38 protein-coding genes and 5 pseudogenes (1 of these 43 running past the window's edge) are annotated in these 54520 nt (G+C 60.1%); 27 read left to right on the forward strand and 16 right to left on the reverse strand.

Annotation, left to right across the window (positions count from 1 at the left end; translation table 11 throughout):
• The 10 genes and pseudogenes from E4P82_RS08795 to E4P82_RS21990 form a co-directional block, all read left to right on the forward strand.
• Nucleotides 1-243 carry the 3' portion of an ANTAR domain-containing response regulator gene (locus tag E4P82_RS08795; RefSeq protein WP_169248531.1) on the forward strand. 321 nt of this gene lie to the left of the window's left edge, so the window shows 243 of its 564 coding nt (coding positions 322-564); the start codon falls outside the window, past its left edge; it ends in the stop codon at nt 241-243.
• Nucleotides 244-539: 296 nt separating this feature from the next.
• Nucleotides 540-1968 (forward strand): annotated as a pseudogene (locus E4P82_RS08800) (CmpA/NrtA family ABC transporter substrate-binding protein).
• 156 nt (nt 1969-2124) lie between these two features.
• Entirely contained in the window at nt 2125-2940 is an 816-nt protein-coding gene (gene ntrB / locus E4P82_RS08805) for a nitrate ABC transporter permease (protein ID WP_246327461.1), read from the forward strand.
• Between the two features lie 13 nt (nt 2941-2953).
• Nucleotides 2954-3745, forward strand: a complete 792-nt coding sequence (locus E4P82_RS08810) for an ABC transporter ATP-binding protein (protein WP_169248532.1) — start codon at nt 2954-2956, stop codon at nt 3743-3745.
• 26 nt (nt 3746-3771) lie between these two features.
• On the forward strand, nt 3772-6204 hold the full coding sequence (nirB, locus tag E4P82_RS08815) for a nitrite reductase large subunit NirB (protein WP_169248533.1): 2433 nt from the start codon (nt 3772-3774) through the stop codon (nt 6202-6204).
• An 18-nt stretch (nt 6205-6222) separates the two neighbouring features.
• Complete coding sequence (nirD, locus tag E4P82_RS08820; RefSeq protein ID WP_169248534.1) at nt 6223-6594, forward strand: nitrite reductase small subunit NirD; 372 nt, start codon at nt 6223-6225, stop codon at nt 6592-6594.
• Nucleotides 6591-9254, forward strand: coding sequence for a nitrate reductase (locus E4P82_RS08825; RefSeq protein ID WP_169248535.1), 2664 nt, complete (start codon nt 6591-6593; stop codon nt 9252-9254). The genes nirD and E4P82_RS08825 overlap by 4 nt, the downstream gene beginning before the upstream one ends.
• A 39-nt stretch (nt 9255-9293) precedes the next feature.
• Entirely contained in the window at nt 9294-10472 is a 1179-nt protein-coding gene (locus tag E4P82_RS08830) for an exo-beta-N-acetylmuramidase NamZ family protein (protein ID WP_169248536.1), read from the forward strand.
• Between the two features lie 62 nt (nt 10473-10534).
• Complete coding sequence (locus E4P82_RS08835; protein WP_169248537.1) at nt 10535-11383, forward strand: GGDEF domain-containing protein; 849 nt, start codon at nt 10535-10537, stop codon at nt 11381-11383.
• A 443-nt stretch (nt 11384-11826) separates the two neighbouring features.
• Nucleotides 11827-12261 carry an alpha/beta hydrolase gene (locus E4P82_RS21990; RefSeq protein ID WP_246327457.1) on the forward strand — a complete coding sequence of 145 codons (435 nt, stop codon included), beginning with the start codon at nt 11827-11829 and terminating at the stop codon, nt 12259-12261.
• Nucleotides 12262-12363: 102 nt separating this feature from the next.
• On the opposite strand, the gene E4P82_RS08845 is transcribed toward E4P82_RS21990, so the two are convergent.
• From E4P82_RS08845 to E4P82_RS08860, 4 genes and pseudogenes are all read right to left on the reverse strand, one after another.
• Complete coding sequence (locus E4P82_RS08845; RefSeq protein ID WP_169248538.1) at nt 12364-13131, reverse strand: ATP-binding cassette domain-containing protein; 768 nt, start codon at nt 13129-13131, stop codon at nt 12364-12366.
• An 11-nt stretch (nt 13132-13142) separates the two neighbouring features.
• Nucleotides 13143-14249, reverse strand: coding sequence for an amino acid ABC transporter permease (locus tag E4P82_RS08850; protein WP_169248539.1), 1107 nt, complete (start codon nt 14247-14249; stop codon nt 13143-13145).
• Nucleotides 14250-14252: 3 nt separating this feature from the next.
• A pseudogene (locus E4P82_RS08855) lies at nt 14253-15435 on the reverse strand (amino acid ABC transporter permease).
• A 75-nt stretch (nt 15436-15510) separates the two neighbouring features.
• Nucleotides 15511-16533 (reverse strand): amino acid ABC transporter substrate-binding protein, encoded by a 1023-nt coding sequence (locus E4P82_RS08860; protein WP_169248540.1) that lies wholly within the window; start codon nt 16531-16533, stop codon nt 15511-15513.
• Between the two features lie 487 nt (nt 16534-17020).
• Here E4P82_RS08860 and E4P82_RS08865 point away from each other — a divergent pair, with 487 nt between their 5' ends.
• From E4P82_RS08865 to E4P82_RS08885, 5 genes are read left to right on the forward strand one after another with little or no spacing between them, the layout of a single operon-like run.
• A complete protein-coding gene (locus tag E4P82_RS08865) occupies nt 17021-18028 on the forward strand; it encodes a CgeB family protein (protein ID WP_211203081.1) in 1008 nt (335 codons plus the stop codon).
• A 16-nt stretch (nt 18029-18044) separates the two neighbouring features.
• The gene (locus E4P82_RS08870) at nt 18045-19199 is read left to right on the forward strand and encodes a phosphoribosyltransferase domain-containing protein (protein ID WP_169248542.1); all 1155 of its coding nucleotides are present in this window, start codon (nt 18045-18047) and stop codon (nt 19197-19199) included.
• Nucleotides 19184-19924 carry an HAD family hydrolase gene (locus E4P82_RS08875; RefSeq protein ID WP_169248543.1) on the forward strand — a complete coding sequence of 247 codons (741 nt, stop codon included), beginning with the start codon at nt 19184-19186 and terminating at the stop codon, nt 19922-19924. Before E4P82_RS08870 ends, E4P82_RS08875 begins: the two co-directional genes overlap by 16 nt.
• Nucleotides 19921-21003: a cysteine protease StiP domain-containing protein gene (locus E4P82_RS08880; RefSeq protein ID WP_169248544.1), complete on the forward strand. Its 1083-nt coding sequence runs from the start codon at nt 19921-19923 to the stop codon at nt 21001-21003. Before E4P82_RS08875 ends, E4P82_RS08880 begins: the two co-directional genes overlap by 4 nt.
• Nucleotides 21000-21950 (forward strand): HpcH/HpaI aldolase/citrate lyase family protein, encoded by a 951-nt coding sequence (locus E4P82_RS08885; protein ID WP_169248545.1) that lies wholly within the window; start codon nt 21000-21002, stop codon nt 21948-21950. The genes E4P82_RS08880 and E4P82_RS08885 overlap by 4 nt, the downstream gene beginning before the upstream one ends.
• Nucleotides 21951-21960: 10 nt before the next feature.
• On the opposite strand, the gene E4P82_RS08890 is transcribed toward E4P82_RS08885, so the two are convergent.
• The 3 genes from E4P82_RS08890 to E4P82_RS08900 are packed head-to-tail and all read right to left on the reverse strand — an operon-like array spanning nt 21961 to nt 25599.
• Nucleotides 21961-22992, reverse strand: coding sequence for a ParA family protein (locus tag E4P82_RS08890; protein ID WP_169248546.1), 1032 nt, complete (start codon nt 22990-22992; stop codon nt 21961-21963).
• Nucleotides 22989-24173 carry an ATP-binding protein gene (locus tag E4P82_RS08895; RefSeq protein WP_169248547.1) on the reverse strand — a complete coding sequence of 395 codons (1185 nt, stop codon included), beginning with the start codon at nt 24171-24173 and terminating at the stop codon, nt 22989-22991. The genes E4P82_RS08890 and E4P82_RS08895 overlap by 4 nt, the downstream gene beginning before the upstream one ends.
• A 22-nt stretch (nt 24174-24195) precedes the next feature.
• A complete protein-coding gene (locus tag E4P82_RS08900) occupies nt 24196-25599 on the reverse strand; it encodes an FAD-binding oxidoreductase (protein WP_169248566.1) in 1404 nt (467 codons plus the stop codon).
• Nucleotides 25600-25711: 112 nt separating this feature from the next.
• On the opposite strand from E4P82_RS08900, the gene serA reads away from it, so the two are divergent.
• Nucleotides 25712-26950 carry a phosphoglycerate dehydrogenase gene (gene serA / locus E4P82_RS08905; RefSeq protein ID WP_169248548.1) on the forward strand — a complete coding sequence of 413 codons (1239 nt, stop codon included), beginning with the start codon at nt 25712-25714 and terminating at the stop codon, nt 26948-26950.
• Nucleotides 26951-26993: 43 nt separating this feature from the next.
• Complete coding sequence (locus E4P82_RS08910; protein WP_169248549.1) at nt 26994-27527, forward strand: DUF2058 family protein; 534 nt, start codon at nt 26994-26996, stop codon at nt 27525-27527.
• 127 nt (nt 27528-27654) lie between these two features.
• On the opposite strand, the gene E4P82_RS08915 is transcribed toward E4P82_RS08910, so the two are convergent.
• The 5 genes and pseudogenes from E4P82_RS08915 to glgB form a co-directional block, all read right to left on the reverse strand.
• A complete protein-coding gene (locus E4P82_RS08915; protein ID WP_169248550.1) occupies nt 27655-28047 on the reverse strand; it encodes a DnaJ family domain-containing protein in 393 nt (130 codons plus the stop codon).
• 21 nt (nt 28048-28068) lie between these two features.
• Nucleotides 28069-30210: a glycogen debranching protein GlgX gene (glgX, locus tag E4P82_RS08920; protein ID WP_169248551.1), complete on the reverse strand. Its 2142-nt coding sequence runs from the start codon at nt 30208-30210 to the stop codon at nt 28069-28071.
• Nucleotides 30211-30378: 168 nt separating this feature from the next.
• Entirely contained in the window at nt 30379-31275 is an 897-nt protein-coding gene (locus tag E4P82_RS08925; RefSeq protein ID WP_169248552.1) for a hypothetical protein, read from the reverse strand.
• A gap of 46 nt (nt 31276-31321) precedes the next feature.
• Nucleotides 31322-32297, reverse strand: a pseudogene (cysB, locus tag E4P82_RS08930) (HTH-type transcriptional regulator CysB).
• Nucleotides 32298-32342: 45 nt separating this feature from the next.
• Nucleotides 32343-34525, reverse strand: a pseudogene (gene glgB, locus E4P82_RS08935) (1,4-alpha-glucan branching protein GlgB).
• A 276-nt stretch (nt 34526-34801) separates the two neighbouring features.
• Between glgB and glgC the strand changes: the two are divergent.
• The 4 genes and pseudogenes from glgC to thiM all read left to right on the forward strand — a co-directional run bounded on the left by glgC (nt 34802) and on the right by thiM (nt 39500).
• Complete coding sequence (glgC, locus tag E4P82_RS08940) at nt 34802-36073, forward strand: glucose-1-phosphate adenylyltransferase (protein WP_246327458.1); 1272 nt, start codon at nt 34802-34804, stop codon at nt 36071-36073.
• An 81-nt stretch (nt 36074-36154) separates the two neighbouring features.
• Complete coding sequence (gene malQ, locus E4P82_RS08945; protein ID WP_169248553.1) at nt 36155-37630, forward strand: 4-alpha-glucanotransferase; 1476 nt, start codon at nt 36155-36157, stop codon at nt 37628-37630.
• Nucleotides 37631-38686, forward strand: coding sequence for a GMP reductase (locus E4P82_RS08950; protein WP_169248554.1), 1056 nt, complete (start codon nt 37631-37633; stop codon nt 38684-38686).
• Nucleotides 38687-38698: 12 nt separating this feature from the next.
• Nucleotides 38699-39500, forward strand: a pseudogene (thiM, locus tag E4P82_RS08955) (hydroxyethylthiazole kinase).
• Between the two features lie 64 nt (nt 39501-39564).
• On the opposite strand, the gene E4P82_RS08960 reads toward thiM, so the two are convergent.
• From E4P82_RS08960 to E4P82_RS08970, 3 genes are all read right to left on the reverse strand, one after another.
• Nucleotides 39565-41001, reverse strand: coding sequence for a glutamate synthase subunit beta (locus E4P82_RS08960; RefSeq protein ID WP_169248555.1), 1437 nt, complete (start codon nt 40999-41001; stop codon nt 39565-39567).
• A gap of 4 nt (nt 41002-41005) precedes the next feature.
• The gene (gene gltB, locus E4P82_RS08965; RefSeq protein WP_169248556.1) at nt 41006-45658 is read right to left on the reverse strand and encodes a glutamate synthase large subunit; all 4653 of its coding nucleotides are present in this window, start codon (nt 45656-45658) and stop codon (nt 41006-41008) included.
• A 176-nt stretch (nt 45659-45834) separates the two neighbouring features.
• On the reverse strand, nt 45835-46977 hold the full coding sequence (locus E4P82_RS08970; RefSeq protein ID WP_312914491.1) for a tyrosine-type recombinase/integrase: 1143 nt from the start codon (nt 46975-46977) through the stop codon (nt 45835-45837).
• Between the two features lie 193 nt (nt 46978-47170).
• Between E4P82_RS08970 and E4P82_RS08975 the strand changes: the two genes are divergently transcribed.
• Nucleotides 47171-48061, forward strand: coding sequence for a LysR family transcriptional regulator (locus E4P82_RS08975; RefSeq protein WP_169248557.1), 891 nt, complete (start codon nt 47171-47173; stop codon nt 48059-48061).
• Here E4P82_RS08975 and E4P82_RS08980 read toward each other — a convergent pair.
• Nucleotides 48042-49049 carry a YeiH family protein gene (locus E4P82_RS08980; protein WP_169248558.1) on the reverse strand — a complete coding sequence of 336 codons (1008 nt, stop codon included), beginning with the start codon at nt 49047-49049 and terminating at the stop codon, nt 48042-48044. The genes E4P82_RS08975 and E4P82_RS08980 overlap by 20 nt on opposite strands.
• Nucleotides 49050-49272: 223 nt before the next feature.
• On the opposite strand from E4P82_RS08980, the gene E4P82_RS08985 reads away from it, so the two are divergent.
• The 5 genes from E4P82_RS08985 to E4P82_RS09005 form a co-directional block, all read left to right on the forward strand.
• Nucleotides 49273-50301: a DNA-binding protein gene (locus E4P82_RS08985; RefSeq protein ID WP_169248559.1), complete on the forward strand. Its 1029-nt coding sequence runs from the start codon at nt 49273-49275 to the stop codon at nt 50299-50301.
• Nucleotides 50302-50415: 114 nt separating this feature from the next.
• Nucleotides 50416-52281 carry a thiamine pyrophosphate-dependent enzyme gene (locus E4P82_RS08990; RefSeq protein WP_169248560.1) on the forward strand — a complete coding sequence of 622 codons (1866 nt, stop codon included), beginning with the start codon at nt 50416-50418 and terminating at the stop codon, nt 52279-52281.
• Nucleotides 52274-52882 carry an indolepyruvate oxidoreductase subunit beta gene (locus E4P82_RS08995; RefSeq protein WP_169248561.1) on the forward strand — a complete coding sequence of 203 codons (609 nt, stop codon included), beginning with the start codon at nt 52274-52276 and terminating at the stop codon, nt 52880-52882. Before E4P82_RS08990 ends, E4P82_RS08995 begins: the two co-directional genes overlap by 8 nt.
• A 91-nt stretch (nt 52883-52973) precedes the next feature.
• Nucleotides 52974-54116 carry an ABC transporter substrate-binding protein gene (locus tag E4P82_RS09000; RefSeq protein WP_169248562.1) on the forward strand — a complete coding sequence of 381 codons (1143 nt, stop codon included), beginning with the start codon at nt 52974-52976 and terminating at the stop codon, nt 54114-54116.
• 9 nt (nt 54117-54125) lie between these two features.
• Nucleotides 54126-54520 (forward strand): branched-chain amino acid ABC transporter permease (locus E4P82_RS09005; RefSeq protein ID WP_420887082.1); only part of this gene is annotated, 395 nt, incomplete at its 3' end.

The following is a 54520-nucleotide window of genomic DNA, read 5'->3' on the forward strand; positions in this document are numbered from 1 at the left end:
ATCATGGATGTCGCCATCGCCCGGTTCCGTGAGTATCAGGCGCTGCGTCGGGAGCTGGAAGAAACCCGTAACCAACTTGCGGACCGAAAAATCGTCGAAAAAGCAAAGGGCTTGCTGATGAAGCAGCGCAATCTGAGCGAACAAGAAGCGTACCAGTCCTTGCGCAAGCTGGCGATGGATCGCAATCAGCGCGTGGGAGAAGTAGCGCGTACCGTGGTTTCCTTACTGGAGATGTTGAGTTGAGTCGATGGTCTCTACTCAATGTGGTGCAGGCTGACGATGCTACGCGCCATGATAGGGCAAAATTTACCGGCACGAGTAGTGCGATATACTTTGTTTTTTTCATAAAAATGATTGATGTTAAGTGCTTAAGATAAGTTGGCACGTATAATGCCTTAAAAATATCGGCAACTTTCCCCAATGGTGGGGCAAGTTACGCGGCTAACGGCGGTCGCGCATCGGACAAAGGCGTCCACACCTCAGTATTTCATACGAGGCGTGGGCGCTTTTTTTTATTGGCTACAAAATGGGTGCACGACATGAAAAACACCAATGCGACGAATAATCCGGTCCAGACTCCTGATCTGTCTCGGCGTAAATTCCTCAAAACCGGTGGGCTCGCGTTTGGCGGCGCCACCTTGCTGAGCGGGACGCCACCTTGGTTGCGGACGGGCGCTTGGGCCGGCGAAGGCGGTGGTTTGGAGAAAACCAAACTCACTCTAGGATTTATCCCTCTTACCGACTGCGCGCCGTTGGTGGTGGCGGCGGAGAAGGGTTATTTCAAGAAATACGGCTTGGACGTGGCGCTGTCCAAGGAAGCGTCCTGGGCCAATATCCGCGACAAGGTCGCCATCGGCGAACTGGATGGCGCGCACATGTTGGCGGGCATGCCCATTGCGGCCAGTCTTGGCGTCGGCGCCTTGCCCAAGGCCACGATCACCGCGTTTTCCATGGATCTCAACGGTAACGCCATCACCGTTTCCAACGACTTGTACGAACGGATGGTGAAAGCCGATCCCGAGGCGATGAAGGAGCGTCCTCTCAGCGCCCGTGCCCTAAAAAAAGGTCATCGATGCCGACAAAGCCGCCGGTAAGGAACCGATGACCTTCGCCATGGTGTTTCCCGTTTCCACCCACAATTACGAAATCCGCTACTGGATGGGTTCGGCCGGCATCGACCCGGATCAGGATGTACGCCTGATCGTCATCCCGCCACCGCAGATGGTCGCCAATCTCAAGGCCGGCAACATTGTTGGTTACTGCGTGGGCGAACCGTGGAACGAGCGCGCGGTGGAAGCCGGCATCGGTCGCACCCTGATCACCAATTACGAGATCTGGAACAACAATCCGGAAAAGGTGTTCGGCGTCAATTTGGAATGGCACGAGAAAAACCCACGCACCCATCAGGCCTTGATCATGGCCTTGCTGGAAGCGACCCAGTGGATGGATCAGCCGAAAAATCGCATGGAGGTGGTGAGCTTGATCGCGCAGAAGTCCTACGTCAACGCACCGGACGAGGTGGTGAAGATGTCGATGACCGGCACCTTCAAATATGCCAAGGACGAAGAACCGCGTCCGCTACCGGATTTCAACGTGTTTTACCGCTATGCCGCCAATTTCCCCTGGCTATCGCACGCCGCCTGGTTCATCAGTCAGATGTACCGCTGGGGCCAACTGGAGCAGCCGGCCAATATCCTGCAAACCGCCGGTTCCATTTATCGCCCCGATCTGTACCGACAAGCGGCCAAGGCGCTAGGCGTGCCGTATCCCACCATCGATGTGAAAAAGGAAGGTATCAACGCGAAACCCTGGACGCTCAAGGAAGCCACCAGTCCGATTGCCATGGGTCCGGATCGCTTCTTCGACGGTGGGGTGTTCGATCCCGCGAAGTCAGGCGAGTACGTCACCGGTTTTGCCGTAAAAAATCTGAAGGTGACGCCCGAAGCATTGCTGAAAGCCAACTCCTGAATAGGGGAGGAAACGAACATGAGTAAAGTTATTGCTTTAAGCACTGCGACCCGCATGGAACCTCAACGACTGGAAACACCCGCGCCAATGATCGTACCCAACGAGCAAGTCGATGTGACTGCCGCCAATCGCGAACGACAACCGCCGGTCCCAAAGATGGAAACGGCTATCGCTCCAGTGTCGCGCACCCGGACCCGCGTCGCGGCGGTTCTGCGCGCCATCTTGTTACCCGCCCTTACCTTCCTTGTGGTGCTGGCGATCTGGAGCTTCGTCAACGCTAAGATCACCAGCGATATTCCCACGCCCGCCGAAGCCTGGACCCGAGCGGTGGAGGTGCTCGGTAATCCGTTCTACGACGCCGGGCCGAACGACATGGGCATCGGTTGGCAGGTGTTGTATTCGCTGGGGCGGGTGATGGCCGGCTTCGCCTTGGCGGTTGTGGTGGGTATTCCGGTGGGCTTCCTGATGGGTGCCAGCCGCGCCGTGCACCAAGCCTGCTATCCGCTGGTGCAGATCCTGCGGCCGGTCAGCCCGCTGGCCTGGTTGCCCATCGGTCTGCTGATCTTTCAGGCCAAGGACCCGTCGGCGATCTTCGTGATCTTCATCACCAGCATCTGGCCGGTGATTGTCAACACCGCCGCCGGCGTGCAGGCGATTCCCCAGGATTATCTCAATGTGGCGCGGGTGTTGCAGCTCGGCAAACTGGAAGTGACCCGCCGTATCCTGATTCCCGCCACTCTGCCGCATATCCTGACCGGCATGCGGTTGTCGCTGAGCGTGGCCTGGATGGTGATCGTGGCGGCGGAAATGCTGACCGGTGGCATCGGTATCGGTTTTTATGTCTGGGACGAGTGGAACAACCTCAACGTTGCTTCCATCATCGTTGCCATCGGCGTCATCGGCTTGGTCGGCATCTTGTTGGAAAGCGTGATGAATCTGGCGCAACGCCACTTTGACTACAACCGTCGTTAATCGGGAGATCGCCATGAGCTACCTGAATATTTCCAATGTGGACGTGGTGTTTCCCATCGTCAACGGTACGTACATCGCCTTGCGTGAGGTCTCTCTCGAAGTCGAAAAAGGCGAATTCATCACCATCATCGGCCATTCCGGTTGTGGCAAGTCCACGGTGCTGAATGTGGTCGCCGGTTTGTTGCAAGCCACCCGTGGCGGCGTGCTGCTGGAGAATCGGGAAGTGAACAGCCCTGGTCCGGATCGCGCCGTGGTGTTCCAGAACCATTCGCTGTTGCCGTGGCTGACGGTCTACGAGAACGTGCGCATCGCGGTGGACAAAGTGTTCGGCAAGAGCAAGACCAAGGCCGAGCGTCACGACTGGACCGTGCATAACTTGAAGCTGGTGCATATGGAGCATGCGCTGGATAAGCTGCCTGGCGCGATTTCCGGGGGCATGAAGCAGCGGGTCGGAATCGCCCGCGCCTTGGCGATGCAGCCGAAAGTGTTGTTGATGGATGAGCCGTTCGGTGCGCTCGATGCCCTGACCCGTGCCCATTTGCAGGAATCGGTGATGGAGATTCAGGCCACGCTCAATAACACCGTGTTGATGATTACCCACGATGTCGATGAAGCGGTGCTGTTGTCCGATCGCATTGTGATGATGACCAACGGTCCGGCGGCAACGGTGGGCGAAATTCTGCAGGTGGATTTGCCCCGTCCGCGTAACCGCTTGGAATTGGCCGACGACTCGGCCTACAACCACTATCGCGCCGAAGTTCTGCGTTTCCTTTACGAACGGCAGCGTCGGCCAGACGCAGCGTGAATGGGACCGTGAAGGAGAATGCAACGATGAAAGAACGTCTGGTTTTGGTAGGCAACGGTATGGCCGGGATGCGCACGGTGGAGGAATTACTGGCGATCGCCCCGGACAAATTCGACATCACCGTGTTTGGCAGCGAGCCCCACGGTAACTACAACCGCATCATGCTGTCGCCGGTATTGGCGGGCGAAAAGACCGTCGATCAGATCATGATCAACGATTTGTCCTGGTACGCGGAGAAGGGTATCCGCTTGCATGCCGGTCATGCCGTCGTCGACATTCACCGTGCCCGGCGCGAAGTCCGTGCCGCCGACGGTACGGTCGCATCCTATGATCGATTGTTGCTGGCGACCGGATCCAATCCCTTCATCCTGCCGATTCCGGGCAACGATCTGCCGGGCGTCATCGGGTTCCGCGACATCAAGGATGTGGAAACCATGCTGGCGGCGGCGCGCACCGGCAAGAATGCGGTGGTGATCGGCGGCGGCCTGCTCGGTCTGGAAGCCGCCAACGGACTGATGAAGCAAGGGATGCAAGTCACCGTCGTCCATGTGCTCGATACCTTGATGGAACGGCAACTCGATCCGGTCGCGGCCGACATGCTACGCGCGAACCTGGAAGAGCGGGGACTGCGCTTCCTGATGGGCGCGCAAACCGCCGCCCTGCTCGGCGAGGAGCGGGTGCGCGCCGTGCGCTTCAAGGATGGCCTGGAAATTCCCACCGATCTGGTGGTGATGGCGGTCGGTATCCGACCCAACTTCGAGTTGGCCAAGCAGATAGGAATCTATTGCGAGCGTGGTATCGTCGTCAACGACACCATGCAGACTTACGATCCGAGGGTGTATGCGGTCGGCGAGTGCGTGCAGCATCGCGGCCAGTGCTACGGTTTGGTCGCGCCGCTGTGGGAGCAGGCCAAGGTCTGCGCCAACCATCTGGCGCGTTACGGCATCGGCCGCTATCAGGGATCGGTGACCAGCACCAAGCTCAAGGTCACCGGCATCGACCTGTTCTCCGCCGGTAGTTTCAACGGTGGGCCGGGCTGCGAGGAGATCGTGTTGCGCGACCCGGCGCGCGGCGTCTACAAGAAGCTGGTGGTCAAGGAAAACCGCGTGCAGGGCGCGGTGCTGTACGGCGATACTGTCGATGGCTCCTGGTATTTCCAGTTGCTGCGCGAAGGCACCGACATCGGCGCTTTCCGCGAAACCGTGCTATTCGGTCACGCCCACATGGCCGATTCGGGCCGGGACGGCTTCAGCGTGATGACGATGGCCGACGACGCCGAGATTTGCGGGTGCAACGGCGTGTGCAAGGGCGCGATCACCAAGGCGATCGCCGAAAAGAAGCTGTTTACCCTCGACGAAGTGCGCGCGCACACCAAGGCATCGGCTTCCTGCGGTTCCTGCACCGGTTTGGTCGAACAGCTTCTCGCCGCCACCGTCGGCACCATCGGCAAGACTCCGGCCGAAAAACCGATGTGCAAGTGCACCGAGCATTCGCACGACATGGTGCGCGCCGCGATCCGCGAACAACATCTGACCTCGCTGGCGCAGATCTTCGAGGCCCTCAACTGGAAAAACCCGGACGGCTGTCACTCCTGTCGTCCAGCATTGAACTTTTACCTGATCTCGACGTGGCCCAGCGAGGCGAAAGACGACCAGCAGTCGCGCTTCATCAACGAGCGCGTGCACGCCAACATTCAAAAGGACGGCACTTACTCGGTCGTCCCGCGCATGTGGGGCGGCCTGACCAATCCGCAGGAATTGCGCGCCATCGCCGATGTGGCCGACAAGTTCCAGATCCCCACGGTGAAAGTGACCGGCGGCCAGCGCATCGACCTGCTGGGCGTGAAAAAAGAGGATTTGCCGAAAGTTTGGGCTGACCTCAACGCCGCCGGCATGGTGTCCGGCCACGCCTACGGCAAGAGCCTGCGCACCGTGAAAACCTGTGTCGGTACCGACTGGTGCCGGTTCGGCACGCAGGATTCGACCGGCCTCGGCGTCAAGCTGGAGAAGATGACCTGGGGATCGTGGACGCCGCACAAATTCAAAATGGCGGTTTCCGGTTGTCCGCGCAACTGCGCCGAAGCCACTATCAAGGATTTCGGCGTGGTCTGCGTGGATTCCGGTTATGAAATTCATGTGGGCGGCAATGGCGGCATCAAGATTCGCGGCACCGATTTGCTGTGCAAACTGGCGACGGAGGCGGAAGTGAAGGAGTACTGCTGCGCGTTCATGCAGCTTTACCGCGAGGAAGGCCGCTATTTGGAACGCACCGCGCCGTGGATCGAGCGGGTCGGTCTCAGCTATGTGAAGTCGCGCATCGTCGAGGACGAGGAAAATCGCAAGGCGCTCTGTGCCCGTTTTCTCGAATCGCAACAATATGCCCAGATCGATCCCTGGGCGGAACGCGCCGGCGGACGCGTGGACGCCCACGAGTTCCAGCCTTTGCAACGAGTGGGTTGAGGAGTGGAGACCATCATCATGTACGACTGGCACGAAATTGGCGCGCTCGACGACATTCCCCGCCTGGGTTCGCGCGTGGTGCAAACTCCGCACGGCGACGTGGCGGTTTTTCGCACCGCCGACGATCAGGTATTCGCCTTGCGCGACCGCTGTCCGCACAAGGGCGGACCGCTGTCGCAGGGCATCGTTCACGGTCATCGCATCACCTGTCCGCTGCACAACTGGGTGCTGGAGTTGGAAAGCGGTCAGGCGGTCGCGCCGGACGTGGGTTGCGCCACGCATTATCCGGTGCGGCTGGAAAACGGTCGGCTTTGGCTGGGCTTGAACAATGTGGTCAGCTTGCCGACCACAGCCCCCCGCAATCGCTTGAAGGGGAGGGTGAGGCGATGAGCGGCGCTGGCGAAATGGTGCGCACCACTTGTCCCTATTGCGGGGTCGGTTGCGGCGTAAAGGTCACGACCGACGCCGACGGTAGCACGCGGGTGGCGGGCGACGAGACGCATCCGGCCAATTATGGACGGCTCTGCTCGAAAGGTACGGCGCTGGGCGAAACGCTGAGTCTGGACGATCGCCTGCTGTATCCGGAGATCGCCGGGCAACGGGTGTCGTGGGATGAGGCGATAACCGCGATTGCTAATGGCTTTTGTCGGGCATTGCTGGGACACGGTCCCGACGCGGTGGCGTTTTACGTCTCCGGGCAATTGCTGACCGAGGATTACTATGTCGCCAACAAGCTGATGAAGGGTTGCTTCGGTGGCGCCAACATCGATACCAACTCGCGGCTGTGCATGTCGTCCTCGGTCGCCGGCCACAAACGGGCATTCGGCTCGGACACTGTGCCCGGTTGTTACGAGGATCTGGAGGAAGCCGACGTGGTGGTGCTGGTCGGTTCCAATCTGGCCTGGTGCCATCCGGTGTTGTATCAGCGCATCCTCGCCGCGCGGGAACGCCGCACGGGCAAGCCGCAGCTAGTGGTGATCGATCCGCGTCGCACCACCACCTGCGATGTCGCCGAGACGCATCTGCCGCTCAAACCCGGTTCGGATACGGCCCTGTTCAACGGCTTGCTGGTCCATCTCTACCAGCAAAACCGCTTGGACCCCGAGTTTTTGGACGAGCATGTCGCGGGTTTCTGGTCAGCCTATCGAACCGCAAAGGAAGTCGCGCCCAATGTGCCCGCCGTCGCGGCTCGCACCGGTTTGCCCGAAAGCGCCGTTGCCGAGTTTTATGGGCTGTGGGGTCGTACCCGCAAGGTAGTGACGGTGTATTCGCAGGGCGTCAATCAATCCGCCCACGGCAGCGATAAGGTCAACGCGATCATCAATTGCCATCTGGCGACCGGGCGCATCGGGCAGCCAGGTATGGGACCGTTTTCGGTCACCGGTCAGCCCAATGCGATGGGTGGGCGTGAGGTGGGCGGTTTGGCGAACCAACTGGCGGCGCACATGGATTTCGCGCCAGAGGATGTCGAACGCGTGCAGCGGTTTTGGCAAGCCCCCGCCATCGCCCAAGGTCCCGGATTGAAAGCCGTCGATCTATTTAAAGCGGTCGCTGACGGGAAGATCAAAGCCTTATGGATCATGGGCACCAATCCGGTGGTCAGCATGCCCGACGCCGACCGGGTTCGAGAGGCCTTGCGGCGCTGTCCGTTGGTAGTGGTGTCCGATGCCGTGGCCGATACCGATACCATGCGTTTGGCGCGTATCAAACTGCCGGCACTGACCTGGGGCGAAAAGGAGGGTACGGTCACCAACTCCGAACGACGGATTTCCCGCCAGCGGATCTTTTTGCCGCCGCCCGGCGAAGCGAAACCCGATTGGTGGGCCATGACCCAAGTGGCTCGACGCTTGGGATTCGAGGCGTGGTTTCCTTTCGAGTCGGCTGCGGCTGTTTTCCGCGAACATGCGGCTTTGTCCGGGTTTGAGAACGAGAACGCTCGCCGCGATTTCGATATTTCCGCGCTCGCCGACCTTTCGGATACCGATTACGATGCCTTGCAACCTGTGCAATGGCCCTTGCCACATGGGGTCACGGTAGGTACGGCGCGATTGTTCGGCGCGGGTGGATTCTTCACCGCCGATGGCAGGGCGCGCTGCGTCGCCATCGGCGAGCGGGCGCCCGCCCATGCGGTCGATGACAGCTTTCCGCTGGTGCTCAACAGCGGGCGGATTCGCGATCAATGGCACACCATGACCCGCACCGGCAAGACCGCGCGGCTGACCGGCCATATTCCCGAACCCTATGTCGAGATTCATCCAGTGGACGCGCTGGCCTGCGGCGTCAGCGAGAATGGGCTGGCGCGGGTACATAGCCGTTGGGGCGAAATGATCGTGCGGGTGCGCACCAACTCGGAGCAGCAACCGGGCAGCGTGTTCGTGCCGATGCATTGGGGTACGCCGCTGGCGCCGCGCGGGCGGGTCAACGCGGCGGTCAATCCGGTGGTCGATCCGCTGTCCGGTCAACCGGAATCGAAGCATACCCCGGTGCGGGTACAGGCGTACCGTCCCCGCTGGCACGGGTTTTTGCTATCTCGCGCGGCCATCGATCCGCCGGCGGTCGAATATCGGGTCAGTGTCCGCGACCGGGAGTGCTGGCGCTACGAATTGGCGGGAGAAGAGTCGGTCGAGGATTGGCCGAGCCGGGCACGCGGTTTACTCGGCGATGAACCCGCTTGGGAATGGCTGGAGTTTGCCGATCTCGGTACCGGCCGCTACCGGGGGGCGGTGCTGGTGGACGGGCGGCTGCATGCTTGTCTGTTTGTCGCGCCCGGCCCCGAATTGCCGCTGCGGGGCTGGCTGGCTGGATTGTTCGCCGCTTCGGAATTGGACTCCACCGAACGCGCCAGTGTGCTGGCCGGACGACCTGGACAGGGCCAGCGCGACAATGGCCGTATCGTCTGCGCCTGTTTCGGGGTGGGCCTGAACACCCTGACCGCCGCCATCCGCGACCAGCGCTTGATCACGCCCGAGGCGATCGGCGCGGCGCTGCAAGCGGGTACCAACTGCGGTTCTTGTGTGCCGGAGCTACGACAACTGATTGCGCAAGGCTAGAATCGATGCTCCCGAAACCACCGAGGAGCGATCGCCCCGATGTCTCGTGTCCAGACTGGCCTGGAAGTACTGATCAGCGACTATCCCGAAAAAGTTCGCGGCGCCCGGATCGGGGTGGTGTGCCATCCCGCCAGCGTCGATGCCGAGCTGCGCCACGCACTCGATCTGTTGCAGGTGGCCGGCGCCCGGATCGTTGCCATCTTCGGCCCGGAGCACGGTGCCCGGGGCGAGGCGCAGGATATGGAAGATGTCGAGGATATCTCCCTCGATCCCCGACTTGGGGTTCCCGTCCATAGTCTGTACGGCGCGACTTTCGAGAGTCTGACGCCCCGTCCCGAACACCTCGCGGGGCTTGATGCCCTGGTCATCGACTTGCAGGACGTGGGTGCGCGCTATTACACCTTCGTGTGGACCATGGCCTTGTGCATGGAAGCGGCCGGCAAGGTGGGGGTGCGGGTGCTGGTGTGCGACCGCCCCAATCCGCTCGACGGTTTGACCACCGAGGGCAATCTGATCAAGCCGGGCTTCGAGTCCTTCGTCGGCCTGCATCCCGTCCCCAACCGCCACGGGTTGACGCCCGGTGAGGTCGCCCGCTTTGTCCAACGTCGGCGCGGCGTCGAATGCGAGTTGGATATCGTGTCCATGCGAGGTTGGCGGCGCGAGATGTATTTCGAGGATACCGGCTTGCCTTGGGTGTATCCCTCGCCCAACATGCCCACGGTCGATACCGCGCTGGTCTATCCCGGCATGTGCTTGGTGGAAGCGACCGAACTGTCGGAGGGGCGGGGGACGTGCCGGCCGTTCGAAGTGGCCGGGGCGCCCGGCATCGACCCGGAAGCGCTCGCCGCCGACCTGTCCCGCCAGAATCTTCCCGGTTGCCGGTTTCGTCCGCTCTATTTCCGGCCCAAGTTTCAGAAGCACGCTGGCGGCACTTGTGGCGGCGTGCAGATTCATATTACCGACCGCCGACAGTTCGACTCATATGCGGCGGGCGTTGCCTTTCTGCAAAGTGTCAAGCGCGTCGCTCCGGATGCGTTCGCTTGGCGCGCGAAACCCTATGAATTCGTCGCCGACATTCCCGCCATCGATCTGCTGGCGGGGGATGACAAGCTGCGTCTGGCGCTGGATTCCGGCGCTGATCCGGCCGAGCTTGCTAGCCAGTGGGCGCAAGAGCGGGCAGCGTTCGAGACGGTGCGGCGGGAGATGTTGCTTTACTGAGCGAAAATTAAGGTTATTCTTAACCCTTATTCTTCATCGAATAGCCTGCCATGATGATAAGCATGTTGACCACCATCGATACGGTATTGGCTCGTTGGTCGCGCGCGCAAGTATTCGCTCTAGCCTTATGTGGTGTTTTATTGGTCGGGTTGGTCGACTACTTGACCGGGTACGAGCTGGGAGTTTCGCTGCTATATCTGGGACCGGTTGATGTCGCGGCGTGGTATATCGGGCGACGGGCGGGTTATATCGTGGCGGTACTATCGGCCATCGTCTGGTTTGCCGCCGACTGGGGGAGTGAACACCCGTACAGCCATTTGGCGATCCCGCTTTGGAATACCATGATTCGCTTCGGTTTTTTCCTGAGCAACGTCTTCCTTCTGGCTGAGCTGCGCGAGCATCTGGCCAACGAACGACGGCTTGCCAGAACGGATGCGTTGACCGGAACGCTCAATTCACGGGCGTTTACGGAGCAAGTGGAATACAACCTTGGGCTGGCTCGGCGCAACGGGAGTGCGCTGACGCTGGCGTATATCGATTTGGATGATTTCAAACGCATCAACGATAAGCATGGCCATAACGAAGGTGATCGGTTGTTGCGCGTGATCGGGCGGACCTTGATGCAAGGCACGCGCGGCACGGATCAGGTGGCGCGCTTGGGCGGCGACGAATTTGCCTTGTTGCTGCCGGGTACCGATACCGATGGCGCCAGGGAAGCGATTGGGAAAATCCGGCAACTCCTGCGGGAATCGCTCGATTCCGCCGGTTTTTCGGTAACTTGCAGCGTTGGAGCGATGACGTTTTCACGGCCTCCGCCCAGCGTGGATGAAGCGATCAGGGCGGCTGATCATCTGATGTACCGAGTTAAGAGTCAGGGCAAGGATGCGGTGGCGTTCGATACAAGATCATGAGAATCGAGCTCGAACGCCATTTCCATCCAACTCGGCGGAACACGTTATGGCCACTCTAGCGCTGTCCGATGGCACCGGCATCATCACTCGCCATGCCGATTTTCCATCCCGCCATGTCACACCCCGGCATGTCGATGTGTGGTGTCCGCCAGAGAATGGAGCAGGCTCGGCCACCCGCTACCCCGTTATCTACATGCACGACGGACAGAATCTGTTCGATCCCGCCCTGTCCTTCATCGGTGTCGATTGGGGCATGGACGAGGCGATGATGCACCTGATTCAAGAGACTGGCCGACCCGGCGCCATTATCGTGGGAATCTGGAACAGTCCGTTGCGGTTACGGGAATACATGCCGCAAAAGCCGCTGAACGCATCCGGGGGGGCAACGCATCCTGAACCGGTTTGTCGAGCAGACTGGGGGAGCGCCGCTGTCGGACGGGTATTTGCAATTTCTGGTCGAGGAACTCAAGCCGTTCATCGACGCCCGCTATCCGACTTTGTCGGACTCCGCGCATACCCTGGTGATGGGGTCCAGCATGGGCGGGCTGATTTCCCTGTATGCGTTGATCGAGTATCCCGATGTGTTTGGCGGCGCGGGTTGTCTGTCCACGCACTGGCCGATTGGGGAAGAGGTGCTGGTGGATGCGTTGGGCACGGCTTTACCGTCGGCGGGTCGGCATCGGCTGTATTTCGATTTTGGCACCGAAACCTTGGATGCAAACTACGAACCTTGGCAACAGCGCATGGACGAGTGGCTGCGAACGGCCAGCTACCGGGAGGGTCGGGATTGGTCGACGCGGAAGTTCGAGGGCGCGGAGCATTCCGAGCGAGCTTGGCGGGAACGGGTGCCTATTCCGTTGGCATTTCTGCTGGGGTAGTTCGACGCCGAGGCTGGCTTGCGAACCGCGGCGCCATTCCTGGCCCGCGCAAGGTTTTCATGGCGCTGGCCGGTAGCAATCATGGTCAGAATGGCCTGACCTTCAGTTATGCAGGATCTGGCTCAAGAATAACTTGGTCCGGTCCGATTGAGGATGGGTGAAGAACTCTTCCGGTTCGTTTTCCTCGATGATCTCGCCGCCGTCCATGAATATCACCCGATGGGCAACGGTCTTGGCGAAGCCCATTTCGTGGGTGACACAAATCATGGTCATGCCGTCCTCGGCCAGCGTCACCATGGTTTCGAGCACCTCCTTGATCATCTCCGGGTCCAGCGCCGAGGTCGGTTCGTCGAACAACATGATCTTGGGGTTCATGCACAGGCTACGGGCGATGGCGACCCGTTGCTGTTGGCCGCCGGACAACTGCCCCGGATATTTGCCGGCCTGCTCGGGGATCTTGACCCGCTCCAGATAGCGCATGGCGATATCCTCCGCCTGCCGACGAGGCAACTTGCGCACCCAAGTCGGTGCCAGTGTGCAGTTTTCCAGGACGGTCAGATGCGGGAACAGGTTGAAATGCTGGAACACCATGCCCACCTCGCGGCGGATCTGCTCGACTTGTTTCACGTCGCTGCTGAGTTCCTGACCGTCGACCACGATCCGGCCGCGTTGGAATTCCTCCAGTCGATTGATGCAGCGGATGGCGGTGGATTTGCCTGAACCGGACGGGCCGCAGACCACGATGCGTTCGCCTTTGCGGACGGTCAGGTTGATATCCTTCAGGACATGGAAAGTGCCGTACCATTTATGCACCTTTTCCATGCGGATCATCTCTTGCTCGGACAGCGGCACGGAAGAGGGTTCGTTCATCGGGCGGTTTCCTAACGCTTATGGCCGGTGTACAGGCGTTTTTCCAGGTTCTGGCTGTAACGCGACATGCTGAAGCAGAACAACCAGTAGACGGCGGCGGCGAAGGCATAGCCCTCGGTGGAGAAACCCAGCCAAGCCGGGTTGGTGGTGGCGTTGTGGACGATGTTCATCAGATCGAACAGACCGATGATCAACACCAGCGAAGTATCCTTGAACAAGGCGATAAAAGTATTGACGATGCCGGGGATAACCAGTTTCAGGGCTTGCGGCAGCACGATCAGCGCCATGGTCTTCCAGTAGCCCAAGCCCAGCGCCGCCGCCGCCTCGAATTGACCCTTGGGGATGGCTTGCAGGCCGCCGCGCACCACCTCCGCCATATAAGCCGACTGAAACAGGGTGACGCCGATCAGCGCCCGCAGCAGTTTGTCGAAGTTGACTCCCGCCGGTAGAAACAGTGGCAGCATCACCGAAGACATGAACAGCACGGTAATCAGCGGCACGCCGCGCCAAAGCTCGATAAAGATCGTGCACAAGGCCTGGATGGCCGGCATTTGCGAGCGCCGGCCCAGGGCAAGCAATACCCCAAGCGGCAGGGCGGCGGTCATGCCGACTCCGGCGATGATCAGGGTGAGCAGCAGGCCACCCCAGCGGCTGGTGTCCACTATTCGCAAACCGAACAAGCCGCCCTTGAATAGCACGAAGGCGACGAGCGGATAGATCAGCAGCAACCCCAGTCCCCACCGTACCTTGAGCTTGTTGGGCATGGCGCGCACGAACAGCGGCGCCGCACCGAGGATCAGCAACAGCAGGGCGGTGTTGACCCGCCAGCGTTGTGCTTCCGGGTAGAAGCCGTACATGAACTGCTCGAAATTGACTCGGATAAACACCCAGCAGGCGCCGCCGTTCGCTTGGCAGGCTTCACGACTATCACCGCTCCAGGTGGCGTCCAGCAAGGCCCAATGCAGCAGGGGTGGGATCGTAAGGTAGAGCAGGTAAGATGCTAGTACGGTCAGTGCGATGTTGAACGGCGAGGAGAATAGATTGCGGTGTAGCCAGCCGAACGCGCCGATGGTGCTGGCCGGTGGTGGCTCGGCACGAGATAGAGGTGTTTCAGCCATCGTTCAACGCTCCACCAGGGCGACCCGCCGGTTGTACCAGTTCATCAGCAGGGAAATCAGCAGACTGATGGTCAGATAGACCGCCATGGTGATGGCGATGCACTCGATGGCTTGGCCGGTCTGGTTCAGCACCGTGCCGGCGAAGGCGGCCACCAGGTCCGGGTAGCCGATGGCGGCGGCCAGCGAGGAGTTCTTGATCAGGTTCAGGTACTGGTTGGTCAGTGGCGGGATGATCACCCGCAACGCCTGCGGCAGGATGATCAGCCGTAGCGTCAGGCTGGAGTTGAGTCCCAGGGAGAACGAGGCCTCGGTCTGGCCGTGGCTGACCGCCTGGATGCCGGCGCGGACGATCTCGGCGATGAAGGCGGCGGTGTAGATCGACAGAGCCAGCAGCAGGGAAGCCATTTCGGGAATGATCACCAGGCCACCCTGAAAGTTGAAACCTCGCAGCTCCGGGACTTGCCAGACCAGCGGCGAGCCGGCCAGCCAGAACGTCGCGAGCGGCAGACCGAGCAGCAGCGCGAGCGAGGCGGAGAGCGTGGGGAATGGCTGACCAGTCTTCGCCTGTCGTCGTCGGGACCAGTGCACCAGGATGGCGATCAAGACGAGGGCAAGACCGAATGCGGCCAGTACCCAGCCAAACCCGGGTTGAAATTGCGGTGCGGGCAGGTACAGTCCACGAATATTCAGAAACGCGACCTCGCCCAGGCTCAGGCTCTGGCGCGGCGACGGCGCCGCCCGCAGCACCGCGAAATACCAGAAGAAAATTTGCAGCAGCAGCGGAATATTGCGGAAAGTCTCGATGTAGACCAAGGCCAGTTTGGCGACCAGCCAGTTTTTCGACAGGCGGGCGATCCCGACGATGAATCCGAGCAAGGTGGCGAACACGATACCCAGCGCGGAAACCAGCAAGGTGTTCAGCAGGGCGACCCAGAATACCCGACCGTAGCTTGAGGTTTCGGAATAGGGAATCAGGCTTTGCAGGATGCCGAAACCCGAGGACGAGGAGAGGAAGTCAAAACCGGAGGTGATGCCCAGTCGCCGCAGGTTGGTTTGAGTATTCTCGAACAGGTAATACCCAAAAAACGACGGTGGCGGCGAGGGCGATGACCTGAAAGGCGATGGCTCGAATTTCCGGGTCGTTCCAGAAGGGCGGCTTGACTGGCGTGTGGGTGTGTTCGGCCATGCGGATCTCGTGATGGCGGGAAGAAGGAGAGGCGGGTACCGTGTCTCGCGTCTCCTTGAGCTTTTCTATAACCGCTTACCGGACCGGTGGCGCGTACTGTAGGCCACCCTGGGTCCACAGCGCGTTCAAGCCACGCTCGATTTGCAACGGGCTACCCTTGCCAACGTTGCGATCGAAAATCTCGCCGTAGTTGCCGACCTGCTTGATCACCACCGCCATCCAGTCGTTGGCCAGGCCGAAATCCTTGCCCTTGTCGCCCTCGACGCCCAACATCCGCTTGACGTCCGGGTTGGTGGATTTCTTCATCTCCTCGACGTTCTTGGAATCGATGCCGAGTTCCTCGGCGTCGACCATAACGAAAAGGGTCCACTTGACGATGTCGAACCAGTCGTCGTCGCCATGGCGGACCACCGGACCCAGCGGTTCCTTGGAGATGACCTCCGGCAGTACGACATAATCGCTCGGCTTGGCCAGCTTGATGCGTTGGGCGTAGAGCTGCGACTGATCGGATGTCAGCACGTCGCAGCGGCCAGCTTCCAGGGCCTTGGCGCTCTCGTCGGACTTGTCATAGGTGATCGGGGTGTACTTCATCTTATTGGCGCGAAAGTAGTCGCTCAGATTGAGTTCGGTGGTGGTGCCGGCCTGCACGCACACGGTGGCGCCGTCCAACTCCTTGGCGCTCTTGACGCCAAGCTTCTTGTTGACCAGAAAGCCCTGGCCGTCGTAGTAGGTCACGCCGGTAAAATTCAGTCCTTGGGCGGAATCGCGACTGGAGGTCCAGGTAGTGTTGCGCGACAGCACGTCGATCTCGCCCGATTGCAGGGCGGTCAGGCGCTCCTTGGCGGTCAGCGGGGTGAACTTGACTTTGGTGGAATCGCCGAATACCGCGGCGGCGACGGCGCGACACACGTCCACATCGATGCCGCTGAATTTGCCTTTTTCGTCGGTGTGGGAGAAACCGGGCAGGCCGTCGCTGACGCCGCATTTGATATAGCCGCGCTCCTTGATGGCGTTGAGGGCCGTGCCGGCGTGGGCGCTGCTGGCAACAGCCAGCAATACGGTGGTGACGAGAGTGGCGGAGAGGGCTCGCCCGTTCATGGATGCCTCCTGGGTATGAAGTGAAACTGGGTGGGACTGACGCCGCATGTTGACAAGAGTAGTAGACCCACGGTGAATCCTGTAGTTGAAAGAGTACGCCAACTGTGTTTTTTTGCAGAATGTGTGCCGTTATCGTGTTTCTGTCGTTGTAAAGAGGTGGCGGGGATACTGTTTGCTGTTATAGAGTCATGAAAAGAGCTGCTACAACGCTTTGAAGAGTGGCGCTCGGTCGCCAGATTATGGGGGGAGCGGAGGATTGCCGATTGAGAGGGTATCGAAGCTATGCGCGGCGTGAAAAAAGTCGCATCTGCCTGAAAAAAAATCGCACCGTGTGCGAGCGATCGCCGGTTTGGCGGCACCACGAGTGGGCCTTCCGCTGGATCGGGCTGGAGTCTCGCGGCGCACGACATCGCTGTCGTTCCGCCAGCGGTCGTTCGGTGGGGGGAAACGCCCGGCGCGCATCTGAAAGCGAACCAACGGTGGCATTGTGACAGCGGCGGGGCGGCGGACCGCCGGATCGCCTGCCCGTATCCTATTGCTCGGCAAGCGCGGTAGCCTGGTCATGTGGTTGGAGAACTTGTACCGCGCCTGTGCCCGGTTGGGCCATCCCACACAGGTTTTCGCCATCAACGGCAACACCCCATTGTTGGGTTTGTGGGCCAAGTGGCAGGAGCGTACTTCGGCGGGTTCGGAGTGGATGCTGGCCCGCTTCGAGCGGGTACTCGCGCGTTTCCGCCCGGAGTTGGTGCTGGTGGCGGGGGTGTTCGGGGTGCCGCCGGACTATTACCGGTTGTTGTATGCCCAGGCTCGGCGCCCCGTAATCGCCGGTTTGGTGGGTGACCGTTTTCCCGCAACCGACAGCCGGGGGCGCGCCGATCGCTGCGACCGATTGTATTATACCGACACCCGGTTTTTCAGGGATGCCGAGGCCGCCGGTTTCACCACCGGGGGCCGCTACCTGCCGCTGGCGGCCGACCCGGAACTGTTTCGTCCGGCTCGCGTCACGCGTCAGCCCGAGGTGTTGTTCGTGGCTAGTCGCACTGCTTTCCGGGAGACTGTGGTGCGCGGCCTGGCGGCGCCCGCCCGGATCGTTGGCACCGACTGGAGCGATCTGGCGCAGGAAGGCTTTCATCGGGTGCGCAACCGCAAAATCGGCCGTACCCGGTTGGTGCGGCTTTACCAGCGGCACGTGGCGGTGTTGAACGCGCGCAACGAGGCCAATGTCGAGCACGGCCTCAACCAGCGCAGCTTCGAACCACCGGCCTGCGGCGCGGTGGTGCTGAACGACGATCTGGTCGATCTGCCGCGCTGTTTCGAGCCCGGACGGGAGATCCTGGTGTATCGTAACGCCGATGAACTGAATGCCCTGATCGCCCGGCTGCGGCGCGAGCCGGAGTTCGCCAGTCGAGTGGCGGCGGCGGGCCGGCGGCGAGTGCTGGCCGAACATACCTACACGCATCGGATTACCACCATATTGAACGACTTGGGCTTGTGAGCGTGGGGGCGACGGTTTGACTTGCAGAACCCTGACGGTGCCGATTCAAGCCGGGCGGCTGAAGCTGACCGTCCGGCACGAGGATCTGCCCGTGGAGCGCTGCCTGACTTACGCCACCCGCCAGAATCCTCGACGCTTGTATCTGTTCGTCAGTAAGGTGCTTGGCAAGCACTGGCCGGTTCGGCCCAGCGTCATGCGCGACATCCATGTTCGGCTGGCGGCCAAGATCGCCGCTTTGCCGGGGCCGCTGCTGGTGATGGGGATGGCGGAAACCGCGACTGCCCTGGGGCGCGGCGTCGCGGAAGAAGCGGCATCGCGGGCGGGGCGCGACGATGTCGTGTACCTGCAAACCACCCGTTGCCGCTTGTCGCGTCCGCTGGCGTTCGCTTTCGACGAATGCCACAGCCATGCCCCGGACCACGCGGTCTATCTGCCCGACCCGGAGCTGCAGCCGCTGTTTCGGGCGGCGCGGAGCCTGGTGCTGGTGGACGATGAAATTTCCACGGGCCGCACCTTGGTGGAACTGGCGCGCGCCTATCTGCGATTTAACCCCCGGCTCGAACAGATCGCGCTAGCCAGTATCGCCAATTGGTTGGATGCGGATCGGCGAAGGGAACTGGCGCTGCTGCTGGGGCGGCCGGTGGGGTTTCCCGCGCTGATCGAGGGGGGGTTCCAGTTCGAACCGGACCCCGATTTTCCCGCACCCGCGTTACCGGTGGTCGGTGCGGTCGCGGATCGCGCCCATGACGGCATCGCGATGGACCCGGCGTGTACCGGCGTGCTCGCCGGCCGCTGGCGCTCGGCGGTTGCATCGGCTTTTCCCGCGATGGTGAACGGAGGGAATCCATCGGAGCGCCCGCTGGCGGTGATCGGCACTGGCGAGTATGCCTATACGCCGTTTCGCCTCGCGCTGGCGCTGGAAGAGGCGGGGTACGACGTGCGCTTTCAGTCCACCACCCGCTCGCCGATCCTGATCGGGGATGCCATCGCCAGTCGCCGCGAATTTCCCGACCATCACGGTGACGGCATCCCCAACTATCTCTATAACCTCGATGCGGACCGCTTGCCGGTCATCATCTACGAGCATGCCGCCATGCCGGCCGCGCATGCGCTTCCCGGCCTGTTGGGCGGTTTGGCTTTCGCCGTGGAGGAATCATGCCGCGCATCGTGATCTTTCTCGATCTCGACGATACGATTTTGCAGACCGCGCCGAAATGTCCGCCCGCCGAGCCGGTGGCGCCGGCGGCGGTGGACCGGGCCGGTCGGGCATTGTCGTTCATGACTCGCGCCCAACAACGGCTGCTGGCGTTTTGGCTGGAGCGGGGGACAGTGATTCCGGTCACGGGTCGCACCGATGAGGCGTTGGCGCGTGTGACGCTGAAGTTCGATTCCTGGCGAATCACCCATCACGGTGCGGTGATTCGCCGGCCTGATGGTTATTTGCCGGCTTGGTGGCATGACGAGATCCGGCCGCTGCTGGTGGCGGCGCAACCACTGCTTTGGGAATATGCGGCCAGCCTGGAGTGGGGCGCGGCGACCGAGGGTTATCGGGTACGTAGCCATTCGGTCGATGAATGGGTGACCTATATTTCCGTCAAGGCCAATGCCGACGACGCCGTGCTGACCGAGCTGCGGACACGACTGGTTGCCATTGGTTTGCCGGAGGAACTGGCGCTGCACCACAATGGGAACAATCTGGCGATCACCGTCAAGGGTGTACAGAAGCAGGATGCCGTGCGGCGGGTGGCGGCGGAACTGAAACAGGAGGGACCCATCGTCACCATCGGTGCCGGCGACAGCCTGACCGATATTCCGTTTTTGCGCGGTTGCGATTTCGCGCTGGTGCCCAGGGACAGCCAGATTCAGACGGAGACTTGGCGCGAGTACGCGCCATGATCCCCTTTTCCGGTAGCTATCGGCCCGAAGACACCGTGTTCCTGCTGAAGCCGCTGCGGTTGGAAATGGTGGACGTGAACGCCAAGGAGCGGTTGATTCAGTCCGGCGCGCGCCACTACAGCGAAATGCTGTCTCCCGAGCAGGCGCCCAGCCCACGCTATCTGACGCTGTTCGAGCTGCTGGTCGACCGCTATGCGTCGCGGCTGGCGGCGGAGATTCTGGCGCTGGCACGCTATCTGGCCGGGACCCGGCCCCGGCAGGTGACGGTGGTATCGCTGGCCCGTGCCGGTACGCCGGTGGGTGCCTTGTTGGCGCGTGCTCTGCGCTGGTTGGGGCGGACGGATGTTCACCACTACTCGATTTCGATCATCCGCGACCGGGGTATCGACGAAAACGCCTTGGCGTTCATCTTGCGAAACGTTGGGCGTGCGCCGGCCGGATTGGCGTTCGTGGACGGTTGGACCGCCAAGGGGGTGATCGGCGAGGAGCTGCATTGGGCGCTGAAGCGTTGGAACGCCCATCAACCCGAACCGTTGGAGGAGGCATTGCATGTGGTGTCCGATATCGGCGGCGTTGCCGACGTGGCGGCGACCTACGACGATTACGCCATCCCCAGCGGGACCTTGAACGCAACCGTGTCGGGGCTGACCAGCCGTTCGATTCTCAACGAGGCCATCGGTCCGAACGATTTTCACGGTTGCGTATTTTACGAAGAGTTCGAACCGCATGACCGATCCGGCTGGTTTCTCGATCGGGTGGCCGGTTATTTCGCCGCCGCTGAACCGGTTTCGCTGCGCCGCGATTCCGAAGAACGGCGAGAGCGGCATCAAGCGATGACGAGTTTTCTGAGCCGATTGCATGCCCGTTACCGTGTCAGCGATCGCAACTTCGTCAAACCGGGCGTGGCCGAGGCCACTCGGGTGTTACTGCGCCGATTGCCGGGTCTGCTGCTGTTGCGCGCTGCCGATCATCCCGATGTCGAGCATCTGCGATTGTTGGCCGAGGAAAAACAGGTGCCCATCGTTATCGATCCGGCCATGCCCATCCAGGCCACCGCCTTGATCGAGGATTTGTCATGAGCATTATTTCTTTCGATGCTCGCGCCTTGCATCCTGGAGCCCGCGCTCACGTCGAACCCGCGCCCTTGCTGTCGGCGGCATCGTTGGGCGCCGCGCTGTACGTGCCCGCCAGTCGACCGGATTTGGCGGCCATCGCCCGTGATCACCGGCGGTCCGGCGCGCGGGCGCTGATTTTCTGCACCGAGGATGCGGTGCACGAACGGGATCTGGAGCGAGCACTGGCCCACCTGGCGGCACTGCTGCCGCAACTGGACCCTGGGCCGCCGCTGAAATTTATTCGCCCACGCAATCCGGCGGTGTTGCGGCGACTGTTGCGAATGGAGGGCATCGAGCGGGTGCAAGGCTTCGCGCCACCCAAATTCGACCCGCATACGCTGAGCGATTGGCTGAAGGTTTGGGACGGCCGGCATGGGCATTATCTGATGCCGATTCTGGAAACCGTCGAGGCATTCGATCGTCGTCGGATGGAACTGTTGCGCGATCGATTGGAGGAGAGCGGGTTGCGTGAGCAGATCCTGTGTTTGCGCATCGGCGGCAACGATTTGCTGAATCTGCTCGGTGTCCGCCGGGCGCGCGGTGCGACGGTGTACGATACGCCGCTGCGCGGGGTGATCGCCGATCTGGCGTGCATTTTCCATCCTGCCGGTTATCGACTCAGCGCGCCGGTGTTCGATTATCTGGATACGCCAGACGTGTTGGTGCGCGAGGTGGAAGCCGATTTGCAGCATGGCCTGATCGGCAAGACCGCGATTCATCCCACACAGATTCCGGTGATCGAGGGCTGCTATCGAGTGCCGCGCGAAGACTACGAGATGGCGGTGGCGCTGGTGGCGCCGGACGCGGCGGCGGTATTCAGGATGCACGATTCGTTCTGCGAACCGGCCACGCATCGGTGCTGGGCGGTAGCGGTGCTGGAGCGGGCGCGGGTGTTTGGGGTAAAGGAATGAGTGCTTGGAATCAAGAATTCGAATTTTCAACAAGTTGAGTGTTTAAGTGATAGCCATTCATGGCAATACCAGTACTTTGCGCAATTCGCCGGGCAAGCTTCTGGAAATCTTTGTAGCAATTCTTTACGGCATCGACGTGGGCGCGATGGCGCCATCGGCGGGTTTGAGAAAAAAACATGGGCTTGCGAACCTCCATGGCCAGCGGCATCAGGCTGCGATAATGCTTGAGCAGCGCCAGCGAGTAGGGGTCTTGGTCGACTGTTGGAGTTCTTGAGACCGGCTTTTCATCCAGTACGGCGGTGCGATAGATCGATGGAATTCGTTCCATCCAGCGTTGATAAGCTTTAACCGGTCTCGAATCACGGATGCCATGTTGCATGACGATATATCCGGCCGGTTGCATGGCTCCCTTAGGCATTGGCAGATCGGAAGGCGCTTTAGCAAGTAATTCAGCCCAGATAGCACGCCAGTCGCGCAAGGTTGGACCCAGGTTTTTAAGTCCTTGCAAGGAAAACAGATCGGGAGCAAGAGGAAGACAAACCTGATCGGAGGCAATCAGCGCCGAACGGTTGATAGCGCCGAGATTGGGGCCAACGTCGATCAACGCTATTTCCGCTCCCCATTTTGTGGCCGATTCGATAAGGCGATGAAACGCCGTCATGATCCGAAAAGCTGACTCATCGCGGTTATGGCAACGAGGCCAGGCATCGGACAGCCTATCCTCAAAGCGAGAGAGACCAAGGTCACCCGGTACCACCCCCAAGGAAGGATTAATTTTTTCCACATGAGGTTTGGCAATATCACCGATGCCGCGAAGGATAGGGCGTATGGCTCCATACACTGTTTGTGGATGTTCATCGTCGTCGGGCCACAATTCTTCCAGACGCTCCTCGTCCAAAAACATTGCGGTTAAGTTGGCTTGCGGGTCAAGATCGACGGCCAGCGTGGGGATACCATGGTCGGCGAACATCCAAGCGAGATGATAGACCAGTGAGGTTTTTCCAACTCCCCCCTTGTTGTTAAAGAAAGCGATGGTCTTCATTCCGGTCTCCGGTAAACCTTGACTAGAACGGAATGCTCGTCGAATTCAAATTGTGCGGGTGGATTACCATTGGTTTTAAGCAAGGATTGCGCCCGTTGCACGCCGTAACCGAAGCGGTTGACAAACCCCAGCGTTTTCATTGCTTCCGCAATGATTGGGTTGCGATAGCTGTTGCGAGTGGGAAAATTTTCGCGGGTCGCTTCTCCATAAAGACCGCCCGGATTCATGATTTCGATATGATCGTCGAACACGTAAAAGCGGATCGATGTATTGCTGTCGTAATTACGGTGCATGACCGCATTCATCAATAGCTCGCGCAATGCCCATTCAGGATAATCGGGGAGTAATTTTTCCCGAAATCCAGCAGCCGGTCTGAGGCTGGTTTGGATCAGCGCCTTGATCCGAAGCTCCAATTCGCGCAGCACGGATTGTAAGTCGCCCGATATCTCCGCTTGATCTTCAGGGATATCGGTCAGGTCGGTGTTTGGCAATTTCAGGTATTGGACATAGGCGCCAGGTAGAAAATAACGAGGATTTTTACCAAATAGAAGGATGCCGGCATGAGTTGGGCTATTTCGCTCTGGGTTGAAGAAATGCAGCGAGCCAAGTTGTTGCTCGATTGATCGTTGATTGGCGGCAATGGTTTCCGAATCAATCGCTTCATGGCGATAAGCTTCGAATTGTCCCAGTGCCAAATCCTCAATAGCACTTTCCGGGCACGGACGGGCGTCGAAAGAACGCGCCAGCGCGACACGCCGTTCGGTCAGAATGCGTTCTTCTTGTTCGTTGGCAATACCTTTACGCGGTCCGATTCGAATCCACACCCGCCCCTTATAGCGAACGGGCGGTAGATCGGACGGTAGAACCTCCACCACCGCCACATCACCGTCGGCGAAGGCGAAAGGGGCGATGTTCATCGCCGGTTGCGGCAGCACGTTGCCATCGGAGCGGATGGCGCCAAGGTTTTTCAGCAGCTCGTCGGTGACTTTTAGCCCAGAGCGCTGACCGTCGTCTCTTACGCCAATCAATAGGTAACCCGGTTGACGATGGCCGGGTAGATCATTGGCGAAAGCGCAGATGGCTTCACCGAATTTATCGGTGTCCTTCGTCGAACTGGTTCGCTCGACACGATCCAGTTCGAGATCGGAAAGCAGAACGGAAAGCTGATCGTGCGTCAGCATGGGGATCGAAATCTCCGCTTCATCAATCGAAAATCTTCCCCGGATTCATGATGCCGTTCGGATCGAACACTTGCTTGATGGCTCGCAGGTAGCCAATTTCGGTTTCATCACGGGTGTAGTGCAGGTACGGCTTTTTGGTTAGGCCGACGCCGTGTTCGGCCGAGATGCTGCCGCCGTGGCGTTGCAGCACTGCGAACAGATGCTCGCTCACTGCTCCGCATTTTTGCGCGAAGGTGGCCGAATCCAGGCCCGTCGGCTTGAGGATGTTGACGTGCAGGTTGCCGTCGCCGATGTGGCCATACCACAATACTTCGAAGTCCGGGTATTCCCGCGCCAGCAATTCGTCGATTTCCGCCAGCAGTGCTGGTACCCGCGAAATCCGCACCGCGATATCGTTCTTGTAGGGTTGATGCTCCGAAATCGACTCGCTGATGTCCTCGCGCAGCCGCCACAATTCCTTGGCTTGCGTTTCGCTCTGGCTGATGACGCCGTCCGCCAGCCAGCCTTGTTCGGCGCAGTGTTCGAACAACGCCAGCGCCTGATCGGTATGTGATTCGTCCGGGTTCTCGAACTCGATTAGCACGTAGTAGGGCGTTTCGGCGTCGAACGGGCGCTGCACCCCTTTTTTCAGTACATGGCGCAACGCCAGTTCCGAGAAGAATTCGAAGGCGCTCAGTTCCAGCTTGTTGCGGAAGACATGGTACAGCGACATCACACCATCCAGGTCGGGTACGCCCAGCACCATGACACTGGGTTCACGCAAGGGTCGGGTCAGTTTCAGGGTTGCTTCGACGATGATCCCTAGTGTGCCTTCGCTGCCGACGAACAGGTGCCGTAGATCGTAGCCGCTGGCGTTCTTGATCAATCCTCGGTTGAGATCGAGTAGATCGCCGCGCCCCGTCACCACCTTCAATCCCGTCACCCAGTCGCGGGTCAGGCCATGGCGGACCACTTTGATGCCGCCGGCATTGGTGGCGATGTTGCCACCGATCTGGCTGGAACCGCGCGAGGCGAAATCCACTGGGTAGTACAGACCGTGGTCGCGGGCGAAATTCTGTAGCGCTTCGGTGACCACACCGGCTTGGCAGGTCACGCTGCGACCGGTCGGGTCGAATTCGAGAATCCGGTTCATGCGCTCCATGGAGACCACGATTTCGCCGTGGTGGGCAACCGCCGCGCCGCTCAGACCGGTGCGGCCACCCGACGGGACCAGTGCCAGCCGATGTTCGTTGGCGTAACGCACCAGTTGTTGAATCTGCTCGATGTTGCTCGGCAGCACCACCGCCAGCGGATCCGGTGTGTACAGACGAGTCCAGTCGCGACCATAGTTCAGGCAACTGTCCGGGTCGGTGCGAACCTGGGCGGGTTCAATGAAGGAACGGATGCCGTCGAGCAGGGCGGCGGCCGATTCGTTGCGGGTAGGCATGGTCGTCAACAGTTGTCGCCGTGGGAAAAAAGAGGGTAAGGTTACTTGTCCAAAATCCATGGATAAGACTTCGTTCAAGCGCATTCTATCACCGGCGGAACTCCACGTAGCCATGAGCAAAACCTCGCTCGACAAGAGCAAGATCAAGATCCTGTTGTTGGAAGGCGTCCACGCCAGCGCCGTCGAGGCGTTCCAAGCGGACGGTTATTCCACTATCGAAGTGCATTCGAAAGCGCTGCCCGAATCGCAGTTGCTGGAGTCGATCGGCGACGCCTATTTGGTCGGCATCCGCTCGGCGACCCAGTTAAGCGCCCGCGTCTTCGAGCACGCTCCCCGGCTGATTGGCGTCGGCTGCTTTTGCATCGGCACCAATCAGGTGGATCTCGACGCCGCCCAGGAACGCGGTATTCCGGTATTCAACGCGCCATTTTCCAATACCCGCAGCGTGGCGGAACTGGTGCTGGCCGAAATCGTGCTGCTGATGCGCGGCATTCCCCAGCGCAATGCCGCGGTCCATCGCGGCGGCTGGATCAAGACCGCCACCGGTTCCCACGAGGTGCGCGGTAAATGCCTGGGCATCGTCGGCTACGGCCACATCGGCACCCAGGTCGGACTGCTGGCCGAGGCGCTGGGGATGCGGGTGGTGTTTTACGACATCGAGACCAAGCTGGCGCTGGGCAATGTTCAGGTATTGCCATCGTTGGACGCCCTCCTGGACCTCGCCGACGTGGTGACCCTGCATGTTCCGGAAACGCCGGGGACTTTTCGGATGATCGGCGCCGAACAACTGGCGCGGATGAAGCCGGGTTCCCATCTGGTCAATGCCGCTCGGGGTACGGTCGTGGATATCGACGCGCTGGTGGCGGCGCTGGAGTCGCAACATCTGGCCGGGGCGGCGATCGACGTGTTTCCGATGGAACCGAAAGCCAACGATGAGGAATTCATCTCGCCGCTGCGCCGCTTCGATAACGTGCTGTTGACTCCGCACGTCGGCGGCAGCACCGAGGAAGCCCAGCAGAACATCGGCCTGGAAGTGGCGGGCAAGCTGCTCAAGTACAGCAACAACGGCTCGACCCTCAGTTCGGTCAACTTTCCCGAGGTTTCGTTGCCCGAGCACCCCGGCAAGCATCGGTTGCTGCATATCCACCATAATCGGCCGGGCGTACTGTCGCGGATCAACGCCATCTTTTCCGAACAGCGCATCAACATTGCCGGCCAGTACCTGCAAACCAACGCCAGGATCGGTTACGTGGTGATCGATCTGGATAGCCACGAACGCGCCGAGACGCTGCATCTGAAGAAACGCCTGGAGGAAGTGGACGGTACGATTCGAAGCCGGATTCTATACTGAGCCGAAAGGGTCGACACAAGCACGGCAATGAGGTCAACAGGCGATGTCGTTGCGAGATGAGTTACTGAAAGCGGGGCTGGTCCCCTCCGAGCAGGCTAAGAAGCGGGACTCGGATGCGCGCCGGCAGGAGCATCAGCGCAAGAAAAACAAGACGCTGGGCGCCGAGGAGGCGGCACGGCGCGAGGAAGCGCGCCAGCGGGCCGACGCCGAACTGGCCCGCAAGCGCGAGCAGGATCGACGGTTGAACCAGCGGCGCGAAGCGGAAAGACAACAGCGGGAGCACGCTGCCCGCGCCCGTCAGTTGATCGATGCCCACCGGCTGAACGAGCCGTCGGCGGAGGCGATCTACAACTTTCAGGACGGCCGCTTTATCCGCGCCGTCCGAGTTACGCCCGCCCAACGCAAGGCCTTGGCCACGGGTCGCTTGGCCATCGTTCGAGGCGATCGCGGCGAGTTCGATTTTCCATTGATTCCCCGAGAGACTGCGGACAAGCTGGCGCAATTTACGCCGGAGCGCGTGCTGTTGTTGTACCCCGAAAGCGAGGGCGACGAAGCCGAGGACGAGTGGGGAGATTGAAGGTTGGGTCGTTGGCGGCTCCCGGTCCTGATCCCGTCGGATGGCGGCCAGTCCATCGTCGGTCCGGGCAAGTGTTGGATCCGGTTTGACCTGCCTGGTTTTTATACCATCACCTTTATTCCATCGTTCATATCAACCACTTTTTTTCGCGCGCAACTGGTTCGAGTCGTTCCAGCAAGCATTGTCGGTAGTGATCTTCCAGCAGCAGGTTAATCGGCTGGCGGCGATTGGCGGCCAGCCGTAGTTGCAATAATTCAAGGCGGACCCGTGCCCGGCTGCGTTCGCTTTCCGGCAGTTGTTGCAGCAAATGTTCGGCTTCGCGTAGTTCCTTGCGCAACTGGAGTTCCGGTGGCAGGAAGCCGGCATTTTTCAGGATGCGGTAGGCGGCGCGCAACTCCTCTGGAATCGCCGAATCGTCGTCCAGTTGCAGCGGCCTGCCCTCACCGGGCAGGCCGCTCAGTTCACCGCGTTCGATGGCCTCGCGAATACGGGTTTCGGCGATTTGGTCGATGGGGTTCATGCCGCCTCTGGTGAGTTCAATTCAAGCCGCTTCATCCATCATCAAGGCGAACACGGTGACGGTCTGAGGCTCGATCTGGAAATCGTCGCCGGTACCGATCAGAAGCTCGCCCGCCGCAAGCTGAGGTTGCGAGGTGTCGAGCAGGCAGCGCCAGCCGCGGGCGTTGCGAACGTCGGGCATGCGAAACGGAACAACGGTTTTCCCGGCATTGAAGATGGCGAGCAGGGTATCGTCGGTTTCCGGATAACCATCCGGTGTGAAGCACTCGCCGGTATCACCCGCCAGCAACATACCGAAACAGCGGGCCTTGACCTCCTGCCAGTGATGATCGCTCATGATGCCGCCGCCGGGGCTGATCCATTCGATGTCACGCAAGCCCGTGGTTTTCGAAATCTGCAGCCCGTGCAGGAACCGTGGCCGACGCAGCACCGGATGCTCGGAGCGCAGGTGAATCAACCGGCGCACGAAATCCTGAAATTCCAAATCCTCGGCGGGTATATCGTGCCACTTCAGCCAGTTGATCTCATTGTCCTGGCAGTAGGCGTTGTTGTTGCCGTTCTGAGTGCGCCCGGATTCGTCGCCGGCCAGCAGCATGGGCGTGCCCTGAGCCAACAGCACGGTGGCCAGCATGTTGCGGCGCAGGCGCAGGCGCAACTGCCGGATGGCCGGGTTGTCGGTGGGTCCTTCGATGCCCTGGTTGTAGCTGAAATTCGAAGGGTGGCCGTCGCGGTTGTTTTCACCGTTGGCCTCGTTGTGGCGTTCGTTGTAGCTGACCAGGTCGGCCAGGGTGAAGCCGTCGTGGCTGGCGATGTAATTGACCGAGGCCCAAGGCCGCCGGCAGTCGTGATCGAACAGGTCGCTGGATGCCAGCAGGTTGGAGGCCAAGCGCGGCAACATGCCGTCATCGCCGCACCAGAACCGGCGCGTGGTGTCGCGGAAGCGGTCGTTCCATTCGGTGGTGCCGGCCGGGAAGCCACCGAGCTGGTAGCCACCGGGGCCGATATCCCAGGGTTCGGCGATGACCTTGACCCGCGATAGGGCCGGGTCCTGGCGGATCGCGTCGAAAAAGCCGCCCCAGCGATCGTAGCCGTATTCTTCCCGACCCAGGGTGACCGCTAGATCGAAGCGAAAACCGTCCACATGCATGTCGTTGACCCAATAGCGCAGGCTGTCCATGACCATTTGCAGCACTCGCGGATGGATCAGGTTGAGGGTGTTGCCGCAGCCGGTATCGTTGATGTAGAAGCGGCGGTCGTCGGGCATGAGCCGGTAGTAGGAGGCATTGTCGATGCCCCGAAAGCTGAGCGTCGGGCCGAATTCGTTGCCTTCGGCCGTGTGGTTGTAGACCACATCCAGCAGCACTTCGATGCCGGCGTCGTGCAAGCGTTTGACCATGGTCTTGAATTCGGCCAGATCGCCACCACTCAGATAGCGCGATTCCGGCGCGAAGAAGCACAGGGTGTTGTAACCCCAGTAGTTGCGCAAGCCACGATCCGTGAGAAACCGATCATCGACGAAGGTATGGACCGGCATCAATTCGACGGCGGTGACGCCCAGCGCTTGCAGGTATTTGATGATTTCCGGGTGAGCCATTCCGGCGAAGGTACCACGTAGATGGTGGGGTACCCCTTCGTGGCGGATGGTGAAACCGCGGATGTGGGTTTCGTAGATGACCGTTCGATTCCAAGGGGTTTCGGGAGGGCGGTCTCCATCCCAGTTAAAACTGGTGTCCACCACCACGCACTTCAGCATGTCGTGGGCATTGTCGCGAGTATCGAAGGATAGATCGGCGTTCGAGTGGCCGACCTGGTAGCCACAGTGCTCGTCGCGCAGGTTCAACGAGCCGTAAAACTGCTTGGCATAGGGGTCAAGCAGCAGTTTGTGGTGGTTGAAACGGTGGCCGATCTGCGGTTCGTAGGGTCCAAACACCCGGTAACCGTATAAGGTACCCGGCCACAGCCCAGGTACGTAACCATGCCAGATCTGGTCGGTGTTTTCCGGCAACACCAGCCTCTCGATCTCGCGCTGGCCAGAAGAGTCGAACAAGCACAGTTCGACCTTTTCGGCATGAGCAGAAAAGAGCGCGAAATTGACGCCCTTGCCATCCCAAGTTGTGCCGAGCGGATAAGGTTTGCCTGGCCACACACGGGCGCGCGATGACATGGTCGGTTCTCCTGGAGAGGGTTAAGTGTCGTGATGGTGGAAAATGCGCGGACGGACTTTCATCCACGGCGCTTCGAAAACAGTTTATGACATTTCACGCAAAGTGCTCGTTTTGCACTATATAAAATGATCTTATATCATCTTATAATTCTCATATTTTTCAAACTCTCAACGATAGGCACGGCGATAACGATGAACGCGAATCGAAGGTAAAAACGGTTCATCTTCAATCCGTACGTCTGCTCGCCGCAAACGAGGATTGGCGATAGGCTCGGGTGCAACCGGCACAAATTCAGGTAGACACCCATCGCGCCGCAGGGGTATCAATACCGGCAGGGGTACTTGCATCAACCGTCGCCGTACCCCAGCACCTTCATGATCGGCGAAGACAATGTTGGCTCGCAGGTGAGGGCAAACTCCACGCACGCGCGCCAGCATTTCATCGACAGGCACTTCGGTCAGTCGTTGCAGTTCCAAACGAATCTGTGGGGTTTCAACCCGCTGTTCCAGCAACCGGCGGGCTGCGGCCACACTGGTGCGCTGAATGACACGGCCCTGTTTGGACCAGGTAAAACCGATCTTCAACGGCCACTGTTCGAGCAGCGGCAGGTGCCGATATGCTTGTTTGAGGTTCAGACGGGCAGCCCCCATGCGCCGCATCGCCGCCGCCACCGGTTCCTGGCGGTGATGGAGATCCACCATCACCGCATTTGCTTCAAGCCGACCGAGTACTTTCAGAGCCAACACGGCTTGTTTGAACTCATCCTTGGCTGCGTTGCAGGCGTGCGCCGCGATCAAGGTTTCAGAGCTTGCGCCGACGATGCCAGGGCAGGTCAGGGTTTCCCGTCCATCTCGACAATCTTCATACCAAAGCGCTCGATAAAGTTGGATCGCCTTGAGTCGCATATCAAGATCGGTCGCGAGTTCGGCCTCGGTACGCGATACCCAGGACGGCAAAGCCGCGTCTCGCCGGACCGCCGTGCAAAAGACATTCAAGCATCCGAGCAATGTTTCAAATCGTTCCAATAAAGCGAGGCGTAAGGGAATCGCTGATGGAACTGGCATGCACGCTTCCTTTATATCATCATCCATAGTTTTCAAAAAAACCCATTCACCGAAGAGGCAACTCCAAGGAATCGAAGATAATAGCTACTTCCTCGGGAGAGGAGGTTCGTTCCGCCTCCCGTACCCGTTCCCGAGTTAAGTGTGAAGAAAAAAATCTCAATAAAATCGTACATATAACTACGCAAGAAGGTTCCTCGCCTAAATCCAATCTTAGTCGTGTTCGTCGCAAATAAATGACCAGCATCCAACTGCACCAGATCCTGATCTTGACTTGGATCATACGCCATCCGCGCAACGATCCCGACCCCCATGCCCAATCGTACATAAGTCTTGATCACATCCGCATCAGTCGCGGTGAACGCAACATTCGGTTTAATCTGAACACTGCGAAAAGCTTCATCCAACTGTGAACGACCAGTAAAGCCAAACACATAAGTCACCAAGGGATATCGAGCAACATCATACAAGGTCAAACAAGGCAACTCGCTCAATGGATGACCATGCGGCACCAAAACACAACGCTGCCAAATATAGCAAGGCATCATGATCAGATCTTCAAATAACTCCAAGGCTTCAGTGGCAATGGCGAAATCCACTTCACCCAATTGCACCAGCTCGGCAATCTGGCCCGGAGAACCTTGGTGGATCTGTAAAGTCACTGCTGGATAGCGCTCTCGAAATATCTTAATGACCGGGGGTAGCGCATAACGCGCTTGAGTATGCGTGGTCGCGATGGACAAGCTACCGCGCCGGTCGTCACGATATTCCTCCGACAGAATCTGTATATTATTAACTTCACAAAGAATGCTTTCAGCCTTGGCAATAATGTGGCGACCGATGGGAGTTATTTCGGTCAAATGTTTACCATTGCGGCTAAACAACTCAACACCCAGCTCTTCCTCCAACAATCGCAGTTGCTTGCTGATACCCGGTTGCGAGGTGTACAGACTCTCCGCTGCAGCGGAAATATTCAGATTATTACGCACAATCGCGATCAAATATCGCAGTTGTTGCAATTTCACAAACCCACTCCACTCGAAAACCAATCGACATAGAACATAGCCACATCAATCTACAGAACGCGGCTGACAGGATAGAAGCACTATTCCAGCCAAGGGAGGCAAGTCCACCACCAATGAATAAGTTTGTCCCATATGAAAAACCGAAACGGCAAGAATATCACCCCTGGTGACGTTAGTTAGACCACTACCTCCATAGCAGCGCGCATCGGAGCTCAATACTTCCTTGTAAACCCCAGGTCCCGGTACCCCAATCCGATAACCAAGACGCCCCACCGCCGCAAAATTCAACGCAACCACCGCAAGTTGGTCTTTATCAGTATTATGACGTAGATACACCACAACCGACTGAGCGGCATCATGGCAGTCCAACCACTCAAAACCTTCCTGACTAAATTCATGGCCATACAGGCTTTCGGTCGAGCAATATAGGATATTAAGATCACGAAGCAGTTTCTGCATACCCCGGTGCTCCGGTAAACGCAGCAACTCCCAATCCAGCATGCCATCGCAATCCCACTCACGCTCCTGCGCGAACTCGTTGCCCATGAACAAAAAATTTCTTGCCCGGATACATCCACATATAAACATAAAGCAGCCGTAGATTGGCAAAACGCTGGTAACGATCCCCTGGCATTCTAGCGAGTAGCGAGCCCTTGCCATGAACAACTTCATCATGTGACAAAGGCAACATAAAGTTCTCGGTGAAGGCGTACAACAAGCCGAAGGTCAGCAAGTCGTGATGATGGCGGCGCAAAGCCGGATCGAACGAAAGATACTCCAAAATATCGTGCATCCAGCCCATATTCCATTTCATGCCAAACCCTAAACCACCCATCCAGGTCGGTCGGGTAACCAAAGGCCAGGCGGTGGACTCCTCGGCGATCATCAATACACCTGGATGGCGACGATGAATGACCTCATTCAGTTCACGCAGAAAAGCAATCGCCTCCAAATTCTCATTGCCTCCAAACGGATTCGGAGCCCATTCACCCGATTCGCGGGCATAATCCAAATAGAGCATGGAGGCCACGGCATCGACTCGCAAACCATCCAGATGGCATTCCTCCAACCAGAAACAGGCACTAGCCAACAGAAAAATTCTTGACCTGATTACGATTGTAATCGAAGACCAAAGTACCCCAAGTACGGTGCTCGCCACGCGCCGGATCCGCATATTCGTAGAGGTGCGCACCATCGAAGCGCGCCAAGGCATGAGCATCCTTGGGAAAATGGCCAGGCACCCAATCAAGGATCACGCCAATACCCGCCTGGTGGCAACAATCAACCAAGCGGCGGAAGTCATCCGCTGTACCATAACGACTGGTCGGCGCGAAATAGCCGGTTGGTTGGTAGCCCCAAGATGCATCCAATGGATGCTCGGTCACCGGCATCAACTCGATATGGGTAAATCCCAATGAACTAACGTAAGTCACCAAACGTTTGGCTAATTCATCATAAGATAAGTAGGTACCGGTCTCATCCCGCTGCCAGGAACCAAGATGCACCTCGTAGACGGACAATGGAGACTTCGTCCAATCCCGCTGCCGCCGTCGGCGCATCCAGAGATCGTCATGCCAGGAATATGCGGTGCTGTCCACGATGATCGAGGCGGTGGCCGGCCGCCGCTCGAACTCATAACCGTAAGGGTCAATCTTATTCAACAGCTCGCCGGTCTCGCGGCTGAGAATATCAAAGCGGTAACGCATGCCGGCCGACACGCCGGGCACGAACAACTCCCAGACCTCACCCCGACGGCGCAAGGGATGAAACCGGCCTTCCCATTCGTTGAAGTCGCCAGCCACACTGGCGCAAGCAGCATGTGGTGCCCAGACCGCAAACAGGACTCCACCGATGCCATCCACCACGCGCGGATGTGCCCCCAAAACGCGGTAAACATGCATATGACGGCCCTCGTTGAACAGATGCAAATCATACAGACTCAATTGCGGCGCGAAACTATAAGGGTCGTGGGCAATATGTTGGTTGCCACCGGCATCCAGCCAGTTCAACTGATAGTGAGTCGGCAGGCCATCGAGCGGACCCTGCCATTCGAACAAGTCGGTATCGGCCAACCGTGACAGCGACTGACCGATACCGATCAGGCTGACTTGGCGGGCACCGGGTAGAAATACCCGGATCTGTGCCTGAGTGCCGCGACCGTGACATCCGAGTACCGCGCCTGGGTCCGGGTGTCGCCCCGCTTGCAGCAGAGCGGCATGGTCGATCATGGGGATATCAGCCAGAGTTGGATGCCGCTGGCTGTCTTCGTGGTCAGAATGGGTCATCGGGGGAAGTTAACCACTGTGTTTCCAATCGCCTTCCAGTAGCTCGGACCAGAGCACCGCAAGTAGCAAAAAGCCGCATTCGGGACCTACTATAATTCATCGAGAAATCGCGCAGTGTCTGCCCGCCGTGCGCGGGCCACCGACCTGGAGGCGACCCGCCACCTTGCCGGGACTTCAAACCCGCAAGGGGAAAGCATAACAGAGAGAGAAAGTTAACGCATGAGCGCGGCCATCACCTCACGCTTCGTCAGTCGGCTGACCCGGGAGTCTCTCGCCCTCATTCTGGCGGGTGGCCGGGGTAGCCGGCTCAAGCACCTGACGCTGTGGCGCGCAAAGCCGGCAACCCCCTTTGGCGGCAAGTATCGAATCATCGATTTTCCTTTATCCAACTGCATCAACTCCGGTATCCGGCGAGTTTGCGTGCTCACCCAATACAAGGCCCATTCCCTGATCCAACATATCCAACGCGGTTGGGGATTCCTGCGAGGCGAGTTCGGCGAATTCGTGGAACTACTACCGGCCCAACAGCGGATCGACCAATCCTCATGGTACAAGGGCACCACCGACGCGGTTTACCAGAACCTGGATATTATTCGTACTCATGCTCCTGAATATATTCTTATTTTAGCCGGCGACCACATCTACAAAATGGACTATGGTCCGATGCTGGCGCAACATGTGGAAAGCAAGGCCGATGTCACGGTCGGCAGCATCGAGGTTCCCCGCGAACGGGCGCGTGAATTCGGGGTGCTGACGGTCAACGAAAACAACGAAATCCTCCGTTTCGTGGAAAAACCGCAGAACCCGGAAACCTGCCGGGACAGAGCGACGTCACGTTGGCCTCGATGGGTATTTACGTATTCAATACTCACTTCCTGTTCGAAAAAACTGATCGAAGACGCAGGTATCGAAGATTCCAATCACGATTTCGGTCGGGATCTGGTGCCGCGCCTAATCGGGCGACACCGGGCGATCGCCTATCCGTTTCGCGACGTGCAAACCAAGGAACAGAGTTACTGGCGCGATGTAGGGACGGTGGATGCATTCTGGGGGGCAAACATGGAGCTGGTCGGCGTGGATCCCGAACTGAACCTATACGATGAACATTGGCCCATCTGGACGTATCAGGACCAGTCGCCGCCCGCCAAGTTCGTCTTCGACGACGAAGGTCGCCGGGGCATGGCGGTGGATTCCATGATCGCGGATGGTTGCATCATTTCCGGGGGTTACGTCAACCATTCCCTGCTGTTTTCCGGCGTCCAAGTCCATTCCTACGTTCAGCTACGGGATGCCGTGGTCCTGCCGGGCGTCGATATCGGCCGCTATTGCCGACTGCATAAGGTTATCATTGACCGTGCCTGCATCATTCCTCCGGGAACCGTCATCGGTGAAGATCCGGAAGAAGATGCCCGTCGATTCTATCGCACCGAACAAGGCGTGGTTTTGGTCGCCCGCGAGATGCTGGGCCAGGAATCCCCCCCTGTTCGCTGATTCGATCGCCGCAGTCATTTTACTTCGTCCTTTCCGGCCAAATAGAACAAGAATTTCCACAATCCAAGGAGTTAATCAGTCATGAATCAGGATTCGCCACTCGACCGGCGGCGCGCGGGTTTATTGTTGCATCCAACTTCGCTACCCGGAGGCCACGGCAACGGCGATCTGGGACCGGATGCTTATCGGTTCGTCGAATTCATGGCCGCCTGCGGCTTCAGCGTTTGGCAAACGCTGCCGCTGGGACCGCCCCACGACGATCTTTCCCCATACTCGGCACAGTCGGTTCACGCGGGGAACCCGCGACTGATCGCGCTCGATCCGCTCGTCGAGGCAGGCTGGCTGCAAGCGGATCAAGGACCACGAGCGGAGGAAAAGGGTTGGGACTACCGCCAGCGGCGGTTAAGCGAAGCCTATCAGGGATTTCAGCGGCATGGCGCCGCCGAGCAGGATACCTATGCGGCGTTTCAGCGCCAGCACAAATATTGGTTGGATGACTATGCACTCTATCAGGCTATCCACGCGGCTCACCAGCGGCAGGCGTGGTTCGATTGGCCCGTCGAGCTGCGTGACCGCCATCCGAAAGCGCTGGCGACGGCGCGGCAACAATATGGGGTGGTCTTCGAACAGTGCAAGTTCGAACAATTCCTGTTTTACCGGCAATGGGAATCCCTCAAGCGTTTCGCCAATGACCGCGGCATCCTGATCTTCGGCGATATTCCGCTGTTCGTCGGCTACGACAGCGCTGACGTGTGGGCGCGTCGCGATGCTTTTCAACTGGACAAGGAAGGGCGGCGGGAAGTCGTCGCCGGCGTGCCGCCCGATTACTTCTCCGCCACCGGCCAGCTCTGGGGCAATCCGCATTACGCTTGGGACAAGATGCGTGCCGACGGTTTTGCATGGTGGAAGGAGCGGATTCGCACGCAGTTCACTCAATTCGACCTGCTGCGCATCGACCATTTTCGTGGCCTGGAGGCGTACTGGGAGATACCGGCGACGGCCGAGACAGCCGTCAACGGCTGCTGGCGACAGGCGCCGGGCCATGAATTGTTCGAAGCCTTGCAGGACGAGTTTGGTCGGTTGCCGCTGGTTGCGGAGGATCTGGGCATCATCACGCCGGAAGTCGAAGCGCTGCGCGACAGCCACGGCTTGCCGGGCATGAAGGTCCTGCATTTCGCCTTCGGCGGCGGGGCCGACAATCCCTACCTACCGCACAATCACGTCATCAATGCGGTGGCCTATACCGGAACCCACGATAACGACACCACCATGGGCTGGTTTCAGCAACTGGACGAGTCGACGCGAGCGCATGTGTTCGACTACCTGGGCGGCGGCCCGGAGCGGATGCCGGATCTGTTGGTGCGAACGGTCTTTGCTTCCGTGGCGCGACTGGCGGTGATACCGATGCAGGACTTGCTGGAGCTGGGCAGCGAGGATCGCATGAACCGGCCGGGCGTGCCAGATGGCAATTGGACTTGGCGGTTCCGCTGGGAGCAGATCGAACCGCGCATGACCGACCATTACCAACATCTGCTGCACTTGTACGGGCGCATCTGAATGCGTATCGAAGCCGGTTTGAAGTTGGGCTTCAAGGATGTATTGATCCGGCCCAAGCGCTCGACGCTGAGCAGTCGCAGCCACGTCAGGCTCGAACGCAGCTTCAAATTCCGGCACACGGACCGAAGCTGGAGCGGGATTCCGATCATGGCCGCCAACATGGACACCGTCGGCACCTTCGCCATGGCGACGGCACTTGCCCGGCATGGCTTGTGCGCGGCCGTGCACAAGCATTATGCGCCAGCGGAATGGGCGGTGTTCGTTACGCAACTGAATGGCACGGACGAAAGCCAGTTGTTGGACAACGTGGCGGTTAGCACCGGTATCTCGGACCACGATCTCGATAAATTGACCCGGATCATGGAATGCCATCCGGCATTGACCTTCATCTGCATGGACGTGGCGAACGGCTATTCGGAGGATTTCGTGGCCCGGATCGGCGAGGTCCGGACGCGCTATCCAGACAAGATCATCATCGCCGGCAATGTGGTCACCGGCGAAATGGTGGAACAACTGCTGCTGTCCGGCGCCGACATCGTCAAGGTCGGCATCGGGCCGGGCTCGGTTTGCACCACACGGATCAAGACCGGTGTGGGCTACCCGCAATTGTCGGCGATCATCGAGTGCGCCGACGCCGCGCACGGGTTGTCCGGGCATATCATTTCGGATGGCGGTTGCGTCTGCTCCGGTGATGTGGCCAAGGCATTCGGCGCGGGCGCGGATTTCGTCATGCTGGGCGGCATGCTGGCGGGGCACGACGAGGGCGGCGGAGAAGTCCTGCAAGAGCAGGATGGACAGCGCCGAGTCAGGTTCTACGGCATGAGTTCGAAAACGGCAATGGAGAAATACAGCGGCGGGGTTGCCGATTACCGCGCCTCGGAAGGCAAGACCGTAACCGTACCATACCGGGGACCCGTGGAGGAAACGATCAAGGATATCTTGGGCGGGCTGCGTTCCGCTTGTACCTATGTCGGAGCCAGCCAGCTCAAGGAACTGAGCAAGCGCACCACCTTCGTCAGGGTGATGGAACAGCACAATCCCATTTTCAATGAGTAGATTTCGACCGCCGTGACCGCTGACCAGATTTGGAGATTACTGAGCGCCATCCGCGAGCGGCGGCCTCTGGTGCATAACATCACCAACTTCGTGGTGATGAACAACAGCGCGAATGCACTGCTGGCGCTGGGAGCTTCGCCGGCCATGGTGCATTCCAACGACGAAGTGGAGGATTTTGTCGCGCTCAGCCAGGCACTGGTGGTCAACATCGGCACCTTGTATTCGGAGCAGATCGCCGCCAGCAAGTTGGCGGCGATCCGAGCGAAGGCGGCTGGCATACCGTGGGTGCTCGATCCGGTGGGGGCGGGGGCTACACCGTACCGGACAGGCTGCGGCGGTTGCCCTGGCCCGATTGGGGCCGAGCGTCATTCGGGGCAACGGGTCGGAGATTCTGGCCTTGGCACAACAGGCGCGGGCAGGGCAGGGCAGGGGGGTCGACAGTCTTCACGGTTCGGAAGCAGCGCTGGATGCGGCACGAAAACTGGCCGAGGACAGCGGCGCGGCGATTGCGATTACCGGCGAAGTGGATTACGTGACCGATGGTCGGCGAGTCGTGGAAATTCATAACGGCCATGCGCTGATGACGCGAGTCACCGGATTGGGATGTTCGGCGACGGCGGTTATTGGCGCATTCTTGGCCGTGGAACCCGATGCGTTGGCGGCGACCGTGGCGGCGTTGGCGGTGTTCGGCGTGGCCGGAGAACTGGCGGCGGAACAGGCGAGGGGACCAGGAAGTTTGCAGGTGGAACTGCTGGATGCGCTCTATGCGCTGGATGCGGCGACCCTGACCGCGCGGGCGCGGGCCACCGGTTAGCAACAGGGGGCAATGCGCGGGTTTTCGTCTCCGTTAGTCCCCCGCGCATCGCCCCTCTGGTTTTTCAGCGTGGCAAATCCGATTTGCCCATCAAATATTCGTCCACTGCCCGAGCGCACTGCCGGCCTTCGCGGATCGCCCAGACCACCAGAGACTGACCGCGCCGCATGTCGCCGGCGCTGAAAACCTTGTTGAGCGAGGTCTGGTAGCCTTGGGTGTCGGCGCGGACATTGCCACGCGGATCCAAAGCCACGCTCAGCTCCCGCAACATGCCCTCGTGGATCGGGTGAACGAAACCCATAGCCAGCAGCACCAATCCGGCTGGGATTTCGAACTCGCTGCCCGGCACTTCCACCATGGTCTGCCGGCCATCGACCTGCCGCCATTCCAGCCGAACCAGCTTGATGGCACTCACCTGTCCATCCTGACCGACGAAGGCTTGGGTCGCTATCGACCAATCCCGCTCGCAGCCTTCCTCCTGAGAGCTGGAGGTACGCAGCTTCAGCGGCCAATTCGGCCAAGTCAGCAGCTTGTTTTCATGCAGGGGCGGTTTGGGCATGATCTCCAGTTGAGTCACCGAGCGCGCACCCTGCCGGATCGAGGTGCCGACGCAGTCGGAACCGGTATCGCCGCCGCCGATGACCACCACGTCCTTACCGTCGGCGAGAATTTCCTCATCGACGAGTTTCTGGCCCGCGACCCGGCGGTTTTGCTGGGTGAGGAAATTCATGGCGTAATGGATATTCCGCAACTCACGACCTAGTACGTTCAAGTCGCGCGGTTGCTCCGCGCCGCCGGCCAGTACCAGGGCATCGAATTCCGCCAGTAAGCGGCGAGCGGAGATATCACTGCCCACATGGTTATTGGGACGGAATTCGACGCCTTCGGCCTGCATTTGCGCCAGACGGCGGTCGATCATATCGACTTCCAGCTTGAAGTCGGGAATGCCGTAACGCAGCAGGCCGCCGATGCGGTCGTTTTTCTCGAACACCACCACGCCATGGCCCGCCCGCGCCAATTGCTGGGCGCAAGCCAGCCCGGCGGGACCGGAACCGACCACGGCCACGCGCTTGCCAGTGCGATGCGCGGGGATCTGCGGTACCACCCAGCCTTCAGCCCAACCTTTGTCGATGATGGCGCACTCGATATCCTTGATCGTCACCGGCTGATCGTTGAAGTTCAGGGTACAAGACGCTTCGCAGGGCGCCGGGCAGATCCGCCCGGTAAATTCCGGGAAGTTGTTGGTGGAATGCAGGACGTCCAGGGCTTCGCGCCAGTTGCCGCGATACACCAGATCGTTCCAGTCGGGAATGATGTTGTTGACCGGACAGCCGTTATGGCAATAGGGAATGCCGCAATCCATGCAGCGCGCGGCTTGTTCTCGTACTCGCGGTTCCGGTAGGGGAACCACGAAGTCGCGGAAATGCCGGACCCGCTCTTCGACCGGGATATAGTCATGATCGTGACGGGCGATTTCCAGAAAACCGGTTGGCTTACCCATGACATCAAGCTCCCACGGCCAGATCGGCGGATTCGTCGCGGCGCGCGGCACGCGCCTTGGCTTGCATGTCCTGCAAGGCTCGGCGGTAATCCAGGGGCATCACCTTGACGAATTTCGGCAAGGCCTCGCGCCAGTGTTCCAAGATGCGGTGCGCGGGTTCGCTGCCGGTATGCAGATGGTGACGGGCGAGCAGAATCCGCAGCCGGTGAGCGTCATGGCGCAGCATGTCTTCCGGCAACGCGGCTTCGGCCAAGCCGCGCCAGTCGTCGCGCAACACCCGGACGTTGAGCGTTTCCTCGATGTCGTTCAACGGCCCCAACTCGACCATGGCCAGATTGGCGCGGCGGACGAAATCACCGGATTCATCGAACACGTAGGCGAGACCGCCACTCATGCCGGCGGCGAAGTTGCGGCCGGTGGAACCGAGCACCACCACCACGCCGCCGGTCATGTACTCGCACCCATGATCGCCGACACCCTCAACCACCGTCAGCGCGCCGGAATTGCGCACTGCGAAGCGTTCGCCCGCCATGCCCCGGAAATAGCACTCGCCAGCGACGGCGCCATACAACACGGTATTGCCGACGATGATGTTGTCCTCGGCCCGCAAGGTGCTTTCGGCGGGCGGATAGATGGCGATATGTCCACCGCAAATCCCCTTGCCGACATAGTCGTTCGCTTCGCCTGCCAGTTCGAGGGTGACGCCGCGTGCCAGGAAGGCGCCGAAACTTTGGCCGGCGGTGCCCTTGAGGTGAATGTGGATGGTGTCGTCCGGTAGCCCTCGATGGCCATGACGCTGAGCCACCTGACCCGACAGCATGGCGCCGACCGTGCGGTCGGTGTTGCGTACCGACAGATCCATGCGCACCGGTTGCCGTTCCTCCAGAGCCGGCCGCGCCTGGGCAATCAACTGACGATCCAGCACGCTGTCCAAGCCATGATCCTGTGCCTCGCAGTGGTAGACCGCCACGCCCGGAGGCGCTGGCGGGGTGGCCAGCAAACGGCTGAAATCCAGTCCGCGCGCCTTCCAGTGATGGATGGCCCGCCGCATGTCGAGCCGGTCGGAACGACCGATCATTTCGTTGAAGGTGCGGAAACCGAGCTGGGCCATCAGTTCGCGTACTTCCTCGATCAGGAAGGTGAACAGGTTGATGACATGAGCTGGTTGGCCGGGAAAGCGCTTGCGCAATTCCGGGTCCTGGGTGGCGACGCCCACCGGGCAGGTGTTGAGATGACACTTGCGCATCATCACGCAACCGGCGGCGATCAGGGCGACGGTGCCAAAGCCGAATTCGTCGGCGCCCAGCAGCGCGCCGATCACGATATCGCGCCCGGTGCGCAAGCCGCCATCGACCTGTACCGCGATACGCCCGCGCAAATGGTTGCGCACCAGAGTCTGATGAGTCTCGGCCAAGCCGATTTCCCAAGGCGAACCGGCGTTCTGGGTCGAGGTCAGCGGACTGGCGCCGGTGCCGCCGTCCTCGCCGGAAATGGTGACGTGATCGGCATGGGCCTTGGCCACGCCCGCCGCCACCGTGCCGACGCCGATTTCGGAGACCAGCTTGACGCTGATGGCGGCCTGGGGATTGACGCTCTTGAGATCGAAGATCAGTTGCGCCAGATCTTCGATGGAATAGATGTCATGGTGCGGCGGCGGCGAGATCAGGCCGACGCCCGAGGTGGAGTGGCGAACCCGAGCAATCCAGTCGTTGACCTTATGACCGGGCAGCTGGCCGCCCTCGCCAGGCTTGGCGCCCTGGGCCATCTTGATCTGGATGGCGTCGGCGTTGACCAGATATTCGGTGGTGACGCCGAAGCGGCCGGAGGCCACCTGTTTGATCGCCGAGCGACTGGAATCGCCGTTGGCCAGCGGCTGATAGCGTTCGGGGTCCTCGCCGCCCTCGCCGGTGTTGGATTTGGCGCCGAGCCGGTTCATGGCGATCGCCAGGGTGGTGTGCGCTTCCCAGGAAATCGAACCGAAGGACATCGCGCCGGTGGCCATGCGCTTGGCGATCTCGCTGGCCGGTTCCACTTCATCGAGCGACAGGGGTTGATTGGCGAAGCGGAATTCGAACAGGCCACGCAGGTTGCGCAGATGATCGCTTTGATCGTTGATGACCCGGCTGTACTGTTTGAACTGTTCGTAACTTTCGGAGCGAACCGCATGCTGGAGCAGGGAGATGGTTTCCGGGGTCCAGGCGTGTTGTTCGCCGCGAATCCGATAGGCCAACTCGCCGCCCACATCCAAGGCGTTGCGGTAGAGCAGGGCATCGCCAAAAGCCAACCGGTGCCGGCGCACCGCCTCATGCGCGACCTCGTGCAAGCCCACGCCTTCGATGACGCCCTGGGTACCGGTGAAGAAGCGGTGCACGAACTCGTCGGCCAGCCCCACGGCTTCGAAGATCTGGGCGCCGCAGTAGGATTGATAGGTGGAAATGCCCATCTTGGACATCACCTTGAGGATGCCCTTGGAAATGGCCTTGGTATAGTGCTCGTGCGCCTCGGCTTCCGATATCGGCTGGGGCAGACGAGAAACGGTGGCGGACAGCGTGTCGAAGGCCAGATAGGGGTTGATGGCCTCGGCGCCGTAGCCGGCCAGCAGACAGAAGTCGTGCACCCGCTTGGCCTCGCCGGTTTCCACCACCAGACCGACCTCGGTGCGCAGACCGGTACGGATCAGATGGTGATGCACGGCGGCGGTGGCGAGCAGGGCGGGAATGGCGATGTGATCGGCGTCCAGCTTGCGGTCGGAGAGAATCAGAATGTTGTAGCCGCGACGCACCACGTCGGCCGCCTCGCGGCAGAGATCCCCCAAGGCCCTCGCCATGCCGTCGGCACCGCGCTCGACCGGATAGCAGATGCTTAGGGTTTGGGTGCGGAAGGCTCGATCGACGTGATATTCGATGCGGCGGATCCGCTCCAGATCGGTATTGCCGAGAATTGGGCGCTTGACCTCCAGTCGTTTGTGGGTGCCGCCGCTGGTCAGGTCGAGCAGGTTGGGCCGGGGACCGACCAAGGAGACCAGCGACATCACCAGTTCTTCGCGGATCGGATCGATCGGCGGGTTGGTCACCTGCGCGAACTTCTGTTTGAAATAGTCGGACAGCAGCTTGGGTCGGTCGGACAGTACGGCGGGCGGAATGTCGCGACCCATGGAGCCGATCGGATCTTCGCCGTTGACGGCCATCGGAATCAGGAAAGCCCGCAAGTCTTCCTGGGTATAACCGAAAGCCTGCTGGCGGCACAGCAAGGTTTGGGGATCGGGGGCCATCGGTCCGATTTCGGCCGGCAGGTCCTTGAGCCGGATCTGGGTGGCGTCCAGCCAAGCCTGATAGGGGTGCTTGGACGCCAGTTGGGCCTTGATCTCATCGTCGTCGATGATGCGACCTTGCTCAAGATCGATCAGCAGCATCTTGCCCGGTTGCAAGCGCCATTTCTTGACGATCTTTTCCTCGGGGACCGGTAGCACGCCCATTTCCGAAGCCATGATGACCTGGTCGTCGTTGGTCACCAGATAACGGGCAGGACGCAGGCCGTTGCGATCCAGGGTGGCGCCGATCTGGCGGCCATTGGTGAAGGCGATGGCCGCCGGTCCGTCCCACGGCTCCATCAAGGCGGCGTGATATTCGTAAAACGCGCGGCGTTGCGGGTCCATCAGCGGATTGTCGGCCCAGGCTTCCGGCACCATCAGCATCATGGCGTGCGGCAGCGAATAGCCGCCGGACAGCAGCAGTTCCAGGGCGTTGTCGAAGGTGGCGGAGTCGGAGGCGCCATCGCCGATCAGCGGCCACAGCTTTTCCAGATCAACGCCGAGCAGGTCCGACCTCATGCTGTGGCGACGGGCCAGCATCCAGTTGATGTTGCCGCGCAGGGTGTTGATCTCGCCGTTGTGGCAGAGGTAGCGGAACGGTTGGGCCAGCGCCCAAGACGGGAAGGTATTGGTGGAGAAGCGCTGATGAACCAGGGCCAGCGCCGACTCCACGCGCGGGTCGCGCAATTCCGGGTAGTAAATGCTCAGATTGCGGGCCAGGATCATGCCCTTATAGATGATGGTCCGCGACGACAGCGAGGCGATATAGAATTGCTGGCGACCCAATAATTCCTGATTCCAAATGGCGTTGTGGGCCTGTTTGCGAATGACGAACAACTTCCGCTCGACCGCATCGCCAGCCGGGCAATCCGGGGCGCGCTGGACAAACACCTGGCGGATGACCGGTTCGGTGGGACGCACGCTGTGACCCAGACAGGAGTTGTCTACCGGTACGTTCCGCCAGCCCAGCAGTTGGAAATTTTCGGCGGCAAGCGCGCGGCGCAGCGCGGCTTCGCTCTGGGCACGGGCGTTGGTATCTCTGGGAAAAAACACCATGCCGACTGCGTAATCGCCGGGCGCGGGCAACTCGAAACCCAGCGAGGCGCATTCGGCGCGCAGAAAATTATCCGGGATTTGTAAAAGGATACCCGCGCCGTCGCCGGACAGTGGGTCGGCACCCACCGCGCCGCGATGGCTTAGGTTGGCGAGAATTTCCAGACCCTGGCTGATCGGCTGGTGGCTCTTACGGTTTTTGATATCGACGACGAAACCAATACCGCAGGAGTCGTGTTCGTTACGCGGGTCGTAGAGACCCTGGTGGGTGGAGATTTGGTCAAAATGACGCATTAGGCATTCCTCGATCACGGTCGGAGGGTGGCGTCCCCGCGGATAAAGTCCACGCGCCGAGCGCGGATAAGCACGCCAGCCGGCAAATTTTGCAGCGGCGGACATAGTATGATTGGATTTTTGGTCGCGCAACTGCTATGCCGGATGCGGTGTTTCCGATGCGCCCAAATTCGGGTTTATTCCTTAAGTCGGTGTTGTTCCATTGCCTCATGCCATTCCTTTTCCTCGGCGTGCAGGTAAAGACCGGTGGTGTCGAGCCGGGCGTGGCGGGCGTTGCGCTGCAAGTGGCGGAGTTCGATGCCGGCATCGGCTTGATGGGTGATGCTGGTATGACGGAACCAGTGGGTGGATGCCCGCCGCAGTTTTTCGGCTTGATGGGGATCGTCGGTCTCCAAGCGAGCCGCCGCCCGCGCCACCAAGTCCTTGACGATGCGGTAGATCATGTTGTCGCCGATGCCAGCGGTGCCTTTTAAATTCAATACGAGCGGGGTCGGCTCGGCGGGGGCGGGCAATGGCGGCAGACCATGGAAACGACGGTATTCGCTCAGCGCCTCCAGCATGTCCTGATTGACGGGTACCTGGGCTTCCTTGCGGCCTTTGCCGATGACGCGCCACCACCAGCGGTCACGAATCCGGGTAAAACTGCCCATGGTATGGCCGGCAACCTCGCTGACCCGAGGACCCAGTAGGTAGAGCAAGGCAACCAAATACTGGGCTCGGGCGTGGTGTTGGCGGTCGCGCTCGCTGTCGCGAGGCAAGTCCGCGACGGCGGCCAGCAGGGCTTGCCACTGATCGTGTTCGAGGAACCGTTCCACTTGGCGCAAAGGTTGAAGGCCGCGAGTGCGACGCCGGGCCAGCGCCAGCGGGTTGCCGGCCAGGTAGCCGGCCTTAACCAAGTAGCTGAATAGGGAATTGACAATCAACATCGCCAGCTTGCGGCTGGCGGGACTCAATGGCCCCAGAAACGGCCGCCAGCGAGGGCTGAAGCGCGGCGCCTTGATGCCGCACCAGCGCTCGCGTGGCTGTGGATCGGCGAGGAAAAGCTCGTACTGAAGGCAGTCCTCGCGGGTGAGGCTAGACAACGGCTTGCCACGCTCCAGCAAGGCCCATAACAGCAGGCGTTCGGCCTCCTTGCGATAATTGCGCAAAGTTTGCGGCGAATCGTGAAACTCGGCTAGCCACGCCTGGATCGCCTCAAGATCGTTGCTGGCGGCCAACTGACAAACGACATCCGGCCCGGCCCGGTTGCCGCCTGCGCGTCCGTCGAAAGCCTCCGGTACGCGCAGGCGTTCCAGGGGCAGAGGAGGGGCGTCGGGCACGGTGCTTCCATCGTCTTGGACGAGAGAAGCCAATGATGAAGAAGGCAGGTCGTTCATGTCCGGGCACGCTCGAAGTGAAGGCATGATGTCAAGGAACCTTACGATGCGTGACTTTATCAGATCGGTCTTGAAGCGGCTCAGCTATCGTCATATCTTTTTGATTAAAATATGAAATATACGCCATGATACCACCATGCACGTCACTTTGAAGCAATTGCGCGTGTTCGTAAGCATTACCCAGGCGGGGACTCTGACCGCAGCCGCCGAGCGTCTGAATCTGACCAAACCGGCGATCAGCATGGCCTTGCGCGAATTGGAAAGCCACTTGGGGCATCCGCTCTTCGATCGTTTTCGCAATCGCCTGCTGCTGAATGCGTACGGCGAGCAATTGCTACCGTGGGCCGATGAACTGCTGACTCGCGCAGCCATGTTGCCGCGCGCGCTGGACGAGTCACTGACCGGCGGCACGTTGACGATCGGTGCGAGTCGTACCGTCGGTACCTATTTGCTGCCAGCGTTGATCGCGGCGTTCCGCAAGGAGACCGGACATCACGATCAACGCCTGTGGATCTCTCATACCTCGGCGGTTTGCACAGCGCTGGCCCGGTTCGAACTGGATCTGGCGCTGGTGGAAGGCGAGGTCGCTCAGCAGGCATTAGAGCCGTCCCCTTGGCTGGACGATCCGCTGTGTGTATTGGCGCCGGTTAGTCATTCGCTGGTCGGGCGCGGCGTCCTGAAATTAGCGGAGTTGGAGGGAGAGGCCTGGTTGATTCGTGAACCGGGTTCCGGCAGCCGCGAACAGTTTTTCGCCCTGATCGGTTCACGGTTACGCTATTGCCCGGTGTCGTTGGAGTTAAACAGCACGGAGGCGTTGCTTCAAGCCGTGGCGGCGGGGCTGGGTTTGGCCTGCTTGTCCCGTCTCGCCGCCGCCGATGCGCTCGCCCACGGCCGGGTCAAGGAACTGCCTTTGGCGGTTCCTTTGAATCGCCGTTTCCATATCGTCCTGCACCGCGACAAATATCGCGGTCCGCTGCTCGAACGTTTCATTCAGCACTGCCAGTCCTTCAGCCTACCAGTGCGTTGATCGTCCGGGTGAGGCCAACGCCGCCGATCACCAACCAAGCAAATAGCAGCAACGCCAGTAGCAACGGACGAGGACCCACGCCGCGCAGTTTGCCGATGTGGCTTTCCACGCCCAGCGCCGCCATCGCCATGGTCAATACGAAGCTGTCGAAGGTGTTGATGGTAGGCACTATTCCCGCCGGAACCACCGCGAGGGAATTCACCCCGACCATGACCACGAAGAGTAGGGCAAACCATGGGATGGTGATGGCGGGACGTCCTTCTTGTCCGGGATGGTGACGTTGCAGGAATAGGCTGAGCACGATCAAGAATGGCGCCAGCATCATCACTCGGGTCAACTTGGTAATGACGGCGGCGCCGACCACGGCGCCATTCATGGCGTTACCGGCGGCGACCACTTGCGCGACCTCATGGATGGTGGCGCCGGTGTAGATACCCATCAAGCGATCCGGCCAGTGCAGCATCCCTTGCAACAGCGGATAAAGAAACATACCTAGCGTGCCGAATAGCACCACGGTCGCCACGGCCATGGCGGTTTGATGCGGTTTGCCACGAACCACCGGTTCGGTGGCCAGCACCGCCGCCGCTCCGCAGATGGAAGCGCCGACAGCCGTGAGCATTGCGGTTTCCCGGTCGATTTTCAGCCAGCGGGTACCGATCAGATAGCCGCCAACGAAGGTGCTTGTAATGACGGCAAGGTCCGTCAATAGACCCGTCAAGCCGACATCGGCGACCTGCTGAAAAGAGAGCCGAAACCCGTAAAAGATGATGCCGAGCCGCAGCAAACGATTTTGGGCGAAATGGATGCCTGGTTTCCAGGAAACCGGGATGAACTTTTGTCCCAGATTGCCCGCCGCCATGCCCAGCAGGATGGCCAGGGTCAGAGACGAAAGCTGCCAGTGTTGCATCCAGGCGGTATTGGCAAGACTGGTTGCGGCCAGTGCGATGAGCAACGGCAGAGCCAGTCCGGGCAGAACGATGTACCTCATGGTTGAACCTCGAAGCGATGAACGAAGGAGCAACCATTGTGAGAAACCCATAAATTTAATGATATTTGAATATTTGTTATTAGTAGTAAATAAAAATTGAACGTTTTCGCGTGTTTTGATAATTCATGATAATGGGAATTATCTTGAATTTTTGTCCTATGTATTGCTGTAAAATACGTATCATGTAATCATTCATAACATAAGACCCCATGGAGTTTCCCCTATGGCTCGTTCTGGAATCCGTTACGAAGAAGTCCAAGAAGCCGCCGAAACCCTGCTAGGTCGCGGCCTCAACCCCACCATTCAACGTGTACGCGAACTGCTTGGCACTGGCAGCAACACCACGATCAGCGAACACCTGAAACATTGGCAGCAACAACTGGCCGAATCGCCCAAGGCGGTTCTACCGCCCGCTGTCCCGGAAACCGTGATGACGGCCCTGGAGTCGTTTTGGAAAATCGCAATACACCAAGCCGAGGCTGCCTTCGAAGAACAACGCGCGGTGGCGGCTCAAGCCGTGGCTGCCGCTGAACAGGCGCGCGATGCCGCCGTCGCCGGCGAACGGCAAGCTCAGACCGCCGCCGATGATTTGAGTCGCCAGCTCGATGCCGTCACCTTGTCCGCGCGCCAACTCGCCGATCAATTGCTGGTGGCGCAAGAACGCCGCGCGGCGGCGGAAATCGCGATCGATGCCGCCGAACAACGCACGCAGGCCGCGATCGACGCCGGCGCGCAGATCCGAGCCGAGACCGAAGCACGGGTCGCGCAGATGGAAACCGTCTTGCAACAATTGCGGGTCGACATGAGCCACCAACAGACCCAGGCCCAACAACGCATCGACGATGAACGCCAGCGCGCCGAAGCCAACGAAACCCGATTGATGCACCTTCTCGATCAGGATCGCGCCGAACAGGCGGTTGAGCGCCAAACCTTCGCGGCCGAACGCCAGGAATGGAAAAACCGGGAAGCGGGTTGGCGCATGCAACAGGAAGCCCAACGCCGGGAAAATATCGAGATTCGCGCCGCGCTGGCCACCGCCGAGGAACGTTTGCGGGTGCGAGATACCGAACTGCGTCAGGTTCGCGTCGCGCTGGCCACCGCCGAGAACCGCTACGGTGACATGGCGCGCGCCACCGATGCCTTGCGCGGCGAGTTAAGAGCGGCGCTGGACGCGCAAAATCGCCTGCGGCAATCCTTCGAAATGAATCGACCCACACAACCCGACCCCAAGATTTTCCCTGATTCGGAGTGACCTCTCTTGGAGCGCTCCTTGTTTATCGTTGGAAATAGTTCCTAAAATCATTGTATTTTCGATGGATGTTTCATCCACCCCCGTATCGGACACAATAACGAGGTTCCTATCATCATGAATGCCGTGGTTCACGCCAAGGCCGAAAGCCGTCATCTGCTCTCGGGCAACGAAGCGGTGGCGCGCGCCGCCTGGGAGGCTGGCGTCCGTGTCGCCGCCGCCTATCCGGGCACTCCCGCCACCGAAATCCTGGAAAACATCGCGCTGTATCCCGATATCTATTCGGAATGGTCGGTGAACGAAAAAGTGGCGGTGGAAGTCGCCATCGGTGCGGCGCTGGCGGGCTCGCGTGCCTTGGCGGCCATGAAACACGTCGGCATGAACGTCGCCTCGGACGCTTTCATGACCCAGTCGCTGGCCGGCGTGGTCGGCGGTCTGGTGATCGTGGTGGCCGATGATGTCGGCCTGTCCTCGTCGCAGAACGAACAGGATTCCCGCTATTGGGGCCGCTTCGGCCACATGCCAGTGCTGGAACCGGCGGATTCCCAGGAAGCCTACGAGATGGTCAAGCAGGCTTTCGCGCTTTCCGAGCAATACGAGGTTCCGGTCATCGTCCGCATGACCACCCGTGTCTGCCACGTCAAGGCCATGGTCACGGTCGCGGGCCAACGGACCGAACACGCCGCCGCCGGCTTCCAGAAGAATCCCCAGCGCTGGGTGATGACCCCGGCCAACGCCAAGCCGCGCCTACCGGTGATGCACCAACGCGAACGACAGTTACAGGCCATGAGTGAAGCCAGCGATCTCAACTTCTCGGTCACTAGTAGTGACCGCCGGATCGGCTTCGTAACCGCCGGACCGGCCTTCATGCACGTCCGCGAAACTTTCCCTAACGCTCCCGTGCTCAAGCTCGGGTTCAGTTGCCCGCCACCGCTGGAAAAAATCCGCGCCTTCGCCGGCCAGGTCGATACCCTGGTGGTGGTCGAGGAAACCGAGCCATTGCTGGAAACCGAGATCCGCGCCGCCGGTCTGGAGGTGCGCGGCAAGGATATTCTGCCGCGTTGGGGCGAATTGGCGCCCAGCGTGTTGCGCCCGGCGATCAAGCCCTTGCTGGGCGAACCCTACCAGGTTCCAACCCGCCCGCAATCGACCGTCTTCCCGCGCCCGCCGACCATGTGCGCCTCTTGCCCGCATCTCGGCCCCTACTTTGCCCTCTCCCACATCCGTAATCTCAACATCGTCGGCGACATCGGTTGCTATACCCTTGGTGCCGGTCATCCCTGGAACGCGCTGGATACCTGCACCTGCATGGGCGCCTCGCTGAGCATGGCCCACGGCATGGACAAAGGGCGCGGCGCGTCCGACGAGAAGAAAAGCATCGTCGCGGTTATCGGCGATTCCACCTTCCTGCACATGGGCATGCAGGGTCTGCTGAACATGATCTACAACCGTGGCAACGTCACCGTGTTGCTGCTCGACAATCGTTCGGTCGGCATGACCGGCGGTCAGGAAAATCCCGGCACCGGCCAGAATCTGCACGGCTTGCCGACCCCGCGAGTCGATTTTGCCAAACTGGCCGAAGCGCTCGGCGTCCGCCCGGAGCGTATCCGCATGGTCGATCCCTACGAGTTGCCCACCATGGTCAAGCTGGTACGGGAAGAAACCAAGATGAACGAACCCTCGATCATCATCACTAACCGCCCCTGCTCGCTGACCGACCGCTTCGAGCGCTTCCGGCCCTACGAAGTCATCGACGACCAATGCACCGGTTGCGGCAATTGCATCGACCTCGGTTGCCCGGCCATCTCGGTCTCTCGCCGCGAGACCGTGACCGCCAAGAGCGGCAAAAGCAAGGAGCTGGTCTTCGCCCGCATCGATGCCAATACCTGTACCGGTTGCCACATGTGTGTCGAAACCTGTGCCCCCGAAGCGATTGTCCAGCAACCGCAAGCCAATACCATCCGGATTCATCCCCATGCTTGACGGTATCACCAACATCCTGGTGGTCGGCATCGGTGGTCAGGGCGTAATGACCGCCGCCGAAATGCTGGCCCGCACCGCCCTGAACCAAGGGTACGACGTCAAGAAAACCGAAGTGGCCGGCATGGCCCAGCGCGGCGGGGTGGTCTCCTCTCACGTTCGTTTCGGTCCCAGGATCTACTCGCCGCAGATCGATCCCGGTGAAGCCGATCTGCTGATCGGCTTCGAAGCCGCCGAAGCGTTGCGCTGGCTGCCCTATCTGCGCCCCACCGGCGTTGCCATGGTCAACACCCTGCGCCTCGCGCCGCCGGTGGTGTCGGTCGGTTTGTATGACTACCCCGCCGATCCCATCGGCGAATTGGCTCAGGCCGGCATCGAGGTTCATGCCTTCGACGCCGGCGCCATCGCGACGGAATTGGGTAATGCCAAGCTGGTGAATACCATCATGCTGGGGGCGATCAGCGACTACCTGCCCTTCTCCGCCGCAGTGCTCAGGGACTGCATTATCGAGGGCTTCCGCGCCTATAAACCCAAACTGGCGGAGATCAATGCCCAGGCGTTCGACACCGGGCGGGAGGCCGGACACGTCCAAACATCGTCATAACGCTCCTTAAACCGAGCCGATGGGTCGACCCTGACCCATCGATCGGCCCGTGCCGGATTATTCCAATAACTACCCTCGGGGAGAAATCACAATGAAAAATCAAGTGTGGAGAGCCATTCTGGTGTCGGCGTTGCTATTGGCCGGCGTCCAACCCGCCAACGCCGCCGATCCGATCAAGCTGGGTTCTTTCCTGGCGGTTACCGGTCCGGCCTCGTTTCTGGGCGATCCTGAACTCAAGACCCTGCAAATGCTGGTCGAGGACATCAATGCCAAGGGCGGGGTCAAGGGCCGCAAGATCGAATTGGTCCACTACGACACCAGTGGCAAAGCCCAGGATGCGGTCGGCTTCGTCAAGCGTCTGATCCGTAACGATCAGGTCGATGTCATCGTCGGCGGCACCACTTCCGGCGATACCTTGGCCGTCATCCCGGAAGTGGAAAAGGCGGCTATTCCCCTGGTATCGCTGGCGGGGGCGATCGAAATCGTCGAACCGGTCAAGCCATGGGTGTTCAAGACCGCGCACACCGACCGCATGGCCGCCGCCAAGATCTTCGAGGACTTGCGCAAGCGCGGCTTGACCAAGGTCGCGCTGATCGGCGGCGACGGCGGTTTCGACAAGTCCGGGCACGAGCAACTCCTCAAGCTGGCGCCCGATTACGGCATCTCGATCATTGCCGACGAATCCTACGGTAACAAAGACACCGACATGACCGCCCAATTGGCCAAGATCCGCGCCTCGGACGCCCAGGCGGTCATCAACTTCGGTTTCGGCCAGGCACCGGCCATCGTCACCAAGAACATGAAACAATTGGGTATCGATCTGCCGCTTTACCAATCCCATGGTGTCGCCTCCAAAACCTTCATCGATCTGGCCGGCGCGGCGGCCGAGGGTGTGCGCCTGCCGGCGGCGGCCCTGGTCGTCGCCGAACAATTACCCGATACCGATCCCCAAAAACCGATTTTGCTCGATTACAAAAAGCGCTTCGAGGCCAAATATGGGCCGGTTTCCACCTTCGGCGGCCATGCCTACGACGGCCTGATGATCGTTGTGGCGGCCATCGAGCGGGCCGGCGGCACCGACAAGGCCAAGGTGCGCGACGAAATCGAGAAAACCCATGGCTTTATCGGCACGGCCGGCGTGTTCAACATGACGCCCACCGATCATATGGGCTTAAGCTTGGATGCCTTTAAGATGGTGGAGATTCGCGACGGGGCTTGGAAGATCGTCGAATAAGCGCCGCCGATGCCCGAGCAACTGCTGCAGTTTCTGGCGACCGGGATCACGATCGGTTCGATTTATGCTTTGGTGGGGCTGGGATTCGCCCTGATCTACAACGCCTCCGATGTAGTGAACTTCGCCCAGGGAGAATTCGTGATGCTGGGCGCCATGGCCACCGTCGCCCTGCTGAACGCCGGCTTGCCGCTGGTGCTGGCGGGACTTGGCGCGACCCTGTTGACCGCGCTGGTCGGCCTGCTGCTGGAACGCTTTGCCATCGAACCGGCGGCGGGCGCATCGGTGGTCAGCACCATCATCGTCACCATCGGCGCGGCGATTTTTCTGCGCGGCGTCGTCCTACTGCTGTGGGGCAAGGGGTTTCACGCCCTACCCCCCTTCACCGGCGACACGCCCATCCAATT

The organism is Candidatus Competibacter phosphatis, assembly GCF_012939995.1.
GTDB classification, from domain to species: domain Bacteria; phylum Pseudomonadota; class Gammaproteobacteria; order Competibacterales; family Competibacteraceae; genus Competibacter; species Competibacter phosphatis.

Excerpts from the sequence above, each read along its gene's own strand:
- E4P82_RS08845 (WP_169248538.1), bottom strand. The coding sequence starts at position 13,131 with ATGAACGAACCCTCTTCCGTGCCGCTGTCCGAGCAAGAGATGATCCGC.
- E4P82_RS08885 (WP_169248545.1), top strand. The coding sequence starts at position 21,000 with ATGAGCATTATTTCTTTCGATGCTCGCGCCTTGCATCCTGGAGCCCGC.
- E4P82_RS09000 (WP_169248562.1), top strand. The coding sequence starts at position 52,974 with ATGAAAAATCAAGTGTGGAGAGCCATTCTGGTGTCGGCGTTGCTATTG.
- E4P82_RS08890 (WP_169248546.1), bottom strand. The coding sequence starts at position 22,992 with ATGAAGACCATCGCTTTCTTTAACAACAAGGGGGGAGTTGGAAAAACC.
- E4P82_RS08895 (WP_169248547.1), bottom strand. The coding sequence starts at position 24,173 with ATGCTGACGCACGATCAGCTTTCCGTTCTGCTTTCCGATCTCGAACTG.
- E4P82_RS08860 (WP_169248540.1), bottom strand. The coding sequence starts at position 16,533 with ATGAACGGGCGAGCCCTCTCCGCCACTCTCGTCACCACCGTATTGCTG.
- E4P82_RS08830 (WP_169248536.1), top strand. The coding sequence starts at position 9,294 with ATGTCTCGTGTCCAGACTGGCCTGGAAGTACTGATCAGCGACTATCCC.
- E4P82_RS08825 (WP_169248535.1), top strand. The coding sequence starts at position 6,591 with ATGAGCGGCGCTGGCGAAATGGTGCGCACCACTTGTCCCTATTGCGGG.
- malQ (WP_169248553.1), top strand. The coding sequence starts at position 36,155 with ATGAATCAGGATTCGCCACTCGACCGGCGGCGCGCGGGTTTATTGTTG.
- ntrB (WP_246327461.1), top strand. The coding sequence starts at position 2,125 with ATGGAAACGGCTATCGCTCCAGTGTCGCGCACCCGGACCCGCGTCGCG.
- E4P82_RS08910 (WP_169248549.1), top strand. The coding sequence starts at position 26,994 with ATGTCGTTGCGAGATGAGTTACTGAAAGCGGGGCTGGTCCCCTCCGAG.
- E4P82_RS08900 (WP_169248566.1), bottom strand. The coding sequence starts at position 25,599 with ATGCCTACCCGCAACGAATCGGCCGCCGCCCTGCTCGACGGCATCCGT.
- gltB (WP_169248556.1), bottom strand. The coding sequence starts at position 45,658 with ATGCGTCATTTTGACCAAATCTCCACCCACCAGGGTCTCTACGACCCG.
- E4P82_RS08875 (WP_169248543.1), top strand. The coding sequence starts at position 19,184 with ATGCCGCGCATCGTGATCTTTCTCGATCTCGACGATACGATTTTGCAG.
- E4P82_RS08995 (WP_169248561.1), top strand. The coding sequence starts at position 52,274 with ATGCTTGACGGTATCACCAACATCCTGGTGGTCGGCATCGGTGGTCAG.
- E4P82_RS08835 (WP_169248537.1), top strand. The coding sequence starts at position 10,535 with ATGTTGACCACCATCGATACGGTATTGGCTCGTTGGTCGCGCGCGCAA.
- E4P82_RS08985 (WP_169248559.1), top strand. The coding sequence starts at position 49,273 with ATGGCTCGTTCTGGAATCCGTTACGAAGAAGTCCAAGAAGCCGCCGAA.
- E4P82_RS08960 (WP_169248555.1), bottom strand. The coding sequence starts at position 41,001 with ATGGGTAAGCCAACCGGTTTTCTGGAAATCGCCCGTCACGATCATGAC.
- E4P82_RS08810 (WP_169248532.1), top strand. The coding sequence starts at position 2,954 with ATGAGCTACCTGAATATTTCCAATGTGGACGTGGTGTTTCCCATCGTC.
- E4P82_RS08975 (WP_169248557.1), top strand. The coding sequence starts at position 47,171 with ATGCACGTCACTTTGAAGCAATTGCGCGTGTTCGTAAGCATTACCCAG.
- nirD (WP_169248534.1), top strand. The coding sequence starts at position 6,223 with ATGTACGACTGGCACGAAATTGGCGCGCTCGACGACATTCCCCGCCTG.
- E4P82_RS08880 (WP_169248544.1), top strand. The coding sequence starts at position 19,921 with ATGATCCCCTTTTCCGGTAGCTATCGGCCCGAAGACACCGTGTTCCTG.
- E4P82_RS08980 (WP_169248558.1), bottom strand. The coding sequence starts at position 49,049 with ATGAGGTACATCGTTCTGCCCGGACTGGCTCTGCCGTTGCTCATCGCA.
- E4P82_RS08850 (WP_169248539.1), bottom strand. The coding sequence starts at position 14,249 with ATGGCTGAAACACCTCTATCTCGTGCCGAGCCACCACCGGCCAGCACC.
- glgC (WP_246327458.1), top strand. The coding sequence starts at position 34,802 with ATGAGCGCGGCCATCACCTCACGCTTCGTCAGTCGGCTGACCCGGGAG.
- E4P82_RS08925 (WP_169248552.1), bottom strand. The coding sequence starts at position 31,275 with ATGCCAGTTCCATCAGCGATTCCCTTACGCCTCGCTTTATTGGAACGA.
- E4P82_RS08950 (WP_169248554.1), top strand. The coding sequence starts at position 37,631 with ATGCGTATCGAAGCCGGTTTGAAGTTGGGCTTCAAGGATGTATTGATC.
- serA (WP_169248548.1), top strand. The coding sequence starts at position 25,712 with ATGAGCAAAACCTCGCTCGACAAGAGCAAGATCAAGATCCTGTTGTTG.
- E4P82_RS08915 (WP_169248550.1), bottom strand. The coding sequence starts at position 28,047 with ATGAACCCCATCGACCAAATCGCCGAAACCCGTATTCGCGAGGCCATC.
- E4P82_RS08990 (WP_169248560.1), top strand. The coding sequence starts at position 50,416 with ATGAATGCCGTGGTTCACGCCAAGGCCGAAAGCCGTCATCTGCTCTCG.
- glgX (WP_169248551.1), bottom strand. The coding sequence starts at position 30,210 with ATGTCATCGCGCGCCCGTGTGTGGCCAGGCAAACCTTATCCGCTCGGC.
- nirB (WP_169248533.1), top strand. The coding sequence starts at position 3,772 with ATGAAAGAACGTCTGGTTTTGGTAGGCAACGGTATGGCCGGGATGCGC.